Source organism: Caulobacter sp. ALps2, from assembly GCF_058681635.1.
Genome location: NZ_CM178743.1, coordinates 735853 through 792183, shown reverse-complemented (window position 1 = coordinate 792183; position 56331 = coordinate 735853). Strand labels below are relative to the sequence as shown.

The following is a 56331-nucleotide window of genomic DNA, read 5'->3' as shown; positions in this document are numbered from 1 at the left end:
GGGCCAGGTCCGCGTTCTTCAGCAAGCCGTCGGGATCGTCCGCGTCGAACGGGGCCACGGCGATGCCGACGCTGGCGCCGATCAGCACATTGTGGCCGCGCACGTCGTAAGGATCCGACAGGGTCGCGACGATGGCCCGGGCCAGCTCGGCCAGGGCCTCGTGGCCGGGCGAGGGAGCGATGACGACGGCGAACTCGTCGCCGCCCAGGCGCGAGACCAGGCCCAGGTCGCCGACACAGTCGCGCAGTCGCGAGGCGGCCTGGATCAGCAAATCATCGCCGATCGGATGGCCCAGGCTGTCATTGACGCCCTTGAAGTGATCGAGATCCAGGCACAGGACGGCGCAGCCGGTCTCGCCCCGTTTGCCGTGCTCGGTCCAGGCCTTGGAGAGAGCCTGCAGAAACGACAGGCGGTTGGGCAGCTGGGTCAGCACGTCGTAGTGGGCCAGGCGCGAGATGCGGGCCTGGTCCTCGCGGGCCTGGGTGATGTCGGCGCCCACGCCCCGGAAACCGATGAAGACGCCGTTCAGGTCATGGACCGGCTTGGCGGAGAGCGACCACCAGCGGGTCTCGGAGCCGACGCCGATCGAGACGACGACATCACGGAAGGCCTTCTGGTCGAAGAACAGCGGGGCCAGGGCGGCGACCGAACCCATCGGGCCCTCGGCCGCGCCGCACAGCTCCGACATCGGTTGGCCGATCAGCGCGGCCTTGTCGACGCCGGCCGCGGCGGCCATGCGATCGGAGACATAGGTCAGGGCGCCGGACGCGTCGACCTCCCACAGCCAGTCGCTGGCGCCTTCCTCGAAGTCGGACAGCAGCAGGGACACGACCTGCTTCTGCTGCTCGAGCTCGTCGGCGGCGACCAGGCGGTCGGCGAAGATCTTGGCGTGCGACAGGCACGAGACGCTGACCACCATGTGGCAGAAGATCAGCAGGCCCCCCAGGGCGTACAGGATCGGGTCGTTACTGGTGGCCAGCACATAAAGGGCGCCGATGACCATCGGCGTCGAATAGGCGATGGCGGCGGCCGGCAGGGTCAGCATGGCGAAGCCGCCGCAGCCGATCATGCCGGCCAGGACCGAGGCGACCAGCATCGGCATGGCGCCGGCGAAGCCCTGCTCCTTGGGCATGGTCATGATCGGCAGCACGCCCCACAGGCAACCCAGCAGGCCCGCCTGCCAGGTGATGCGGCGCACGCCACGGGCCGAGACCGAGTTCTTGGCGCTCTTGCGGCGTTGAGAGGCGACCCAGCCGCGCAGGCCCAGGAGGGCGTAGCTGACGACGATGGCGGCCCAGAGGGTGAGGGGCGTGCTGTGCGGACTATGGAGCCCCGCCAGGCCGACCAGCATGGCGATGACGATGTTGGCGCCCATCATCACGGGCGTCATGCGCAGGATGCTCTGCACCTGCTCCATGCGCACGCGGCCGGCCATGGCCTCGGGCACGTGCGGCAGAAGGCGGTCATGCAGCGCTGACGCGCCGCGATTGATCAGCGTGCTGGCGGCGATGCGCACGACGCGTGCCTCTGGTCTTCCGGAGTGAAATTCCCCCGGCCAAGACCATCGTTCGCCCGGGTAAACCTGCGGTTAAGTTCGCGTTTTCGCCGAGTAAATTGAGGGGTGAAATGAGTAGGCCGGCGGTATTCGTCTCTTCCGCTTCAGATGAACAGCCATCGCCCGTCCTCCCGGCGAAAGCCGGGGGAGCGGAGCCCGAGAGAAACGAAAAAGGCCGCCGTCCTCGCGAACGGCGGCCCAATCTCGGAAAGCCCGTAAGGCCTACTCTTCCTTGACGCGACGCTTGCGGAACGACGGGTTCAGGATCTGCTTGCGCAGGCGGATGTTCTTCGGGGTCACCTCGACCAGCTCGTCTTCCTCGATATAGGCGATGGCCTGCTCGAGGGTCATCTTGCGCGGCGGGGTCAGGCGGATCGACTCGTCCTTGCCCGAGGCGCGGACGTTGGTCAGCTGCTTGGCCTTCATCGGGTTGACGTCGAGGTCGTCCGAACGGGCGTTCTCGCCAATGATCATGCCGAGGTAGGTCTTCTCGCCGGCGCCGACGAACATCACGCCGCGCTCTTCCAGGTTCCACAGCGCGTAGGCCGCGGTCTCACCGTCCGAGTTCGAGATCAGCACGCCCTTGCGCTGTTGGTCGATGGCGCCCTTGTAGGGCTCGTAGTGGCTGAACACGCGGTTCAGCACGCCCGAACCGCGCGTGTCGGTCAGGAACTCGCCCTGATAGCCGATCAGCGAGCGCGAGGGGGCGGTCAGCTGGATGCGGGTCTTGCCGGCGCCCGACGGACCCATGTCCTTCAGCTCGGCCTTACGCAGCGACAGCTTCTCGATGACGATGCCCGAGAACTCGTCGTCGACGTCGATCATGACGTCTTCCATCGGCTCCAGGCGCTTGCCGGTTTCCGGATCGGTCTGGAACACGACGCGCGGACGGCTGATCGAGACCTCGAAGCCTTCGCGGCGCATGTTCTCGATCAGAACGCCCAGCTGCAGTTCGCCGCGGCCCGACACTTCATAAGCGTCGCCTTCGCTGGTCTCGGTCACCTTGATGGCGACGTTGCTCTCGGCTTCTTTCAGCAGGCGGTCACGGATGACGCGCGACTGCACCTTGTCGCCTTCGCGGCCGGCCAGCGGGCTGTCATTGACCGAGACCGTCATCGAGATGGTCGGCGGGTCGATCGGCTGGGCCGGCAGGGCGTCGGTGACGTCCATGGCGCACAGGGTGTCGGCCACGGTCGCCTTGGACATGCCGGCGATGGCGACGATGTCACCGGCTTCGGCGCCCTCGTCGATCGGCTGGCGCTTCAGGCCGCGGAAGGCCAGCACCTTGGTGATGCGGCCGCGCTCGATTTCCTTGCCGTCGCGGTCGAGGGCGTGGATGGCCATGCCAGGGACGGCCTTGCCGCTCTCGATGCGGCCGGTCAGCAGGCGGCCCAGGAACGGATCGCTTTCGATCAGCACGTTCAGCATCTGGAACGGCTCATCCTTCTTGGCGATCTGCTTGGGTTCCGGCACGTGGCGGACGATCAGGTCGAACAAGGGGGCGAGGTTGTCGCTGGGCACGTTCATGTCCAGCGTGGCCCAGCCGGCGCGGCCCGAGGCGTAGATGTGCGGGAAGTCCAACTGCTCGTCCGTGGCGCCGATGGCGGCGAACAGGTCGAAGGCGGCGTTGTGGACGCGGTCCGGATCGGCGTGGGCGCGGTCGACCTTGTTGATGCAGAGGATCGGGCGAAGGCCCATCTTCAGCGCCTTGGTCAGCACGAATTTCGTCTGCGGCATGACGCCTTCCTCGGCGTCGATCAGCAGGACGCAGCCGTCCACCATGCCCAGGATCCGTTCGACCTCGCCGCCGAAGTCGGCGTGGCCGGGGGTGTCGATGATGTTGATGCGGGTCTCGCCCGCTTCACCGTTCCACAGCACGCTGGTGCACTTGGCCAGGATGGTGATGCCGCGCTCACGCTCCTGGTCGTTGGAGTCCATCGCGCGCTCGGTCGTGGCTTCATTGGCGCGGAAGACGCCCGACTGGGCCAGCAGTTGGTCGACGAGGGTGGTCTTGCCATGATCGACGTGCGCGATGATGGCGATATTTCGCATGGACATGGGAACGGACGGACTTTCGGGAGGAATAGGGGATGACACGGCACGCGTCAGGCGCGCGGCTTTTACGCGACTGCGCTCGATTTATCTAGCCCTGACGCTATGAAACACTTGTCGCAGGTAACCGGTGTCATCACCAAAGCCTTGCCGCGCTTGGCTTTGCGCGATGTTTGCTCGAGAGACCGTTTCAAACGCAACAAATTGTGCACTGCAACATGCATAAATTTAAGGCAATTCCAAATAGCGCCGTTACGTAACCCTTGCGTTGCAAAGGGTTGCGTAAATCCCCTGTCAAAAAATCGACATTGAAGTCCAAATTTCTTCTTGCCTAATTTTGCGCCGCACCCTATAAACAATCCTGTGAGGCGGCGCTGCCGCTTCTGCCCTTCCTGGGCGTTTCCTCCCTAATGAACTGGCCCGGCGGTTTCGCCGGGCTTTTTTTTGGCCCCAGTGGCCGCGATGCGTCCGTATAGGTCGCGAGCCGCCTCCGCTCCCGCGCCGCGCGCGTCCGTTTGACACGAACAGCGACCCAGATCTCACTAGGAAGGTCGAAGCGAACCGGGGGGTAAGCTTTTGAATCGACCCATAACGCTGGCCGCGGCCGTTCTGATCCTCATGGGTGTCGCCAATATGACACCGGCCCAGCAGCGCCTGCCGCCTCCGCGGATCCTGAAATCACCGTCGCCGGAAGTCCTGGCCGGCCTCTTCCCCGCCACCGCCCGTCGCGCGGGCGTGGAAGGCGCGGCGACTCTGGAATGCGTGATCCGCCGCGACGGCGCGTTCGGCGACTGCGTGGTCAGAGGCGAAAACCCCGAAGGCCTGGGCTTCGGCGGCGCGGCCCTGGTCGCCATGACCTACTACCAGGTCGACGTCTCCGGGGAGAACGCGGCGCAGGTGTCGCGGCGCATGCCGGGAATCACGATTCGCTTCGCTTTGCCGCCGGCGGGGGCCGCGAGACCTTGATCACCGTCGTTCCGGTTCCGAGGCGCGAATGCGCTCAGCGTCGAGGCGCTCAGGAGCGCGCACCCCAGGATGAGGCGTTCGAAGCAACAAGGTCCTCATCCCGAGGTGTGATCCGAAGGCGAGCCACGAAGGACGCAAAGCGTGTCCGACATCCACCCCGTCGCGGACATTGCCTAGGTCGGCTCAGATCGTGACCACGAGCGGCTCTGGTGCAATCACGTTCCGAGGGGGCCCGACACCCCCTACCGCAACTCCCCCACGTCCAGCCCCGCCAGCGCCCGCGTCAGCGCCTCGGCGTCCGCCGTCAGCTTCGCCAGCCCGTCCGTCGGCTCGCGCGTGGTCTCGTTCATATAGAGCGCGCGGTTGATCTCGATCTGCAGGGCGTGGGTGCGTTTGGCTGGGCGGCCGTAGTGTTCGGTGGTGTAGCCGCCGGCATAGGGCGCGTTGCGGACGACGCGGTAGCCCAGGGCCTCCAGCTCGCGCTCGACCAGGCCGGTCAGCTTGGGCGAGCAGGCCGCGCCGAAGCGGTCGCCCAGCACGATGTCGCACGGCCCGCCGCCCTTGGCCCGCTGGCCGCGCGCGGCGGCGGCCGGCATCGAGTGCCAGTCGATCAGGATCGCCGCCCCGTGCGCGGCCCGCGCCGCCGCCAGCTGGCGGTCCAGGGCGTCATGATAAGGGCGGTGGGCCAGTTCGACCCGGTCCTTGGCCTCGGCGAAGGTCAGCTTGCGGGCGTAGATCGGCCGGCCCTCGCCGGCGATGCGCGGGATAGTCCCCAGGCCCGCCGCCACCCGGGCGGTGCGGCCTCGGGCGTATTCGGGCAGGTCGCCGTCGAACATGGCCGGGTCCAGTTCCCACGGCTCTCGATTGAGGTCGACATAGGCGCGGGCGAAGCGGGCGCGGATCAGGCTGGCGCCCAGGCCGGGCGTCCCGGCCACGATCCGGTCGACAAAGGCGTCCTCCGAGGCGCGCAAGGTCTCGACCGGCAGGCGGGCGGCGGCGGTCATGTCCTCCGGATAGACGTCGCCCGAGTGTGGCGAGGCGAACACCAGGGCCGTCGGCGGCGGGGCGCCGGCCGGGGCGGCGCGCGTGACCTCGAACGCCGGCCCGCTGAAGGTCTCCAGCGGCGCGGTCGCCGGATGGTCGGTCGAAATGGGCCGCCAAGCGCTCATGCGTCATCATCGAAGGCAGGCGGGCCGGGGTCAAACACCAATCACCCTGGCGTCGCGCGATGAGGCGATCCGTCCACAAGCGCGATCGTGGCCGCGACGATTAGGTTCATCCCCGATTTACGCTCCGCGCGGTAAGGTGGCTCCTCTAGCGACGCACATCCTTCCGGACACGTGACCTCATGGCCCGCATCCTCCTTGCCGAAGACGACGATTCCCTGCGTGGTTTCCTGGCCCGGGCGCTGGAACGCGCCGGCTTCGAAGTCCAGGCCTGCGCCGACGGCGAGGAAGCCGTCCAGCACCTGGAACATCCCTGGGACCTGCTGCTGACCGACATCGTCATGCCGGGCATGGACGGTATCGAGGTGGCCCGCCAGGCCGCCGCCCGCGATCCGTCCCTGCGCATCATGTTCATCACCGGCTTCGCCGCCGTCGCCCTCTCGGCCCAGGACCGCGCGCCGGCCGGCGCGAAGGTCCTGTCCAAGCCCGTCCACCTGCGCGACCTGGTCGCCGAGGTGGAAAAAATGATGGCCGCCTAAAAAGTTCTTTTTGGCGGCTTGCGCACCGGCCAAGCCGCCGCTATACCCCCACACCTTCCCGGCCGGGACGTCTTCTCGAAGACGGTTCGGATCGCTTCGGCGGACGCGTAGCTCAGCGGGAGAGCACTACGTTGACATCGTAGGGGTCACAGGTTCAATCCCTGTCGCGTCCACCATCCTCTCCTTTCTTCTTTAGACTCAAATCGTTGAATCGCTTTCGGGCGATGCGATTCTTGCGCGATTTCACGCGCCTCCCCAGCTTCCCCCAGCATGGGCGCGAAATAGCCTTGCGCTCTATTAGTCGCGGCGCGAGCCGTCTGCTCTTGGTCGGCCTTGCGAGGGGAATCCGTGCCTAACCCACGGCGCGCGAACATCCACGCGCCAGGTGACAGAGAGCGTGGCGCATCCGGCCAAGGTCAGGTTCCGCCCCGATCAGGAAACCTAGCCGCGCCGGCTTGGGGGGCGAGTCTATAGAGTGTGGCCTCGCTCCGCTGAAAACCGTTGCGCCAAGTTCAGCTCCTTAAACCCGGCGATCACATGGTCGATGAAGGCGCGGGTCTTGGCGGGCAGCAGTTTCTGGCCCGCGAAATAGAGCGATATGGCGCCGATGTCGGCATACCAATCCGGCGCCAGGCGCAGCAGCGCGCCGCTTTCCAGATGCCACTCGACATAGGGCACCGCGATCATCGCCACGCCCAGGCCCATAAGGGCCGCCCGGCATAGGGCCTCCGGGTCGTTGGCCGCGATGCTGGCCTTGTGCTCGAGGGTCGTCTCGACGCCTTCGCGGTTGCGCATCCGCCAGACGCGCACGCGGCCGGTGAGGGCCGAACGCATCGAAAGCCCGTCCAGCGCCGCCAACTCCTGCGGCGCCTGAGGCGGCGGGCGGCCTCGCATGTAGTCGGGCGAAGCCACGGCGATGACATGCAGCGGCGCCAGGCGCCGGGCGACGATACCCGCAGGCAATTCCATGCCGCCGCCGATGGCCGCGTCGAAGCCCTCGCCGATCAGGTCGACCTGACGGTTCTCGAAACCCAAATCCAGCTGGACGTCGGGATAGCGCGCCAGGAAGGCCGGCAGCATCGGCATCACGTGATCGTGGCCGAAGGTCGACGGCATGCTGACCTTCAACACCCCGGCCGGTCTGCCCGCCTGCGCGGTCACCTGGGCGATCGCCGACTGGATGGACTGAACGCCGTCCGAGACCGACTTCAGGAAGCGCTCGCCGTCCTCGGTCAGGGTCAGGCTGCGCGTGCTGCGCTGGAACAGCCGCACGCCCAGGCCGCGTTCCAGATTGGCGACGTTCCGGCTGATCGCCGCGGGCGTCACGCCCAGCCGGCGGGCGGCGGCGGAGAAGCTCCCGCACTCGGCGCTGCGAATGAAGGACTCCAGGTTGGCGAGGGTTTCCATGCTCGCTTTATACAAACGCTTGAAGCTGGTTCCACCTATCGATGACTACAGCGAACAGGTCCGGCGCGGTCATATCGCGGCAACACGCCGCCGCCGCCGTTGAGTTCACGCCCATGTCCAACCTGACCACCACCGGCCCCGACGGGGCGGGCCTGCTGCACGCCAATCTCGAGCGCGTCTTCGGCGAGCGCGATGGCGTCCGCCGTCTGGCCGCGATCCAGGCGCTGTACGCGGAGGACGCCTCGTTCCTCGAACCCCACGCCGTGGCGACCGGCCATTCGGCCATCAATCAGGCGGTGGAGGTGCTGCTGTCCAGCCTGCCGCCCGCCTTCGCCTTCGTCGCGGTCGGCCCCGCCGCCGCCCATCACGGAGTCGGCCGTCTTCGCTGGTCCTGTGGCCCCGCGAACGGTCCCGTCGCCGTCACCGGAACCGACGTCGCCCGCTTTGGGGACGGCCGGATCCAGACCCTCCACGTCTTTCTCGACCCCGCCGGCGCCTGAGGCGTCGAAGCGTGCTTTCTCAAGGAGTATCCATGTCCAAGACCGGTCTCGACGCCCTGTTGCGTCCCGAAGACAGCTTCCTCGTGCTGATCGACCACCAGCCCTACCAGTTCGCCAACCTGAACAGCCACGAGCCGACGATGGTCGTCAACAACGTCATCGGCTTGGCGAAGGGGGCGAAGGTCTTCGACGTGCCGACCCTCCTGACCACGGTGATCGAGGAACGGGGCGGCTACCTGATCAAGGGCTTGCAGGACGTCTTCCCCGACCAGAAGCCGATCGACCGCACGTTCATCAACACCTGGCAGGACCCGAAGGTCACCGACATCGTCAAGAAGAGCGGACGCAAGCAGTTGATCCTGGCGGCGTTGTGGACCGAGGTCTGCCTGGCCATGCCGACGATCCAGGCGCTGGGCGAGGGCTATGACGTGTTCATCGTCACCGACGCCTCGGGCGGCGTCTCGGTCGAGGCCCATGACATGGCCGTGCGCCGGATGGTCGCCGCCGGGGCCGTGCCGATCACCTGGATGGCCGTACTCGCCGAATGGCAGCGCGACTGGGCGCGCGAAGAGTCGGCCGCCGGCCTCTCGGAGGTCCTGCTCGATCACGGCGGCGGCAGCGGCGTGGCCTTCGCCTGGGAACTGCAGCTGCTGACGAGCCGCGCCGGACCGGCCGCCTAAACCCTCACGCGACCGCGTGGAGGACGGGACGGTCCATGGGCCGTCCCGTCAACGCGTCCGACCTGCCCATGGAGAGTGCAAGAATGACGATCGCCCGCTTCCCCGTCGGACTGGAGATGGACGTCTCCTATCCGAACTTCCAGGTCAGCCTGACCCTGCTGTCCGACACCCAACTGCGGTTCGAGATCAAGCAAGGCCCGTATGCCCGGACCGAGGTCGTCGACATCCAGGTCGTGTCGCTCGGCAATAGCCTCTTCGCCGTCAGCTGGCAGGAGAAGGACGGCGCCACCGTCACGAACGTCCAGGACTACGACCGTGGCGTGGTCCATTCCTTCGCCACCCTGCCGGACGGTCGGTTCCTGCGGATGAGCGGGCCGACGACGATCACGCGACCGGCGGGCCGGGCCTTCGACGACACACCCCAGAGGAACAAGGCGTTGGTGCTGGAGGCGATGACGTCGCTGTTCCAGCGTCGTGACGCGTCAGCGGTGGAGCGCCTCTACGCGCCGGACTACATCCAGCACAATCCCGGCATCCCGCAGGGGCGCGAGCCTTTGCGGGCGCTCGTCGCCGGCCTGTCACCGGCCGTGTTCTACGAGCCTGGTCTGATCGTCGCGGAAGACGATCTCGTCGCCATTCACGGCCGCATCCGGGGGTGGGCCGACGCCCCGCAGGTGGTGGTCGACCTCTTTCGGATAGAAGGCGGCAAACTGGCCGAGCACTGGGACGTGTTGCAGAACGAGGTCCAGGCGGCTGTCAGCGGCGTCTCGATGTTCGACCCCGAGGAGGCCCTGCGTCGCTATCCGGTCGGATCGACCTGGATCACCGCATGAGGCTGGCCCAGTGCCTGGTAGACTTGGAGCTTGGTGGCCTTGCCGGTTTCCAGCGCCTGGAGGCCGCCGGGTTCGTTCAGGGCCTTGGGGCCGGTGTGGTGCATCCGGACAGCGCCGCGCTGGCTAGGATCAGTCCAACAGCGATCGCGATCTTCATGGCGGGTTCCTCTCGATGGGAGCGATGGCGTTCATGCCGCTTCGGGGCAGGGCGCAGGGCGGTGGAATGTGCTGAGCAGGCCGGCCGCCAGGGTCAGCAAGGCGCCGATCGCCAGGCCGATCCGCGGCGCGGCGTTGAGGGTAAGGACGCTAAATAGCAGCGTCATGATCACCACCCCGGTCGTCTGGCCGGTCAGCCGCGCCATTGACTGCAGGCCGCCGGCCGCGCCGCCGCGCTCGATCGGCGCGGACAGGAACAGGTTGCGGTTGTTGGTCACCTGAAAGAGGCCAAAGCCGAGGCCGCAGAGCATGACGATGGGCATGATCGTGACCGGCGCCTCGGCCAGCGGCCAGGCCGACGCCGCGAAGAGCCCGGCCGAGAGCAGCGCGCAGCCGGCCGCGCACAGTAGCGCCGTCGAGGACGGCTTGGCCAAGCGCCCGGCCAGGGTCGCCGATATGGCCGCCATCAGGGGCCAGGGCGTGATGTAGAGCCCGGCCTCCAGAGGGGGGAGGCCCAGGCCGTGCTGGAGATAGAAGGGCAGAGCGACGAGACCCGCGCCCTGTCCGATGAAGCAGCAGACCGAGGCGGCCGCCGATCGCCGAAACGAGGGTTCGCGAAGGAGGTCGAGCGGTAGGAGCGGAACGTCTTGTTGCGCATCGCGCCGGATCAGCAGCGACAGGCCGATCGCTCCGCCAGCAAACGCGACGAAGGCAACCGCTGGGGCCTTCACGAGCGTCTCGGCGCCGATGATTAGCAGGCCAAAGCCGCTGATGCTCAAGGCCACGCTGACCCGGTCGATGCGACGAGACGACCCCGGCGCGCGAGGAAGGGCGGTTGCCGCGCCGAGCACGAGCAGGCCCAGCGGCAGGTTGATGGCGAATAGCCAGGGCCAGCTTGCAAGCGACAGGACAAGCGCGCCCACCGTCGGGCCGGCCGCGGAGGTGAGCGCGACGACGAGCGCGTTCCAGCCGATGGCGACACCCAGCCTTTGCGCGGGGACGACGGTGCGCAGCAGCGCCACGCCCAGCGACATCACCGCGGCTGCGCCCAGACCCTGAACGAAGCGCGCGGTGATCAGCCAGATCAAACTTGGCGCCGTCGCGCAGAACAAGGACGCCAGGGTGAACAGCGCCACGCCGACCATGAACACCGGGCGATAGCCCAGACCCTCGCCCAGCGCCCCGCACGGCAGGAGCGCCATGACGAGGCCAGCCTGGTAGGCCGTGACGATCAGGACCGCCGAGGCGGGCGAGACGCGCAGGCCGCTGGCCAGGGTAGGCAGCGCGACGTTGACGATCGAAGCGTCCAGCACCACGAGCATCAGCGCCGTCAGGACCGACGCGATCGCCAGGGCCGGCGGGCGGACCCCGCCGCTCATCGCTGGGCGACCCGAAACACCCCGTCCTCATCGACGTAGCGCGTGATCCGGCCTTCCCGCTTGTCCTCCACCTGAAGGTCACGTTCAGTGAAGCGGAACAACAGGGCGGGGCCGGACTCGCAGTGCGTGTCGTGGATGTCGCCGGGCAGGTAGGCCATGGCCATGCCCGGACGGACCAGGGTGGCGTCGCGCTTGACGAGACGGACCTGCCCGTCCGGATCGATGTGCCGCGCATAGCCGCCCATCTCGGACTCGCCGCTCTGGACGCCGTAAAGCACCCAGCTGCGACCATGGTCGTGCGGTCGCCGATAGAGGCCTTCCGCCTCGGTGTGGGCCAGGAGCACGAAGCCGTGGTCGGGGTCGCGGTAAAGCTCTCGGCTCGCCGGCTTTTCGTTCAGCAGCGAGGCTAGCCAGTCTTCCGTCGGCGCGGCTTGAAGAAGCGCGCGCAGGTGACCCCGGCAGTCGGCGATCAGGTCGCTCGAGAGCGGGCCCCAGCTGGCCCGGACGTCGGCGATGAAGGTCTGGAGCGAGTTCCTATACATCTGCTTTCCTTTCGCGCCGAAGGACGGCGTTCGATGAAAGCTAGCGACAGGCGGTATGTGGCGGAACGCGCACGGTTTTCACAAATTCATTGCGTTTGACGCCATATGTCGTGGGCGTGGTAGGCTGTGGAAATGCAGATCCCTGACCTGAACCTGTTGGTGACGCTGGATGTGCTGCTCGCCGAAGGCAGCGTCACGCGGGCCGCCAAACGCCTTCAGCTCAGCCCTTCGGCCATGAGCCGTGCGTTGGCGCGTCTTCGCGAGGTGACCGGCGACCCGCTGCTGGTCCGGGCGGGGCGCGAGCTGGTCGCGACGCCGAGGGCCATGGAGCTTCGAGAGCGGGTCGCCCAATTGGTCCAGGACGCTCAGGCCGTGCTGCGGCCGGTCGAAACCCTCGACCTTGGACAGGCGCGGCGTGTCTTCACCCTGCGCACGAGCGAGGGCTTCGTGGAGACCTTTGGTCCTGCCTTGATCGAACGGCTGGCGGTCGAGGCGCCTGGCGTCCAACTGCGCTTCGTCCAGAAGCCGGACAAGGACAGCAAGCCGCTGCGCGACGGCTTGATCGACCTGGAAACGGGCGTCGTGGAAGGCGACACCGGCCCGGAGTTGCGGACCCAGGTCCTGTTTCACGACCGCTATGTCGGCGTGGTGCGCCCGGGGCATGCGCTGGCGACAGGGGCGATGACGCCGGCGCGCTATGCGGCCGAGCGCCATGTGGCGGTGTCGCGCGATGCGCTCGCCAAGGGCCTGATCGACGATACGCTGGCCCAGGACGGGATCGTGCGCGAAGTGGCAACGGTCGTGGGGGGCTTCGCCACGGCGATTTCGCTCGCGCGGTCGTCGGGACTGGTCGCCACGGTCCCGGAACGCCATACGCAAGGGCTGCGGGAAGGGCTGGTCAGCTTCGAGCTTCCCATGCCGGCCACCACCTTTCCGGTGTCGCTGCTCTGGCACCCGCGCATGGAGGCCGATCCGGCGCATCGCTGGTTGCGCGGGCGGGTGCGCGAGGTCTGCGCCGATCCGGCGATCTAGACCTTCTCGCGATCGGGCGCGGTCCAGGGGCGCGGGAAGCGCACGAGGCAGGCCAGCAGCGCCAAGAGCGTGAGAAGGCTAGGAAGGCTGGCCTCGAGGCCGAATGCGCCTCCGGTGAGCCAGGTTGGTGCGTCGCGAAGGCGCGGGGTCAGCAGGCTAGGCTCGCTCTCGCCGCTGACGCCAAAGCCCAGGATCACGCCCTGTGTGACATTGGCCATGAAGTGAAGGCCGATCGGCATGGCCAGGCTTCGCGTGCGCACGAAGGCCAATCCGAAAAGCATCGAGGCCATGAAGATGTTGCAGCCCGCCCAGACCCTGGTGGCGCCCTCCATGCCCGGATTGTTGAGATGGGTGAGGACGAAGAGCAGGGCGGTCAGCACTTGGGCCGGCCAGACTCCGAGCCCATCGATAAGGCGTTGGAAGAGCACGCCGCGGAACAGCAGTTCCTCGGCCAGCGCCACCGCGAGCATGAGTGCGATCGCGTTGGCGAGCGTCCGAGGCGCAGCGGTCGAGAGTTCGAACCTTGCGAGACCGGCGGCGGCGAGGCCCAGCGCGGGAAGCGCCATCAGCAGGCCGCCTAACGCCGCGCCGATCGCAAAGCCGATGACCCAGCGCCCGTCCATGGCGCCGATGACCTCGGTCACGGGCTTGCGGCGCAGCATCTGGACCACTGCGGTCGCGATCGCGATCAACGCGAGCTGCTCCCAGAGCGTTACCTCGCGCCTGAAATGAGCAGCGGCGAGGATAGCTGGAAACAGAAGGATCGCGAGAACAAGAAAGAAGGCAGCCAACCACCACCCGTTCCGGAGCTTTCGATCGCGGTTCACGAACGCGAGGCTGATCCAGGTCGGCATGGTGGGGTCCACCTTCAGGCTGGCCGTTTGGCTTGATGTGCTCGCCGCACGATAGGCGATCGACCAGAATGCTGAAGCTGCGTCGTACACAATATGTCATTGCATACGGCGCTGGATCACAGGCGTTCTCTGGGAATTAGATAGCCCGAGTTCGGACCAGGGCTCAATGTCCGCTGTTGACGCCGTGGACGGCTCCCCACCCAGGTCGCGGGCTATCCGCGGCCGTAATGGGGGAGCGCCAGGAAGAGGTGGTCACGGTGGGATTGGACATCGCCAAGTCGGTGTTTCAGGTCCACGGAGTCGATGCCGCGGGCAGGTGGTCGTGCGGCAGCACATCACTGGGGGCGCCGGCTGACTGAGCTGGGCCACGCGGTGAGCCGCCCAGACATGGCGCTTCTTCACCCCGCAAAATGCACAGGCTCCAGTTTAAATGTCGTGCTCCTGGCGATGGATCTGAAACGCTCGCCCGCCGGCGGCAGGGGGCGTTTGGGATAGGCGAGCGCGATCTCGGCTCGGCCATCGGCGCCCTCCAGGTCGCGAAACACCACGCCCCGGGGACAGAGGGCGCGCGCCGATGCTGGGGCGATGCTGGCGCCAAGGCCGGCCTCCACCAGGCTGACGACCGACGACCACGAGGCGGCTTCCTGGACCACGGTCGGCGAGAACCCAGCGGCCAGGCACATGCTGGTGATGGCGTCGTGGAGACCCGGCGCCGACGGTCTCGGAAACAGAATAAAGCGCTGCTCGGCGAGGGTCGACAAGGCCACGCGCCGGGACGACGCGAGGGGATGCTCCGCCGGCAGAACCAGCATGAAGGGCTCAAGGAGGAGGGTCTCGCAATCCACTCCGGGGCGACGGAACGGTCCGCGGACAATCGCGAGATCCAAATCGCCCGTCGTCAAGGCTAGACCCATGTCGATGCCTTCACGATCCTCGATCTGAAGCGAGACGCCCGGAAATTCCTCGCGAAATCGGCGTATGATGTTGGGGAGAATGCCGAAGGCCGAGGAGGGGGCGAAGCCCAGACGCAGCACGCCGGTTTCCCCCCGGGCGGCGCGGGTCACGGCCGCCTTCAAGTCGGCGCGCCGCGACAGGAGTTCGCGGGCGCCGTCCAGAACCTGGGCGCCGGCGGCTGTCAGCGCCACCCGCCGGCTCGTGCGGGTCAGCAAGGCGACGCCCAGCTCGCCTTCCAGGCGGCGAATCTGCTGACTGAACGGCGGCTGGGCCATTCCTACCCGTAGCGCGGCCCGGCCGAAGTGAAGTTCCTCGGCCACGGCGACGAAGAGCTGCAATTGACGAAATTCCATCCAGACGATCTCCGTCTCGATTGCGCATGAAAGATATATTGGTAGCGCCTGATCCGGGTCCCTACCATCGCGGCATGCATCGCCTCGCGCCATTGTTCCTCGCCACGCTCCTGTGCGCTTCGCCCCTCCCAACGGCGGCTCAGAGCCCATCGCCCAACGCCCCGCGCGACGCAGCGCTCGAAGCGCGCCTGGATCTGGCGGCTCGGTACCTGAGCATGCCCACGCTTTTGCGGGACAGTCTGGTCACGCCACGATGGCTGGGCGACGGGGATCGACTGGTCTTCTGGGACGAAACCGGGCCGTTGGCCGGGTCATGGGTTCTGGTCGAACCCGGCGACGGGCGACGCGAGCCCATCCTTCCGCCGGACGATCTGCGCCGCCAACTGGCCGATCTCACGGGAAAGCCGATCGACCGGCTGTCGCAGGTGCGGTTCGTGGTCGCGCCCGACCAGGACGCGATCCTGTTCACCGCCGGCGACCGGCCTTTCCGGCTCGGATTGAGGGATCGCCGGGTTCAGAAGGCGAGCGCCCTTGAGGCCCTTGTCCTGGCCGGTGGGGCGGCGGCGCCTGGCGGAGACTGGGTGGCGCTCGCTCAAGGCGGAGCCATCAAGGTGCGTGACGCCTCGGGCGCGGCGCGGTTCGAACGCGCTGGCGAGCCCGACTACGGCTGGACCCTCCCGGACAAGGCGTGGTCGCCGGACGGCGCGCGACTGGCGATGTGGCGCACGGACCAGCGGGCGCTACATCGGATTCCGATCGTGGACTACGACGGCGGCCTGGAACGGGTGACGATGTTCCCCTACCCGAAGACGGGAACGTCCTTGCCCGTACAGGAACTGCATCTGCTCGACCCGGCGACCGGTCAGACCGTTCTCGTCGAACCGGCGGATGGCGAAGGGTATGACTGGTTCGCCGGCTGGCGGCCCGATGGTCGATCGGCCCTGGTCCTCCATCTCGGTCGCGACGGCAAGCGGTTGGACCTGTCCGCGGTCGACCTGTTCGGTCGGCGACGCTTGCTGCTTCGCGAAGAGAGGGCGGAGACGAACGTCGCGGATCTCGACTTCATCGCCGAGGAGTGGACGTCTCAGGTCACCCCGCTCCTAGACGGAGGCTTCCTCTGGATGTCCGAGAGGGACGGGTGGCGACACGTCTATCGGTACGACCGCGATGGGGGGCTGATCGGCCGCCTCACCGGTGGCGACTTCCCGGTCCGGCGCGTGGATGCCGTAGGCCACGACGGTGTTGTGGTGGTTTCGGCGGCGACGGACCTGAAACGACCTTACGACCAGCATCTCTATCGCACCACTCTGTCAGGCGGGCCGCTCGAGCCCCTCGGCGACCAGCGGGGCTTTCACCGGGCGAGCCCATCTCCGACGGGCCGCTTCCTGCTCGACAGCTGGTCCTCCCCGACACAGCCTCGTATCCGCGAGGTGGTCTCTGTCGAAACGGGTGAACGCGGTCGTCTGACGGCGAGCGATGACGCGGCGGTCAGGTCCATGGGCTGGCGGCCGCCGGAGATGGTCGAGGTGCTCGCCGCGGACGGTGTGACGCCCATCCACGGAGGCGTCTTCAAGCCGCATGACTTCGATCCGTCCAGGACCTACCCTGTCGTAGCCTATATCTATGGCGGACCATTCGTCACCGTCCTCGGCGGCGGCTACATCAACGCCATGTCGCTCTGGGCCAACAGCCTCGCCCAGGCGGGCTTCGTCGTCGTGGCCTTCGACGTCCGGGGGTCTGCTGGCCGCGGCAAGGCCTTTCAGGACGCCACCTACGGGAAGGTGGGCCAGACCGAGATCCCCGACTACGTGACGGGGCTGCGTCAGGTCGCGGCCGACAGGCCTTGGATGGACATCAATCGCGTCGGCATCTTTGGCCACAGTTGGGGCGGCTACTTCGCGCTCCGGGGCATGTTGACGGCGCCGGAGATGTTCAAGGCGGGCTACGCGGGCGCTCCAGGCGCTCTGGAGGAGGAAGCGGGCGTCATTGAGCCTAATATGGGTTTGTTGTCGGACAATCCGGGCGGCTACGCCGCCGCCTCGAACATGCCGCTAGCTGGCAACCTGCGAGGGCACTTGAAGATCATGCACGGGACCGGCGACGTCAGCGCGTCGCTCTCCACGACGATGCGGATGGCCAGGGCTCTGGTGGACGCCGACAAGCAGTTCGAGCTGCTTTTGATCCCCGGCATGGACCACAACTCGGGTGGTCCGGACGGCTTCTATTATCAGCGGGACGTCGCCCTCTTTTTCCTTCGCACTCTGGGCGAGCCCAGCAGCGGCGAGCCTCGCTGACGGCGAGGTCATGCTTCTGCTCGTCCGGAAGAGGTCGCCGGGCGGGGGCGCGGCTAGAGTGGCGTCGCATCCCAATAAATGTCGGCTTCTCTAATCGGGCATCGGGGTCAAGCTCGTTTGATCTAGCGGCCGGGGCCCGCCCGATTACGCATGCTTCTGGCGCGACCTCGTCGCTGAAGCACACCGGTTGAACGGCTGGCGCCAGCCTTATGCGACTAACCTAATCTCACGTCATCAGTCGCGGTCTTGGTCCGATCAGCCCACCAACCGTCACGCAGATCCCGGCGATCGCCGAGAGGAGCCACCAGGCCTTCGGAGAGCCGGGTCCGGCGACGGCGATCGAGGGTTGTGGTGGAACGATGGTCCGCATCTCAAAACCTCTCAGGGACGGTCCGATCGATGGGGTTGGTCCGCCGCTCGACGACTTCCCACGCCCTGGCGCGGCCGCGCTTGTGTTCCGCGGGGTGGGGGAGTTTCCAATACCGAGCTCCGCGCGTAACTGGTCCAGTGTCGCCGCATCGGCCTTCCAGCGTCCGCGATCAGCGGCCTCGAGCATGGTATTGAGCAGGTTGCGGCGGGCCTGCGGGTTCTCGCGGTCGAAATAGCTTTTCAGGCCCAGCTTGTAGCGATCACGGACATAGACGTCGGCGACCTCGTTCCAGTCGCGATCCTGGATCAGGTCCGGCGTGGTCACATCCCACAGCAGCATGTTGGCGGTGAATTCCGACATGTAGCGCGCGCCGTTATAGCCGCCGTCCTTCATCGCCTTGATCCAGGCCGGATTGAAATAGCGGCTGCGCAGTTCGCGATTGAGCGTCTTGTCGGCGGTCTCCAGGGTCGCTTTGCCCGGCGACTGCAGCTGGGCGACATAGGTCTCGATCCGCCGGCCCGTCTCTTGCCGGACCGCCATGTTGAGTCCGCCCAGATAGGCGGCGGGCATGGGCGTGTCGAGCAGGCCGTAAGCGTTGGAGCTGCGGCTGAAGACGGCGGCGTCGACGGTCTTGAGGTTGGCGCTGAACGCCTCGCCGTCGCTCTGGCCCTCGTCGGCCTGGCCATAGGCGTGGGCCAGGCGCGAAGCATAGAGGCCAGCCAGCTTCTCGTCGCTCCAGCGCGGATCGGCCTGGACGGCGAACTCGGTGACCGGCGAATAGGCGCCCGGGGCGGTGGAGAAGATCCGCCGTAGGGCGCGGGTTTTGGCTGTCTCGGGCGCGACGCCCTTGGCCGCGAGGTCCGCCTCGGTCGCCAGGACGGCGGCGCGCACGGCGTTGTCGGGTTCCGCACTGGCCGCGGCCAGAGCCACGGCCTTGTCCAGCAGCGCCAGCTTGTCGCCGAAGTGATCGCGATAGGTCCCCGAGGTGGTGACCAGCACATCGACGCGGCCGCGTCCCAGGGCGACACGGTCGTCTAGGACGACATCGACGACCTGGCCCTTGGCGTTCCACACCGGGCGCGCGCCCAGCAGCCGCAGGATCTGGGCCTCCAGCACGCCGCCGTTCTGCACCGTCTCGCCCGACCACAGGACGAAGGCGGCCTTGCGGGGCGGCGCGCCATGCTTGGCGCGATAGGTCGCGATCATGTCGTCGGCCAGCTTGACGCCGCTGGCCCAGGCCTGGGGCGAGGGCAGGGCGCGGGTGTCGAGCGTATAGGGATTGCGCCCGCCGGGCAGGGCGTCGGGATTTCGGATGGCGTCGGCGTTGGGACCCGGCTCGATGAAGCGGCCCGAGAGGGCGGCCATCACCGCGTCCAGCTCGCGCGGCGCGGCGCGAATGCGGGCGGCATAGTCGATCAGCCGGGCGGCGTCCCTGGCGTCCAGGGACGTGGTCTCGCCCGCGAGCACAGCCTGGACCGTTTCCAACGAGGGCGCTGTCGCGCCATCGCCGGCCATGGCTTGGGTCATCTTGGCCACGACCACCTCATCAGGCGCGACGCCCAGGACATGGCCGCCGTGAGGCATGGGCGCGCGGGCGATCTCGTCCAGATAGGATCGCAGCGCCGGCGCGAGGGCCGACCAAGGCGCGGTCGCGGGATCAAGATCGAGGGGGCGCCCCAGGCCCAGGGCCTCGGCTTGGCGACGCACGCTCTCTTGAACGGCCGGATCCGCCTCGGCTCGGTTTAGGTCGCGCTTCAAGGCTTCCAGATCGGGCGCGAGGCCGGCGCGGACCAGTTCGGGCATGAACCCGATCAGCACGGCGTTGGCGCGACGCTTGTTGGCCACCCCGCCATTGGCTTGCAGGGGCGTGGGCTGGATATGCGGCAGGTCATCGATCAGCAGACCGATCCAGTCGGTGCTGGACGGGCCTTCCTGCTTGCCGGGCATCAGGCTCAGCTGGGTGAACAGCGGCAGATAGGCGTCGGCCTTCCAGATCTGCCGAGCCCAGAGATAGAAGGCCGCATACTGGTGGTGCGGCGTCAGGGCGCCCTTGGACGCCAGGCCGCGATCGTCCTGCATGCCCCAGATCGGATGCGGCGCCAGGGCGATCTTGCCGAAGGTGATCAGCGGAATGACCAGGGATCGTGCCCCGTCCGCCGCGGTGTGAACCATCAGGTCGCCGGGCGGTGGGCCCCACTGGGCTTGCTGGCTCCGCCGCGCCGGGGCGGGCAGGCCGTCCCACCAGCGGCGATAGACGGCCTCGGGAATGAGCGCGACCGAGCCGTCGCGCACGCGCGCGTCGATCTCGGCCTGGGTTTTTGGATTGGAACCCTTGTCGCGCAGCATGGCCGACAGCCCCGCCTTGTCGGGCAGTGGCGCGGAACCGACGTCATAGCCCTCGGCCTTCATCCGGCCGAGCAGAGCGATCAGGCTGCCCTGGGCGTCGAGATAGCTGTCGGGATCGGAGCCGACGTCGGCGGTGTCGCGCGCCTCGCTATGGTAAGGAATGACGATGCGCTTTTCGGCGTTGGGCAAGGTCTTCAGCCGGGCCCAGCGCAGGGCGCGGGCCACGCGCCACTGCACCTGATGTTCCAGAGGCGTGTTGACCGCCGCGCCGGTCTCATCGAGCGCGCGAGCTCCGACCATCATCGGCTCGACTAATCCTTCCAGTTCACCCATCGCCAGCTGGCTGGAGCGGCTGGGCGCGAAGCCGCCGATCGCCGCCTCCCATTCTCGCGGGGTGCGCGAATAGTCGCTGGTGCAGTTGAGCACCGCCGAATCCAGGGCCTTGGCGGCGGCCGCGCCGGCGGCGTGGTCCTGATAGTCGATCCAGTTGGAGCACAGGATCAGCGCCCCGGGCGCGGGCGCCCCGCCTTGGGTGAGCAGGCTGAACGACTCGGCGCTATCCTTGCGCCACAGCGGGATCGGCAGGCCGCCCTGGCGCTCGATCTCGGCGATCAGAGCGTCGATGACCTTGGCGTTCCGGGCCAGCGCCAGACTGCGATAGAACAGAAGACCGATGCGGGGTCGGGCCGCCGCGTCCGGCAGGCGCGCGCTTTCCCAGGCCACGTAGTCGGCCAGGGTCGAGAACGGCTTGTCGGCCGCGGGATGATAGAAGGCCGAGACGGGATAGACGACCGGCGGCTGTGGCGTCCCGGCCTGGCCCAGGAGGCGCACGGCCAGATAGTCGAGCAGCCGCGCATAGTTTTCCCGCGTGCCGTTGGTCCAATAGGCCTGCAGGTCCGGCAAGCTCGCCGGATCGACATTGCCCTTGATCCAGCGCTCGCCGTTGACGACCACGACCTTGGTGCGGGCCTTGGCCGCCTCGATCTGGTCGTTGAAGTTCAAGAGTTGCGGCCCCACGCCCTCCAGCAGCACCAGATCATAGGCGGCCAGCTCGGCGTTCTCGACGCTGGGCAGCAGGCCGCCGCCCAGGCCATAGAGATCCACCTGCATCCGGGGAGCGACGTCCCGCGCGGCGCCTTGGGCGAGGTTCGGCACGGCCGCCAGTTCGATGGAGACGATGGCGACGCGCGGCTTGCGCGGCTGGTCGTCGGCCGGCGCGGCATGGACCGCCGTCGCCAATACGGCGAGCCAGGCGACCAAGGTCAGCAGGCGGGCGATCATGGCGCGGAGGGCGCGGCGGGCTTGGCGGACGAGGTTCCGGCGGCTTTGTCCTCGGGCACGTAGATCACCTTGCCGTCGGCCAGCTTGTAGGCCACGCCCAGCCGATCGCCGTCGCCCGACAGCTGGCGGTCGGTGACCTTCTGGACCGTGATCTGCTTGCCGTCTTTCTGGACCACCTCCATGCGGCCGTCGGCGCTGGTGTGGGTCAGGGTCCAGGAGGACTTCTCGTCGAACAGGCTCTTGGCCCCGAACATCGAAAACAGCGCCACGCTCATGGCGACGATGAAGGCCAGGCTCACGTCGAAGAGGTTGGCCACGCCCGACAATGGATCCTCGTCATGGACGGGAGCGGCGGGCCGCCGCGCGAACCGCAGACCGCGTCGCCTCACCACTTGGCCTCCGCCTCGTACAGGACGCGCTCGCTGGCCAAGCGCAGGTCGTCCAGATCGCGCCGGGTCCAGTCTTCCCGGACCAGGGTCAGCAGATAGGCGACGACGCCCACGGCGATGCCGACCACGGTGCTGGAAAAGGCGATGACCATGTTGCCGGCCAGGGACGGCAGGTCGCCTTGGGCCAGGCCGTTCAAGGCCGCCGACATCGGGATCAGCGTGCCCATCAGACCCAGGGACGGGCCGACCTTCACGGCGAAGCGCACACCGTTCAAACCGCGCTGGGCCCGGGCCTCGGCCCCCAGCACGATCGTCTCCAAGCGCAGTTCGAGATCGCGACTGGGATCCTGGGTCTCGATCGCCAACGCGTCTAGCGGGCCTCGCAGGCGCACGCGCCGTCGCCGGGCGCGCTGCACGGCTTCGCGCGCCGTGACGCCCAGCTGCACCAGCAGCCAGGCGACGATGGCCAGCAGGGCCAGGGTGACGGGGATGAACAGGACGCCGGCCAGTTGGCCGAGAAGGGTCTTGGCCCACATGATCAGAAGCTCCGGGCGTAGCGGGCATAGACCGCGCGGCCGGGCATCGGATAGTCGCCCTTCTCGTAATAGGTCTTGTCCAGCAGGTTGGAGACCTCCAGCCGCAGGGCGTCGCGCGGGGTCACCGCCCAGCGCCCGCTGAGGTCCACGACGGTGAAGGTGTCGTAGAGGAAGGTCCCGCCCTTGCCGCCGGTGTAGAGATAGCCCTGGCTGTTGTCGCTGTCCCAACGCTCGCCGTTGTAGCGCGCGGTCAGGGTGGTCGAGAGGCTGCCCCCGTCGGAGACCGTGGCCGAGACATTGGCCTTCCAGTCGGCGACGTTGCGGATCGGGGAGGCGAGGCCGGCCACCACGTCCTCGGCCTTAAGGATGCGCGTGGCGCTGGCCGAGAGACCAAAGCGGCCGCCGGGCAGACCCAGATAGGACCCCGCATCGAGACTGGCCGAGCCCTCAAAGCCCCGGAAGCGCGACTGGTTGGCGTTGACATAGGTGCTTTGGCGCAGGGTGGCGGTGTTGCTGAGGATCACCGAGGTGATGCGCCCGCTGGTCTTGCTGTCGAAATAGGTGATGTCGAAGGCCAGCCGCCGATCGGCGTAGCCCAGGCCAAAATCGTAGGTGGTGTTGCGTTCGGGCTTGAGGTCGGGATTGCCGTCGGTCAGGCGACGCTGGACGCCGGCGATCTCCTCGCTCTGGCCAGCCAACTGGTTGCCCTGCGGCGGCGCGAAGGCGCGCCCGGCGGTGCCGTGCGCGCGCCAGGCGCCGCTGAGCTTGAACACCAAGCCGCCGCGCGGATTGAACACCGAAAACTCGCTCGATCCGGGCTTGAAGCTGGTCAATAGCGGCGTGGCCAGGGTCTTGGCGGTGATCCAGTCCTCGCGGCCGCCGGCCGTGACGATCAGCCGATCGTCGAAGGCCCGAAACACCGCTTCGGCGAGCAAAGCCTTGCTGTCGCGGACCTCGTTGGGGCTGCTGGGCGCCTTGGCCGCGCCGGTGGCGGTGAAGGCCTTGCGTCCCAGCTCGATCCGTTGCCAGTCGAAACCATAGGTGAGGTCCAGCATTGGCGCGATCGACCAGGTGTCCTGGATCTGTGCGCCGGCATAGTCGGTCTGGGTGTTGGCCGAGCGGTAGCGGCTGGAGGGGACCGAGGCGGTCGCCGGAACGATGGTGAGGTAGTCGTAGGCGTCGTGGCTGGCGTAGCCGACCAGGGCGACGCGGTGATTGGCGGGGCTCACGGTCAGGCGAAGGTCGCCGCCCAGCCGCTCCAGGCGGGTGTCGTTGGGGGTCTGGGGATTGAAGGAGATAGGTCCCGGGGCGCTGTTGCGCAGGCGCGCGCCGTCGATCGAGCCATCGACGCGCACGATGGGCGACAGGTCCGCGCCCAGGCGAATCCGGCCCGACAGGCGGTCATAGTCGCTGTTGGCCCGCTTGGCGCCCGATCCGGTCTTGAAGTCGTCGCCCTGGTCGGCATAGCCCAGCGAGGCGTCGAAGTCGGCGCGCTCGGTGATCGAGCCGCCGGCCGACACGTCGGCCCGCCAGGTATTGAAGCTGCCAAAGCCGATGGAGGCCAGGCCCGTCGCCGACCCCTTCGAGCGCTTGGTGATGATGTTGACCACCCCGCCCATGGCCGAGGCCCCGTAGAGCGAGGAGGCCGGCCCCTTGAGGACCTCGATGTGGTCGATGCCTTCCGGCGCGATGGTGGTGAAGCTGGTCGAGCCCGACGGGCGGCCATCGACGAGCGTCAGGGTGCGGGGATTGATCGAGAACTCGAAATCTGGCCGCAGACCTCGCAGACCCACGCCCGCCAGGCCGTTGGGATACTGGATGAGGTCGACGCCGGCGTTCTTCTTGAGGATGTCGGTGAAGTTGGCCGCCACCGTGGCCTCGATCTGGGCCTGGGTCACCACCTCGACCGAGGAGGCGACGTCCTGGATTTTTGTTCCGGCGCGGTTGGCGGTGACGACGATCTGGTCCACCCCCGAGGCCTCGTCGGCCTGGACGGTCATGGGCGCCAGGGTGGCCGACAGGGCCGTAGCGGCCAGGGCGATGGATTTGAATGGCATGAGCGTCCCCGAGAAAGTTGATGACGCTATGCAATGTTATAACGTAACTATCAAGAGGTCTGGGCGCGGCTTTGCAACCTCGTCGCCGCGAGCGACGCCGGCGCCAATATCTCAAGCTCCGTAAGGACCCGTTATGCACCCCACTGTCGCCAAAACCCTGGACTTGTCGGCGATCGGCCTGAGCGCGATCTGCCTTGTCCATTGCCTGGCCCTGCCGGTGCTGGCTCTGGCGCTGCCGTTGTTCGCCGCATGGGCGGCGGCCGAATGGGTCCATGTCCTATTCGTGATGCTCGCCGCACCCTTGGCGCTATCGGCGATGATCGATTGGCCGACCCGCCGTCCCGCATCGTGGCGAGGCTTGGCCCTGGCCATTGGCGGGTTGGCGTTGATGACGGCGGGCGCCTTGGACGTTCCAAGCGCGGCCTGGGAGCGCCCCATCACCGTTATCGGCGGCTTACTCTTGGCCGGCGGGCATATTGTGAATTTGCGCGCTCGTCACGCGAACGGCGCCTGTCGGGGTCACTGAACTCAGGTCGGTGACGTAGGATCAAGAACGGATGGTGGCGCTCTCCGTTTGCCCAACAGCGAAGGTCCCGCACGTGGAGCGGTAAGATTTCGCTCGCGCGAAGGGCCTGTTTCCGGGGCGGTGCTAGGGTCCGCTACTGGCGCCGACGAGACCATGATCTTCGCATAACAAAGCGCCGCCTGAAGCAAGTCGAGGCCATTCTGGTAGGTAGCTCATTGCCTGAAGTCCGTGCGGGCGGTGGAGCTGGCTCCGTTCAACATCCGGATCAACGCCATCGCGCCGGGGCCTTTCCTGACCAATATCGGCGAGGGCCGGCTGAAACAGCGCCCAGAGCTGCGGACGCTGTTCTCGGACATGGTCCCCCTGGGACGCCTAGCTGTCGAAGCTATGAAGGTTGTTCACCCGGGGTCGGGCTGAGAAGCTGGGGTTGCGACGCTCCAACCTCCAAGCCGGGAGACCCCGGATGAACATGCACAAGAATGCTCGGCTGACGCCTGTTGGTCGAGCCCTGATGATTTTCCGCATCGAACACCAGGGCTGGTCGGTGGCGCGGGCCGCCGAGGCCTCGGGTGTTTCCCGGCGCACGGCCAGCAAGTGGCTGCAGCGGCATCGGCGGGGCGGCGAGCGAAGGCATCACGACCGCAGCTCGGCGCCGCGCCGATGTCCGCGCAAGACGCCGGCCGGGGTGGTCGAGCAGATCGGGGTGCTGCGCCGCCAGCGGATGACTGGTCCGGCCATCGCCCAGGCCCTGGGCCTGGCCCGCTCGACGGTAGGCTTGATCCTGCGGCGACTGGGCCTGGGCAAGCTGACGGCCCTGGATCCGAAGGTCCCGATCGTCCGCTACGAACGCGCCGCGCCCGGCGAGATGATCCACCTGGACATCAAGAAGCTGGGCAAGTTCAACACCCAGGGCCACCGCGTCACCGGCGACCCTCGCCTGGGCCGCTCGCGCAAGGCCGGCTGGGACTTCCTGCACGTCTGCGTCGATGACGCCTCGCGCCTGGCCTATACCGAGGTCCTGCCGTCCGAAGGCCAGCACGATACGACCGCCTTCCTCCAACGCGCCCTGGCCTGGCTCGCCCGCCACGGCGTCACCGTCCAGCGGGTGATGACCGACAACGGCTCGGCCTATCGCTCCAAGCTGTTCGCCAAGGCCCTCCAGGCCGCCGGCGCCAGGCACGTGCGAACCCGGCCCTACACCCCTCGCACCAACGGCAAGGCCGAGCGCTTCATCCAAACCAGCCTGCGCGAGTGGGCCTATGGCCGGCCCTACGCCTGCTCGGACGACCGCGCCAAGGCCATCAAGCCCTGGACGGACGCCTACAACCTCAAGCGTCCACACGCCGGCATCAAAGGCCTCACCCCCTGGCAGCGTGTGAACAACCTTCTTGGAAACGACACCTAGCTCAGGTCGATGAAATCAAGGGTCTGGCGCTCTTGCTGGCCTCGCCCGCGGGGAGCTTCATCACCGGGACGGTGATCCCGATCGATGGCGGCGCGACCCGCGTCTCGACACGCGGGAACTACACGGCCTGGCAGCTTGCTAGGGGCCGTGCGGCGGAAAAGGTCGTGCCGCTGCAAGCAAGTGCTGGCGAGTATCCCCGCGTAACCCTACCGCTACACATAAAAAGGGAGGGGAAGTTGCCTAGGATCACGAGTTTCGTTTCCACATCTCTGTTCGCCTTGCTGGCGGCCGGGGCTGTTTCGGCCCAGACCACGACGTCCAGTGACGCGGCCCAGGCCCCGGAAGCCGTTTCGGTCGAGGAGGTGGTCGTCACCGGGTCGCGGGTGCGCACGACCTATAATTCTCCAACCCCGGTCAACGTGGTCGGCGCCGAGCGCATGCAGCAGCTGGCGATCCCGGACGTCGCCACGGCGCTGAACCAGATTCCGTCATTCCGCGCCACGGCCTCGTCCTCGACGATCCTGTTCCGCGTTAATGGGGCGATCGGCGGCAATACGCCCGACCTGCGCGGCCTGGGGACAAGCCGCACCCTGGTGCTGGTCGACGGCCGTCGCTTCGTGCCCAGCCTCGACTCCGGCGGCGTGGACCTCAACAGCGTGCCCAACGCCCTGGTCAAGCGCTCGGAAGTGGTCACCGGCGGCGCCTCGGCCGCCTACGGGGCCGACGCCGTGGCCGGCGTGGTCAACCTGATCCTCGACACCAAGTTCAACGGCTTCAAGGCCGACGCCAGCATCGGCCGCAGCGAGCACGGCGATGGCGAGAACTACTTCTTCTCGGCGGCGGGCGGCAAAGGCTTCGCCAGCGACCGCGGCCACATCATCGGCGGCTTCGAGTACCGGAAGGACGAGGGCGTCGGCAACTGCTTCACCCGCGACTGGTGCGCCAAGCTGACCAACTTCGTGCCCAACCCGGGCTATATCGGGGGCGTCAGCACCAACGGCCTGCCCGCCACCCTGGTGCTGGACAACGTCTACTTTGTCTACGCCCCGACCGGGGTGCTGCTGAGCGCCGTCCAGACCGTGGGCGGGGTCAAGACGACCCTGGGCCAGCAGGTCAACAACACCGGCGCCACCGCCCTTCCTGCCGCCCTGCGCGGCCTGCAGTTCAACACCGCCGGCGACGCCCTCGTGCCGTTCCAGTTCGGCAACTACCTCAGCGGCACATTCATGCAGGGCGGCGACGCGGCCGCCAGCAACAACTGGGGCTGGGGCAACCCGCCGCTGGTCGCGCCGACCTCGCACGCCTCGGGGATGGTCCATGTCGACTACGACCTGACCCCCAAGGTCCAGGCGTTCGGCGAGTTCATCTACAGCCAGACCAAGGGTGGCCCGGTGCGCACCTCGGTGCTGCTGCAGGCTCCGGCCGGCGGCGCCAATGGCATCGATATCAACAACCCGTTCATCTCGCCGACGGTGCGGGCCCAGATCCTGGCGGCCAATCCGAACATCACGGCGATCAACGTCAACACCGCCGTGGCCCAGGGCGGCGACACGGTGGTGGCGTCCAGCACCAACGACATCTATCGCTTCGTCGCCGGCGTGAAGGGTGAGCTCTTCAAGGACTGGCGCTGGGACGCATCGTACGAATACGGCCAGACCGACAGTGAGACGGTCGTCAAGAACACGCGCCTGGCCTCGTTCGACACCCAGGCGACCAACGCCATCACGCCGCCGGCCGGCTATACCGGCACGATCTACCGCACGCCTTGGGGCGCGCCGGTAATCTGCGCCTCGTCCGTGGCCAACCCCGCCGACGGCTGCCTGCCGGTCGACCTGTTCGGCGCGAACCTCAGCCCCGACGCCAAGGCCAAGTACTTCAAAGACGAATGGATGACCCGCAAGATCACCCAGCATGACGTCATGCTGAACGTGCGCGGTTCGCTGTTCAGCCTGCCGGCCGGCCCCGTCCAGGTCGCGTTCGGCGGCGAGTTCCGTCGCGACGAGGTGTCGGGCGACGTCGACACGCTGACCAAGACCGGACAGTTCGCCGCGCCGCAGGTCACGGCCCTGCCGGCGGTGCTGAGCAAGGTCACCGAAGGCTATGTCGAGGCCAACATCCCGCTGCTGGCCGACCTGCCGCTGGCCAAGAGTCTGTCAGTCGACCTGACCGGCCGCGCCACCCACTACAGCCGTTTCGGCAACGCCAAGCCCTGGAAGGTCGGCGTCGAGTATCAGCCCAGCGACCAGATCCTGGTGCGCGTCACCCGCTCGGCCGACATCCGGGCGCCGTCCGCGGCGGAGTCCAATCCCAACACGGTACAGACCTTCCTGCCGCTCAACGACCCGTTCAGCGGGACCAACCACCTGATCGGCGCCCTGGCCGGCGGCAATCCCAACCTGCAGCTGGAACGGGCCAAGACCACCACGGCTGGCGTCGTGCTCAAGCCTGAGTTTCTGTCGGGCTTCCACGCCTCGGTGGACTGGTACGACATCACGGTGCGCAACGCGATCGACTCGGTCTCGGCCCCGAACATCCTGTCGGCGTGCGCCAGCAAGAACCTGCTCTGCAACTTGATCACCTTCAGCGGCGCGGCCAAGGCCAGCCCGGTGACGTCGGTGCTGTCCAACTTCCAGAACGTCGCCGAACTGCACGCCGAGGGCTACGAGTTCCAGTCCGACTACACGATCCCGGACGTCGTGGGCGGGATCATGACCTTCCAGCTCAACGCCAACTATGTGAAGGATCTGAAGTCGATCGGCGGCACGGGCCTGGTCACCCGGATGAACGGCGTCACGGGCAACGCTGGTTCGCTGGCCGGCATCGCCGGCGTGCCGAAGTACAAGGTGGACGGCGTGGTCGCCTACAGCCGTCCGGGTTGGGGCCTGGCCGCGCACCTGCGCTACATCCCCAAGAGCATCCTGGACCCGACCAAGGTCGGGCCCGAGGACGCGGGCTACAACGTCAACTTGGCCACCAGCGTCACCACCAACCGGGTCAGCTCGCGGTTCTATCTGGACCTCTCGGGTTCGGCCCAGCTGCCGTCGCTGTTCGGCAGCAGCAAGACCGAGCTCTACGGCGGGATCACCAACGTGCTCGACGAGGCCCAGCCACCCGAGCTGCGCCTGTTCGGCAACCCGCTGCAGTACGACACGGTCGGCCGCGCGTTCCGTATCGGCGTCCGGGCCGCCTGGTAGGCGCTGGCCCGCTCGAAGACGGCGCTACTCTCCTTCCTCCCCGGGGCGGCGCTGTTCTTCTCTTCCAACCCCGATGCGGCCCTACCGCATCGGGGTTTCTTTGTGCGCGGCGGACGCGGGCGACAAAAAAGCGCCCGCCGGCAAGGGCGGGCGCTGGAGTGGGGAAATAGGGTCTGGCGAGGCTACCAGGCCGCTTCGTAGATGGTCCGGACGTCCGCTTCGGTGAGGACCCGGGGGTTGCGATCCAACAGGCGGGTGACCTTCATGGCCGCGGTGGCCATGCGCGGGATGGCGTCGCGCGCGATCCCGAAGTCCGACAGCCGGCGCTTGATCCCGCAGGCGTCGGCCAGGGCGATGACGCGCTCGACGCCGGCCAGGGCGTCGGCCATCGGATCGCCGGAGGATGCGACGCCCAACGCCTCGGCGATCGCCGCGTAGCGCGCGGGAGAAGCCTCGATGTTCAGGCGCAGGACATGCGGCAGCAGCAAGGCGTTGGCCACGCCGTGGGCGATGTGGAATTCGCCGCCCAGCGGATAGGCCAGGGCGTGCACCGCCGCGGTGTTGACCGGACCCAGGCACAGGCCGCCGTAATAGCCGGCGATCATCATCGCCGATCGGGCGTCCAGGTCCTCGCCGTTCTTACAGGCGCGCTCCAGGTTCTGGGCGATCAGACGAATGCCGCCCAGGGCATAGACGTCGATCATCGGGTGGGCGAAGCGATTGGCGTAGGCCTCGATGCAGTGGGTGAGGGCGTCAAGGCCCGTCGCGGCTGTCACCGAGGGCGGCATGGTCACGGTCAGGGCCGGATCCAAATAGGCCGCATCGGGCACCAGGTGGGGGCTGACAACGCCCTTCTTCAGGTCCTCGTCCTCGTCGCCCAGGATGGCGATCGGCGTGACCTCGCTGCCGGTGCCGGCGGTCGTCGGCACGCAGGCCAGCCACAGCGGCCGACCTGCGACCAGGTCAGTTCCGAGCACGTCCATGATGCCCTGGCGGCCGTCGAACAGGGCCGCGACCAACTTGGCCACGTCCATGGCGCTGCCGCCGCCCAGGCCGACGACGGCGTCGGCCGCGCAGGCGCGGGCGGCGGCCAGGGCCGCATCGAATTCCTTGAGGGTCGGCTCGCCGGCCAGATCGCGCCAGAGCGTGGCGCAGACGCCTTCGGCCTCCAGCGCCTCGACCAACGGCCGGCACAGGAACAGGGTCGGCTGGGTGGTGACGATGAACACCGATCGCGCGCCGCGGCTCACAAGATCCGCCGCGCATTTCGCCAAGGCTCCGGGGCCGAACGTGAGCGCGCCCACATTGACCATGCTCACGAGCCTCTGTTTCCCCGACCCCATCACGCAAGCTTTCCTGTTGTCCGTTTGGAAAAGGAGTAGGACCGGCCAGGGGCCGGGACTTGCTCATAGAGGCAGCCCGACTTGCACCGGGCCGGGCCAACGCCTTGAAAAACCACCGGTGTCGCCGCGCGGAAAGATTGGCGCCGTTGAGGGCAAGGCCTGGCGCCAGAAGCGGTTTACGGGGAGCGGCTGTTCTCTCGCGAGGACGTTCCAGGCATGATACTCAACGTCGTGATCTCTCGAGGAGGCCCGCGTGGCTCGCCGATCTTCTGTCCGGCACGGTGACGACACCCTGGCGCCCGAAGGCGAGGTGCTCGATCGGGCCGAGGCTGGCCGGCGGCGCATCCGGCGCGCGCCTGGCTTCGTCGAGGAGGTCTTCGAGGTCATCCGGGCCGATATCATGTCCTTGGCCATCCCGCCGGACACACGGATTTCGATCGACAGCCTGGCGCGGCGTCTGGACGTCTCCCAGACACCCATCCGCGAAGCGCTCAGCATGCTGGAAGCCATCGGCCTGGTCACCAAGCGCCACTTCGTCGGCTATTGCAGCGCGCCGCAGCTGAACCGCCGCGAGCTGGACCAGCTCTACGAGGTGCGCCTGCTGATCGAACCCTTCGCCGCCCGTCGCGCGGCCGAGCAGATGGACGACCATGCGATGGCCGACCTGGTCGCCCTGGCCGACGCCATGACGCCGGGCGAGTCGCGCCAGTCCTACGACAAGTTCGCCGACCAGGATTCTGAGCTGCACGACCTGATCGCGACCGGCAGCGGCAATCCGATCATCCGCGACACCCTGTCGCGCCTGCACTCGCACCTGCACATCTTCCGCCTGCGCTTCCACAGCGAGGTGACGACCGAAGCGGTCAACGAGCACGCGGACCTGATCGCGGCCCTGACCGCACGCGATCCCGACGCGGCCGAAAAGGCGATGCGCGAGCACATTCAGCGCTCCTATGCCCGGGTGGTGCCGTTCGCGGACGAATAGGTCCCGAACAAAAGGAAGAATTACAATCGACTAGTGCTTTTCGTCGACGGGCCCCGCGGCTCGCGCGGCGCGTTCGCACATGCCTGTAGCGGCACAAAAAGCGCCGCAATACGAAAGCGTCGAAAATGCCGCTTCTCATATTTCCTATATGATATAGGAAAGGGGTCAGGGAGGGCACACTCCCGGCTAGGGGAGGCGCTGAATGAACGTCTTCAACACCAACGATCTGACAGGGCGCGCCGCGCCCGGCGGCTGGGCGGGCCTGTTCGCCAGCCAGATCGAGGCCATGGAATTCAAGCCGGCCAGGCCCGACGCCTTCATGGCCGAGCTGGCCGGCAGCGACCTGGGGCCGCTGCACATCGCGCGGCTCACCTGCGGTCGCACCACCGTCGAGCGCGGCGCCGCGCAGATCGCCCACAAAGGCGCTTCGACCTACCTGCTGATGCTGCAGGTGCGCGGCGAGGCCGAGGTCAGCCACTATGGCAACACCACGACCCTGGCCGAGGGCGACTTTGTCCTCTGCGACAGCGGCGCACCGCTGAAAATCCGCTTCTCGGGCGATGTCGAGACCCTGATCCTGAAGGTCGCGGCCTCGACCCTGCGGGACTATCTGCCTTCGCCCGAAGGGTTTTGCGGCCGAGCCTTGCGCGCCGACGAGGGATTGACCGCCGCCGCGGCCGCCATGGCGCTGAACCTGTTCGGTCGCCTGGAGGCGGGTCTGTCGCTGCACTACCAAGACCGGGTCGCGCGCCAATTGCTGGACATCGTCGCCACGGCCTACGCCCTGGCCTTCGACACCTCCAACGCCCGCTCATCGGTGGTCAGCGGCCGCTGCGCGGCGGTGAAACTCTATATCGAGCAGCATCTGCGCGATCCAGAGCTGACGCCATGCGGGGTGGCGGCGGGCACGAAGCTTTCGACGCGCTATCTTCGGATGATCTTCGCCAGCGAGAACGAGACGGTGTCGGCCTACATCCTGCGCCGAAGGCTGGAGCAATGCGCCCGTCAGATCGCCGACCCGGCTTGGCGCGGCCATTCGATGACCGAGATCGCCTTCGGTTGGGGCTTCAACAGCGCTCCGCACTTCACCCGCACCTTCCGCGACCGCTTCGGTCTCCCGCCGCGCGAGTACCGTCGGCTGAAGCTGGAGGAAGAGGGCGGCGCCTTCGGCGCGCGGACGCGTCGCGCGGCCTGATGCAACGTACAGACATGGGGTTGAGCTTGACTACGATGGAAGTCCACCGGGCCTCTCTTGCGCGACCGGAGCTGCTCCGCTCGCGGGCCTATTACGCGGGCGCATGGCGGAGCGCGGAGAGCGGCGAGATGGTCGCGGTGACCGATCCGTTCTCGGGCGAGACCCTGGCCGAAGTGGCCTGCGTCGGCGAGCGGGAAATCCGAGCCGCCATCGTGGCGGCGGAGACCGCGTTCGCGACCTGGTCGCGGACCCTGAACCGCGACCGCGGTCTGCTGCTGCGTCGCTGGCTGGAACTGATCGAGCGCGACAAGGAAGACCTGGCCCGCTTGATCACGTTGGAAAACGGCAAGCCCCTGAAGGAGGCCCGGGCGGAGGTCGCCTATGGCGCCAGCTTCATCGAGGTCTATGCCGATATGGCGGCCGGCGTCCTGGGCGAAATCCTTGCGCCCAACGCTCCTGGCCGCCGGCTGATGGCCGAGCGCGAACCGGTCGGGGTGTGCGCGGCGATCACGCCGTGGAACTTTCCTATGGCCATGCTGACGCGCAAGATCGCGCCAGCCCTCGCGGCGGGCTGCACGATAGTCTGCAAGCCGGCCAGCGAGACCCCGCTGACCGCCCTGGCCCTGGCGGCCCTGGCCGAGGAGGCCGGGATCCCGCCGGGCGTCCTCAGCGTGCTGGTCAGCGCCCCGGCGCTGTTCGGCGACATCGTCACCAGCTCGAGCGTGGTGCGCAAGATCACCTTCACCGGCTCCACGCCCGTTGGGGCCAGGCTGATGGCGGCCTCGGCCCCGACCATCAAGCGCCTGTCGCTGGAGTTGGGCGGCAACGCGCCGCTGCTGGTCTTCGACGACGCCGACCTCGACGCGGCCGTCGAGACGGCCATGGTCGCCAAGTTCCGCAATGGCGGCCAGAGCTGCATCGCCGCCAACCGGATCTATGTCCAGCGCGGCGTCTACGACGCCTTCCTCTCGGCCTTCCAGGCCCGGATCGAGGCGTTGAGGGTCGGTGACGGCCTCGACCCGGCCACCGACATCGGGCCGCTGATCAGCGCCCGCGCGGTCGAGAAGGTCGAGCGACATCTCGACGAGGCGGTGGCCGGCGGCGCCCGCCGCGTCACGGGCGGCAAGGCCGAGTCGGGCCTGCTCTCGCCGCCGACCCTGGTCGCCGACGTGGCCAGCGACGCCCTGCTGACCCGCGAGGAGACCTTCGGCCCTCTCGCCGGAGTGATCCCGTTCAAGACCTATGATCAGGCCATCGCCCGGGCCAACGACACACCCTTCGGTCTGGCCGCCTATGTCTGCTCGACCCGGCCAGAGACCATCGCCCGGGCTGGACGCGACCTGGAGACCGGCATGGTCGGGATCAACACCGGCCTGATCTCGACGGCCGCCGCGCCGTTCGGCGGGGTGAAGTCGTCGGGGATTGGCCGCGAGGGCTCGCACCACGGCCTCTCGGAGTATCTGAACTACAAATATCTGTGCCAGGCTGGCCTTTAAGGCCAGGGGGAGTGTCGACGATGCGTCAGAACAAGAAGATCATCATCACCTGCGCGCCGACCGGCTCGATCCATACGCCGTCGATGTCGCCGCATCTGCCGATCACCCCAGACCAGATCGCCAACGCGGCCATCGAGGCGGCGGCGGCCGGCGCTTCGATCCTGCATCTGCACGCGCGCGATCCTGTCGACGGTCGCCCCAGCCCCTCGGCCGAGCACTTCGGGGCCTTCCTGCCGCGCATCAAGCAAGCCACCGACGCGGTGATCAATATCTCGACCGGCGGCAGTTCGACCATGACCCTTGATGCGCGCCTGGAGGCGGCCTTCGCCTTCAAACCCGAGGTCTGCTCGCTGAACATGGGCCCGCTGATCTTCGACTTCAGCGGCGCCGGCGCACGCGTCGAGCATTGGCGGCATGAGTGGGAGCGCGAGTACGTCGAAACCTCGCGCGGCAGGATCATGTACAACGACAACGCCTATATCGAGCGCATCATGCGCGAGATCGGCCAGGGCCTCGGCACGCGCTTTGAGTTCGAGTGCTACGATATCGGCCATCTCTACACACTGGCGCACTTCGCCGAGCGCGGGCTGATCAAGCCGCCGTTCCTGATCCAGGGCGTGTTCGGAATCCTGGGCGGCATCGGACCGGACGTGCGCAATTTGGCCCACATGGTCACGGTCGCCGACAGCCTGTTCGGCGACGACTACGTGTTCTCCGCCTTCGCCGCCGGCCGTCACCAAATGCCGTTCTGCACCCAGAGCGCGCTCCTGGGCGGTAACGTCAGGGTGGGGCTGGAAGACAGCCTCTATATCGGCCGCGGCGAGCTGGCGACGTCCAACGCCGAGCAGGTGACCAAGATCCGCACGATCATCGAGGCCCTGGGCCTGGATGTCGCCAAACCCGACGAGGCCCGCCAGATGCTGGACCTCAAGGGCGGCGACGCGGTCGGCTTCTAGAACGACACTGGAAGGAACACGATCATGACGGACAAGGGCGTCTTCCTGGTGACCGGCGGCAGCCGCGGGATCGGCGAGGCCATCGCCCGCTCGGCGGCGGCGGAAGGTTATTTCGTGCTGCTGACCTATGTCGGCCAAGCCGACCGGGCGCGGGGCGTGGTCGAGACCATCCGCGCGGCGGGCGGCCAGGCCGACGCCGTGCGGGCCGACACCGGTGTCCCGGCCGACGTGGCCCGGATGTTCGAGGCGGCGGATCAGCATGGCCGGCTCTCGACCCTGGTCTACAACGGCGGCATCACCGGCGGCGTGGGCCTGCTGGCCGACCAGACCGACCAGACCCTGGAGCACGTCATCGCGGTCAATCTCACCGGCGCTCTGATCAGCTGCCGCGAGGCTGTGAAGCGGATGTCGACACGGCTGGGCGGGCAGGGCGGCGCGATCGTCCTGCTCTCGTCACGCGCCGCGACCCTGGGCTCGCCGAACCAGCACCTGTGGTACGCCGCCTCGAAGGGCGGGGTCGACAGCCTCAATCTGGGCCTGGCTCGCGAGGTGGCGGGCGAGGGGATCCGGGTCAACTGCGTCTCGCCAGGCCCGATCGCCACTGAGATCCACGCGCCGGGCCGCCTGGAGGCGATCCGCGACTCCCTGCCGATGAAGCGTGAAGGCACGCCCGAGGAAGTGGCCGCCGCCGTGATGTTCCTGGTGTCGGAGGCGGCGTCGTACGTCGCCGCCGCCAACATCGAAGTCGCGGGCGCGCGCTGACCGTGACCGTCGAGGCGCCCATCGTCGACTGCCACGCGCACGTCTTCACGCGGGATCTGCCGCTGATCGCCGACGCCTGGAACGCGCCGGCCTATGACTACACGCCTCAGGACTATCTGGCCGCGCTGGACCACCACGGCGTCCATTTCGGCGTCCTGTCGGGCCTGAGCATCTCGGGGACCTACAACGCGTACACGATCGCCGCGGCCAAGCTGAGTCCGCGCCTGCGCGCGACCGCGATCGTGGAGCCCGGCGCCGATCCCTACGTCTTGCGTCAGATGCGCGACGACGGTGTGGTCGGCATCCGCTTCCAATTGGTCCGCAAGGCCGCGCCGCCCGACTTCACCGACGAGGCCTACCGCCTGCTGTTGCGTCGCGTGCGCGATCTGGACTGGCACGTCCATCTCGCGATCGAGGGCGAGCGGATGCAGCCAACCCTGGCGGCGCTGGAAGCCTCCGGCGTCAAGCTCGTCCTGGACCACTTCGCCCATCCCGAGCCTGACAAGGGCGTCGCCTGTCCGGGCTTCCAGTCGGCGATCGACGCCGTGCAGCGCGGCAAGGCCTGGATCAAGCTGGCCGCCGGTTTCCGCCTAGGCGGACCGGACGCCTGGCGCGAGCCGGACCTGCCGCGCGCCGAGGCCATCGCGCAGGCCGCCGCCGCCGAGCTGATGAGCCGCGTCGGGCCCGAGCGCCTGCTGTGGGGCAGCGACGCGCCATTCGTTGGCTACGAGGGCTGCATGACCTACGACCGCGCCCTCGCCCAGCTTCAGGCCTGGGCGCCCGACCCGGCGACACGGCGGGCGCTCTCGGACACGGCGCTGCGGTTCTACTTCGCCTGAGGCGGCAAATTTCGGCGCCCGTCAAGACAAGTTCCCGGACGCTCGCGCGATACGCTGGATCGGATACGGTCCTGACCAACAAGAGACGCGGGACCTCCCGCGCGGAGCAGAGGATGGAACGCCCATGATGGCCTGGTACCGCGAGGCGGACCGCAAGACCCGTCGCGTCTTCTGGACGTGCGGCGCCGGCTGGGCGATGGACAGCGCCGACGGCCTGGTCTTCCAGTACATGATCCCAGTGCTGGTCGCCGCCTTCGGCATGACCCTGGCCGAAGCCAGCTACATCGCCTCGGCCAACTACATCGCCGCCGCCTTGGGCGGCTGGCTGGGCGGCTGGCTCAGCGACCGGTTCGGCCGGGCCCGCATCCTGCAGCTGACCATCCTGTGGTTCTCGTTCTTCTCGTTCGTCTCGGGCTTCGCCCAGAACTACGAGCAGCTGTTCGCCGCGCGGATCCTGCAGGGGATCGGCTTCGGGGCCGAGTGGGCGGTCGGCGCTGTGCTGCTGGGCGAGATGATCGCGCCCAAGCATCGGGGCAAGGCGCTGGGCGTCGTGCATAGTGGCGCGGCGATCGGCTCGGGGATCGCCGCGCTGCTGGCCGGCCCGTTCGCCGCCATGTTCCCAGCCGACATCGGCTGGCGCGCGGTGTTCTGGATCGGCCTCTTGCCGGCGCTGCTGGTGTTCTTCGTACGTCGGGGCTCGGACGATCCCGAAATCTACCGCGCCGCCCAGCGGCGCGCCGCCGAGACCGGCCGCAAGCCGATGATCGCCGACATCTTCGGCAAGCGCGTCCTGCGCACCACCGTCCTGGCTTCGCTGTTGTCGCTGGGCACGCAAGGGGCGGCCTTCGCCATCAGCGCCTACCTGACCAGCTTCCTGACCTTGGAGCGCCACATGAGCGTCTCCCTGGCCGGGACGTGCGTGATGATCAACAGCGCCGGCGGATTCTTCGGCTTCCTGGTCAACGCTTATATCTCCGACCGGATCGGACGCCGCGGTGCGTTCCGCCTGTTCGGCGTCGGCTTCATCCTGTCGGCGGCGATCTACCTGTTCGCCCCGGTGGGCGACGCCGCCGCCTTCCTGATCCCGGCCGGCTTCGTCTACGGCTTCTTCCAATTCGGCATCTACGCCTCGTTCGGCCCGTACTTCACCGAGCTCTTCCCCACCGAGGTGCGCGCGACGGGCCAGGCCTTCGCCTACAACCTGGGCCGCGGCGGCAGCGCGCTGCTGATCACCGGGGTGGCCATCCTGGCCAAGACCCTGCCGCTGAGCGTGGCCATGGCCGTGCTGGCGATCCTCGCCATGACCGGCTCGTTCCTGACCACCCTGCTGCTGCCCGAAACGGTCGGGCGCGAACTGCACAGCCTGGATGACGACCCCGCCGCCGAGGCGGCGGGCAAGCAACAGCGCCCTGTCGAGCAAGACGCCGTCCCCGCGCCCAATACGGTCGGCTGAGACCTTTCTTAAGGACCCGATAGATGTACGATCCCAAGCTTGCCGAACTGACCTTTGAGCTGCAACAGCAGCTGGCCGACTACTGGCACGAAATCGACACCAACGGCGGCCGCCAGGCCCACGGCTATTACACCGACGACGCTGTATTCCACGGCCAGAAAGCGTCGTACGAGGGCAAGGACAAGATTCAGGCCTTCTACGACTGGCGCATCGCCCAAGGGCCGCGCCTGGCCGTCCACAGCTTCACCAACTTCCGCGCCTGGTTCACCGGCGAGGATACGGCCGAGAGCAGTTGCTACCTCTTCCTGTACGCCGCCAACGGCGAGAAGACCCTGCGGAGCGAGCCGCCCATCTCGATCTCGATGGCCACGGACAAGTACCAGCGCGTCGGCGACCGCTGGCTCTGCACCTATCGCCGGTTCGAGCACTGGTTCGAGGGCGACACGCCCATCACCAACCCCAAGCTCTGATCAGCGCCCCAGAAGAGAGGTCGACCGATGTCCACCATGTACGCCGACGCGGATCCCCGCTCGAAACTGGCGACCGCTACGGCCGCCGCCCCGCCGACCAACACCGACGGCTTCGGCGCCTCGTCCTATGCCCTGTTTGGCGAAAACCCGCCGCAGATCGACGACGATACCGGCCGCACCTGGCTGACGCGCGGGGCCAACTTCATCGTCGCCTACACCCTGGCCAAGCCAGGCGCGATGCTCGAGCGCAAGGACCAGGTCGACGAGTACGTGCTGCTGATCGAGTCCCCGGAGCCCCGGGCGCTGATCAAGGCCGGCGGCGAGACGGTCGAGATGACGGGCGAGCACATCGCCTTCATCCCACCGGGCGACAGCCGCATCGAGCTGCCCGAAGGCGGCGAGATCGTGCGGTTGTTCACCACGGCCTCGGAGGACCTCGTGGCCCTCTGCTCGAACGTCGAGACCTACGCGAACGGCGCGCCGCACATCCCGCCGCTGGTCCGCTGGCCCGATCCGCCGGGCGGCTTCAAGGTTCGCGAGTATTCGCTGAACGTCCCCGCCAAGGAGGGGCGTTTCGGCCGCATCTGGCGCTGCACGACGTTCATGATCAACGTGTTCGAGCCGGCCGCGCCGCGTGATCCTAACAAGCTGTCGCCTCACTTCCATGACGACTTCGAGCAGGGGTCGCTGGCCCTGGGCGGCAGCTTCGTCCATCACCTGCGCTGGCCGTGGACCGCCAAGCTGTCGGACTGGCGCGATGACGAGCACGTGACGTGTCCGGCGCCATCGATCGCGGTGATCCCGGCCAGGGCGATCCACACCTCGGCCTCGGTCGCGCCAGGCATGGGCAATCTGCTGGTCGACATCTTCTCGCCGCCGCGCAAGGATTTCTCCGACATGGCCGGATGGGTGCTGAACGCCGAAGATTACCCCGCGCCGACGGAAGCCTGATGCACCCTCACAGTGAGATCCAGCGTCGGTTCCGCCAGCGTCTCGAGGGCCGTGAACGGTTGCTCGGCACGTTCCTGAAGACCGCCACCGGCCACGCCACCGAGATCCTGGGCGGCGCGGGCTTCGACTTCGTGGTGGTCGACGCCGAGCACGCGCCGTTTTCGACGAGCGACATCGACCTGATGATGCTGGCCGCCCGCGCGGCCGGTATCCCCAGCGTGGTTCGCGTGGCGTCCAGCGACGAGCACCACCTGCTGCAGGCGTTGGACTGTGGCGCGGCGGGGGTGCTCACGCCGCATGTGACCAGCGCCGCCAAGCTGCGCGAGATCGTCTCGGCCTGCCGCTATCACGGCGGCGCGCGAGGCTTTTCCAACTCGCCGCGGGCGGGGGAGTTCGGGGCGAGGGGCTTTTCCGACCACATGGCCAACGCCGATGCCTCAACGTCGATCATCGCCATGATCGAGGACCCCGAGGCGATCGAGCAACTGGACGAGATCTTCACGGTCGAGGGCCTGACGGCGGCCTTCATCGGACGCGGCGACCTGTCGGCGCGGCTCGGCGCGCCGACCGTCAGCGATCCGATAATCGCCGAGGTGGTGGCGCGGATCACCAAGGCCGCGCGCAGACACAACGTCCCGCTGATCGCCCACGTCGGCTCGGGCGCCGATCCCGACGTGGCCCGGCTAGGGGAGGCGGGGGTGACCGGCTTCCTGATTTCGTCCGACCAAGGCCTGCTGCGCCAGGGCGCCTTGGCCGCGCGCGAGGCTTTCGACGGTCAGGCCTGATGGACAAGCTTTTTGACACCCACGCCCATCTGATCGCCGACGACTGGACGCGCTATCCGGCCCGGCCGTTCACGCCTGACCTGCCGGTCCCCGATCGCCCGAGCTACAGCGTCACGGTCGACGCCCTGATCGGCATGATGGACGCGCACCAGGTCGAGCGCGCCTGCCTCGTCCAGCGCGGCCACGTCTACGGCTACGACAACAGCTATATCCTGGACGCCGCGCACGAGCATCCCGGGCGGCTGCACCCCGTCGTCATCTTGGACACTCAGGACCCCCAGACCCCGGCGCTCTATCGCGAGATGGTCCGTGATCACCACTGCCGTGGCTTCCGGATGGCCAACGCCCGGCCCTGGCTGCTGGACACGGCCTGGATGAGCTCGCCAGCGGCCATGGAGGTCTGGAAGGCCTGCGCCGATCTCGGCACGCCGATGACCATGATCATGTTCATGAATCAGCTGCCGTACCTGCTGCCCCTGGTGAAGATCATCGCCCGGCGGTTCCCGGACCTGCCGATCCTGCTGGACCACGGCGCCATGCCGTTCGGTATGACCCAGTACGAGGTCAAGCTGGCGGAGGAGGCGGGCGAGACGGTGGTCATGCCGCCGGCCCCGGACTTCGGCATTGACCGCACGATCAGGATCTTCGAGGAGGTCCCAAACGTCCATTTCAAGTTCACCGAGATCAATTTCGAGCGTTGCGTCGCCGCGGACGTGCGCGCCGCGCGGATCGTCCGACGCATGGTCGACAGCTTCGGACCCGACCGCCTGATGTGGGGGTCGGATATCGGCCAAAGCATGCGCTGGACCTATGCCGAGAAGACGCGGATGGCCTTTGAGGCGACCGATTTCTTGAGCCCGGAAGAGCGTCGCAATGTCCTGCACGGCAATGCGCTCCGCCTTTACAGCCTTTAGAATTCTATCGTCGAAGCTCCCGAATTGGAATGGTAGCTAACAGCCGCGGATGTCTAGTTGCCGGAAGACAGGCAATGTCGGCTAGTGGCGCTGCCCGGCCGCGAAATACTTCCCGACTTGTGCCGCATGGCGAGCTGCGCACTTGACGGCTACCGGGCCGAGCCGAGCTCGTGCCGACGTTTGACCCTTTGCGGTGGCGGCGCGTTGGTGAAGATTGGAGGTGACGGCGGGGCGGGATTACGGTTTGGCATGACACGCGAGACGATGGTCAACGGCCTGGGCCTAGTCTCGACCTGCGTCTGCCTGCTGCTGGTCGTGTTCCTCCTGTCGGCGCGGTCGAAGATCGCGACCGCCAACCGCTTCCTGGCGGGATTCCTGATCCTGACCGCCCGGCTTTCGGCGGACGTCTCTTGATGGTGCTGGACGGGGTTGGCTGGCGGAGAGGGTGGGATTCGAACCCACGGTGCCCTTCCAGGCACGCCGCATTTCGAGTGCGGTACATTCGACCACTCTGCCACCTCTCCAGGCCGCCGGTCCAGGAGGCTTTTGGGCCTCCCGAGGTCGAGGGCGCGATGTCTAACGGCGTCGCCGCCGGGACGCAAGCCCTTCCGTCGCGCTTTTTTCGGATCAGCCTTTTGGTCGCAGAATCATCTGGGTGCAGCGGAAAAGGGCGATGGTCTTGCCGGTGGTTTCGTTGGTCACCACGGCGTCCCAGACCTGGGTGTTGCGGCCGCCATGGACCAGCTTGGCCTCGACCGCCACGCCGCCTTCGCGGGCGGTGCCCAGGAAGTTCGACTTCAGCTCGATGGTGGTGAAGCTGGACCCGCCCTCGGGCAGGGAGATCATGCAGCCATAGCCGCTGGCCGAGTCGGCCAGGGCGATGACGCTGGCGGCGTGCAGGAAGCCATTGGGGGCCATGTGCCGCTTGTCGACGTCGAAGCGGCCCTTCACCAGGCCCGGCCTGGCCTCCAGCCATCGCAGACCCAGCAGGTCGGGCAGGGAGCCGGCCTGGCCGGCGGTCAGGGCTTCGCTGAAATCCTCGGCCACGCGTCATCTCCACTAAGTTTCGCACGCGAAGCTTATGGGGCGGGCGCGGCGGCGCCAAGTGCGTTCCCAAAGAAAACGGATATTAAAGCTTGTTGAGGTCCACCAGCGGGAAGCGCGGGCCGCTCTCGGGCTCGGACGGCAGCTTGCCCGAGCGGATGGCCACGCGCAGGGCGGCGGGCGCCAGCACCGGGTCGGGCAGGAAGGCGTCGGCGGCGGTGCGCAGGGCGATGAAGTCCAGCCGGTCGATCTTGTCGTTCAGCTGGATGTTGGCGGTCCTTTCCTCGGCGATGGTCGACTCGCAGGTCTCGCCCACGCAGACGCCCGGCAGCACGCGGGTCCGCGGCGGCAGGCTGAGGAACTTGCGGGCGTCGTCCCAGGCCTTGCCGGGGTCGGCGCCGGGAATGTCGCAGCGGCCCGCGCCTTCGCCGGGCGACAGCATCAGGTCGCCGGTGAACAGCACGTCGCCCATACGATAGGCCACGGCGCCGGGCAGGCGGCCGGTCAGGGCGATCGGGGTGAACTCGACCCCGCCCATCGGGAAGGACTCGCCGTCCTGGGCCAGCTTGTCGAAGTCCCAGCCGTCGAGGTCGACCATGGTCTCGCCGAACTTGGGGGCCAGGCGCTTGAGGCTGTCGACGACGCCGGCGCCGATGCAGACCGAGGCGCCGGTCTCGTATTTCAGGTGGCCGGCGGCGGAGACGTGGTTGGCGTGCAGCCCGGTCTCGAGGATCCAGGTAGGACCCAGGTCCTTGGCGCGGATGTCGGCGATGATCTGGTCGACGAAGCTGGTGTCGACGGCTTCCGTCACCGGATCGAAGTCCAGCACGGGGTCGACGATGGCGCAGAGGAAGGTGGCCGGATCGACGATCAGATAGGTCACCGTCCCCGTCGCGGGATGGCGATATGTGGTGATTTCCGGCTGCATCAAAAAGCCTCGGGCGCCCAAGGCCGGCAACATGACGGCCAAGCCGTTAAACATCCGCGAACAGCGGCGCCGCTTTCGACGAATTCGCGACCGACTAGCGGATACCGGCGGCCGAACACGGATGGGCCCCGTCGCGCAGGCCTTCGACCCATAGCGGCTCGACATAACGGCCGCCGTCGCGGAAGCCGGGAGCGCAGCCGTCCGGAGTGGAGTCGCCACGGCCTGGGCCGCCCGACATGACCGACAGGGCGACCGACTGCCGCGAGCCGCCGCGCGCGCGGCCATAGCCGGGGCCGTAGCCGTATCCGGATCCATAGCCGCCACCGTAGTAGCCGCCGCCATAGTACGGGTCGGCGTAGTAGCCGCCGTGCTTGCCAAAGTCGGTCTTGGAGACGGCGATGCCGACGGTGGTGTTCTCGCCGACCGGGAACAGGCCCGTGGCGTAGACGCTGCGATAGCCGCCGGTGCCGACCGACACGCCCATCGAGCCGTGGACCTTGCGCTTGCCGTCCTCGTCGCGGTCATCCGAGAGGGCGGCGGGCAGCAGGCCGCGGCGGCCGTCGTCCATCGGGGGCGAAGCGTAGATGAAATTGTCGATCTGCTGCTGGGTGGTCAGCGGCGGCGTGGTGGTGGTCGCGACCGGCGCCGGCGGCGCCTGGGCGGCCAGGGCTTCGGCGCTGGGCTTGGCCTGGGCCGTGGCGATCACTTCGTCGTCGGGCGTCGCCGCCAGCGCGGGACCAGCGAGCGTAGCGGCGAAAGCGATGATCGCGAGATAGGGCCGCATGGTACGCTCCACGATAACGAGGCTGGCACCCTAGAGCGCCATGCCAGCGCAATTAGGGCGCTTTTGTTGCCACGTGGCAAGCTTGGCCCATCCCGAGGATATGGGCCGTGATCAGAGGGTTTCCAAGTCGGCCTGCAGCGCCGCCATGTCGGCGGGCGGGGGTGTCTCGAAACGCAAGGTCTGGCCCGTGACCGGGTGGACGAAACCCAGCACCGCCGCGTGCAGCGCCTGGCGCCCGAGGCCCGCCGCCGCGATCATCTCACGCACCGCTTGGGCCGGCTGGCTGGCGCCATAGACGGGGTCGGCCAGGCACGGAGAACCCTTGCTGGCCATGTGGACGCGGATTTGGTGGGTGCGGCCGGTCTCCAGCCGGCAAGCCACGCGAGCGGCCAGCGGCCGCTCCAGCGGTCCAAAGAAAGCCTCGACCTGGTAGTGGGTGATCGCCCGCCGGCCGCCAGCGCGCAGCACGGCCATCTTCTTGCGGTCGCCGGGCGAGCGGCCGATCTGGGTGTCGATCGTGCCCGAGGCGGGCGAGGGCGCGCCGCGCGTCAGGGCGACGTACAGCCGGTCGATATCGTGGGTCGAGAACAGCTTCGACAGGCCCTGGTGCGCGACGTCGCTCTTGGCCGCGACCATGACGCCCGAGGTGTCCTTGTCCAGGCGGTGGACAATGCCCGGCCGCGCCACGCCGCCGATCCCCGACAGGCTGTCGCCACAGTGATGCAAAAGCGCGTTGACCAGGGTGCCGTCCGGCGTGCCCGGGGCCGGGTGAACGGCCATGCCGGCCGCCTTGTCGACCACGATCAGGTGTTCGTCCTCGTAGAGGATCGTCAACGGGATGGCCTGGGCCTCCGGCTCGGCCGGGGCGGGCGGCGGAACCTCCAGTACGTAGGTCCCGGCCTTGGCCTTGCGCGAGGCGTCGTTCACCGGCTGGCCGTCGAGGCTCAGGCGGCCCTCGCCGATCAGGGCCTGCAGGCGGGCGCGGGAGATGTCGGGGAACAGCGGGGCCAGCACCTTGTCCAGCCGCTGGCCGGCCAGGCTGTCGGGCAGGTCGGCGGTCAGGCTGTGTCCGTCGCCCACGGGCGAGGCATCCCCGTCCAGGACGTCGTCATCCAGTGTGTCGTCCGCGCCATTCACCGGGGGTTTCATCGCTCCGTCATACGCTCGTCGCGTCGTCGACACGGGCCATGCCTACGGCCGAGGTCGATTTTGTATCTCGGGGGATAGTCCATGCGCACGTTCCGCACCACCACGCTGTTGACCGCCAGCCTTCTGGCCCTGGTCGCCGCTGCTCCGGCCTTCGCCGCTGAAGAGACGCCGGCGGCCAACCCGACCGCCAACAACGAGCAGAACACCCAACTGGGCGAGCTGGTCGTCACCGCTCAGAAGCGCGCCCAGGATCCGGTCGAGGTGCCGATCGCGGTCACCGCCTATTCGGGCAAGTTCCTGGAGGCCATCGGCGTCAAGGCGTTCGACGAGCTGTCGGCTTTCACCCCGGGCTTCCTGGTCCAGAACCAGTCGAACAACAACTCGGGCTTCGTGATGCGCGGCATCACCTCGGACTCCGGCTCGGCCACCGACGAGACCCGCGTGTCGATCTACCAGGACGGCGTGCCGATCTCGCGCTCGCGCGGCTCGTATGTCGAGCTGTTCGACATGGAGCGCGTCGAAATCGCCAAGGGCCCGCAGTCGACCCTGTTCGGCCGCGGCGCCCTGATCGGCGCGGTGAACCTGGTGCAGAACAAGGCCAACCCGGCCAGCTTCGACTGGGCCGCCAAGGCCGAGGGCGGCACGGGCGGCTACGCGGTCGGCGAGGCCATGGTCAATTTCGCGTTCGGTGAGGGCAGCGCCCTGCGCATCGCCGCTCGCACGCGCCAGGTCGATGGCTACGTCAAGGACGCGGCCGGCGGCGACGCCTACAACTCGACCGACACCCAGGCCGTGCGCCTGGCCTATCACCTGGAGCCGGGTCCGCTGACGATCGACCTGATCGGCAACTACCAGGAAGACGACACCAGCGGCACTTCGTTCAAGAGCCACACCTTCAACCCGACCAACCCGGTCACCGGCGCGGTGCTGGGCAATACCGATGTCGGCTCGGCCGCGACCCTGTCGCCGGGCGCGGGTTTCGAAGGCGGCGCGCCGCTGGGCCTGGACCGCAAGGTCTATGGCGTGACGGCCCTGGTCGACTGGCGCCTGAACGACAGCCTGACCCTGTCGTCGATCACCGCCACGCGCGCCTTCCACTCGGTGGAGGTGTTCGATCCGGACGGCACGAGCCTGCCGATCCTGACCTTCGCCGAGGACGCCCAGGGGCGCCAGCAGAGCCAGGAGCTGCGTCTGCGCTACGACAACGGCGGCCGCTTCTCGGGCTTCGTCGGCGCGAACTATTTCCACGAGACCGGCTCGTGGCGGATCCCGGGCCAGTTCGACGAGCGCCTGGTGCTGGCCCTGCTGGCCGGCAATACGCCGCTGGGCATCAGCCGCCCGAACCCGCAGCCGCTGGCCGTGCTGACCAACCCGGCCTATCTGGCCACCGTGCTGCAGCTGGGCTTCGGCATACCCGCGACCCTGGCGCCGGGCTTGGTCTCGAACCTGAAGCCGGTGCACCGCGAGGAATTCGCCAACTACGGCGAGAACACCGCCTATGACGTCTATGCCGACGGTACGTTCAAGCTGACCGACAAGTTCGAGATCACCGCCGGCCTGCGCTACACCAGCGAGGATCGCGAGGCGGCCTATCGCTCGACGGTGCAGAACGGCCGCTCGATCCTGGGCATCCTGCTGGCGGCGCCGACGCCGACCAACCTGTTCCTGGCCGCGCAGCCGAACGCGGTGAACAACCCGCTGCTGCCGACCGTGGGTCTGATCGCCCAGCCGACGACGAACAACGGCGACACTTTCCGCCGGGCGATCGACGACAGCGGCGTCACCTGGCGCCTGGTCGGTCGCTACGCCGCCTCGGAAGACCTGAGCTTCTACGCCTCGTTCGCCCGCGGCCGTCGTCCGGACGTGATCTCGGCCAGCGCTCCGGCCACCCCGCTGGGCGCGGCCCGCTTCAACGTCGTCGATTCCGAGACGGTCGACAGCTACGAGGCCGGCGCCAAGGGCAAGCTGATGGACGGCCGCCTGTTCCTGTCGGGTTCGGTGTTCCGCTACGACTACGACAACTTCGCCACCAGCTTCCGCCAGGGCGCGCAGGTCGTGACCCTGAACGCCGGCAAGGCCAAGGCCTACGGCTTCGAGGGCGAGGCCCGCGTCCAGGCCGGCGAGTTCTGGACCCTGTTCGGCACCTATGCCTACAACCACGCCCGCCTCGAAAGCGGCTTGCGCGAGGGCAACCACTTCCGCCTGTCGCCCGACCAGACCTTCTCGGTCGGCGCCGCGTTCAGCCGCGAGGCCCTGGGCGGCAAGCTGACCTTCACCCCGACCTACACCTGGCGTTCGAAGATGTTCTTCGACGACGACAACGACCGCTCGGACCTGCAATCGGCGGGCCTGTTCCCCGACACCAAGGTCGACGAATTCCAGAACGCCTACGGCCTGCTGAACGTCCGCCTGGGCTTCGGCGCCGTCGACGACCGCTGGAAGGTCGAGGCCTTCGTCGAGAACCTCGGCGACGAACGTTACTTGAAGGACGCCGGCAACACCGGCGACAGCTTCGGCATCCCGACCTTCATCGCCGGCAAGCCCCGCTTCATGGGCGTGGGCGTGACGTTCCGCCGCTAACCCAAACCGTCATCCCGCGCTTTATGCGCGGGACCCATGGTTCAGCCGCCGCGTGGGTGTTTCACTCTGCTCCGCACGTGCGGTGGACAAATGGGTCCCGCGAACAAGTCGCGGGATGACGGTAAGTTTTCCATTCTCTCGTACGCTTACCGGAGAGGCCGTCATGAAAATCGACCGTCGTAAGGTTCTGGGCCTGCTGGGCCTGTCGGGCGCCGCCGCCGGCGAGGCCGTGGCCCAGCCCTTAAGCTACTACAAGGGTCCGGTGGCCTTCGAGCATGGGGTCGCCAGCGGCGATCCCGGCCTGACCTATGTGATCCTCTGGACCCGGGTGACGCCCAAGCAGCAGCCGGCCGGCGACATCGATGTCGATCTTGAGATCGCCGCCGATCCGGACTTCAAGACCCTGGTCACCTCCAGCCGGGGCCTGCGCGCCCGGGCCAGCCGCGACTGGACGGTCAAGCACGACCTGGACGGTCAGGGGCTGAAGCCGGGGACGGAGTACTGGTACCGCTTCAAGGCCAACGGGGTCACGTCGCCGATCGGCCGCACGCGGACTCTGCCGGCCGGCAAGACCAAGGACGTCGTCCTGGCGGTGGCTTCGTGCAGCCTCTATCCGAACGGCTACTTCAACGCCTACGACGCCATCGCCAAGCTGGATCGTGTCGACGCGGTGGTGCACCTGGGCGACTACATCTACGAGTACGGCGGTGGTCCCAAGGACTACGGCATGAACGCGCCGACGGCCAAGACTCGCGCGCCCGAACCGGCGCACGAGATCGTCACCCTGGCCGACTATCGCGCCCGCCACGCCCAGTACAAGACCGACCCCGCCCTGCAGGCCGCTCACGCCCGCGCGCCGTGGATCGTGGTCTGGGACGACCACGAGACCGCCAATGACAGCTGGATCGGCGGGGCGGAGAACCACGATCCTAAAACCGAAGGAGACTGGGCGACCCGCAAGGCCGCGGCGCTGAAGGCCTATTACGAATGGATGCCGATCCGCGACGCGCACGCTACGCTTCCCGAAGCCGCTTGGCGTGACTTCCAGTTTGGCGACGTCGCCAGTCTGCTGATGGTCGAGACCCGCCTGACCGCGCGGACCCAGGAGCTGGACTATGACGTCGACATGCCGATCGTCGACGGCAAGCCCGACCTCGCCGCCTTCACCGCCAAGTGGAAGGATCCCGCCCACCGGATGATGGGCGAGAAGCAGGAGCAGTGGCTGGCCGGTCAGGTCGGCGCCTCGACAAAGGCCGGGACGGCTTGGCAGGTGCTGGGCAACCAGGTGGTCATGGCGCGCGTCGCCCCGCCGAACCTGAAGGCGACCATGGGCGATGCGCGGTTCGCCGGGCTGCTGGCCAAGCTGCCGGAATACGCCGCCAAACGCGTGGCCCAGTCGGTGGCGATGTCGGCCTATGACATTCCCTCGAACCTGGACGCCTGGGACGGCTATCCGGCCGATCGTCAGCGGGTCTACGACATCCTGACCGCCGCCAAGGCCCGGCCGATCGTGCTGGCAGGCGACAGCCACATGTTCTGGGTCAACGAGCTGTGGAACGACGCTGGCGACAAGCGCGTGGCGGCCGAGTTCGGCGCCACGTCCGTGACCTCGCCGGGCTATGGCGACATCCTGCCCGGCGTGCCGCTGGGCGAGGCGTTCGCCCAGCGCAACAAGGAAGTGAAATACGCCCATCCCAGCGCCAAGGGTTACCTGCTGCTGACCCTGGAACATGGCAAGGCGACCGGCGAGCTGATCGCGGTGTCGACGATCGTGGACACCAAGTACGAGACCAGCGTGCTGAAGCGCTTCGTCGTGACGCCGTCGAGCGGCGGCGGGGTCGAGGCGCTGAAGGAGGGCTGACTGTTTCTCCTCCCCCTCTGGGGGAGGTGGCCCAGAGGGTCGGAGGGGGCAGCTCGGCCTAGGCCGGCGATGCCCCCTCAGTCGCTTCGCGACAGCTCCCCCAGAAGGGGAGCGGATTTCTGGCGCCTAGCGCCGCTCCAAAACCAGCCGCAGCCCGAACGCCATAAACACCCCGCCAGTGATCCGGTCGAGCCAACGCACGACGGCGGCCTCGCGCAGCAGGCCGGCGATCGGCACCGTCGCCGCGATCAAGGCGGCGAACCACAGCAGGCCCTCCACGACGTGGATGCCGGTCAGCAGCAAGCCGAACCGCGCCGGATCGACGCCGGCCGGCATGAACTGGGGCAGGAACGAGACGTAGAAGATCCCGACCTTGGGATTGAGCAGGTTGGTCAGCAGGCCCCGGCGCAGGGCCGCGATCGGGCCGGCGTCGACGGCCTTCATTTCGCCGGGCTCGAACTGGTCGCGGGGCTTGAGGATCATGCGGATCCCGGTCCAGGCCAGGTACAGCGCCCCGGCCCACTTCAGCGCTGTGTAAGCGACTTCCGAGGCGGTCAGTAGCGCGCCGACCCCGAACGAGGCCGCCGCGCCCCAGATCATGCAGCCCAGGCCGATGCCGATCGCGGCGCCGACCGCCCGTCGTGGACCCTCGGCGGCGGCGGTGCGGATGACAAGCGCCGTGTCGAGGCCCGGCGTCAGGGTCAGCAGGCCCGCGGCCAGGGTGAAGGCGACCAGGGCTTCAGGGATGGTCATGGAGAGGGTGTTCCCGTTCGATCAGCTTCCCGTCTTCCCAGACACGATAGAAGCACGAGCGGAAGCCGACGTGACAGGCGCCGCCGTCGCCGCGCGGGCGCACCTTGATCAACACCGCGTCCTGGTCGCAGTCGACCCGCAGCTCGACGACGTCCTGCAACTGGCCGCTGGTCTCGCCCTTCTTCCAGAGCTCGTTCCGCGAGCGGCTGAAGTAGTGGGCGATGTTCGTCTCGACCGTCAGCTTCAGGGCTTCATCGTTCATCCAGGCCAGCATCAGGATTTCGCCGGTGTCGGCGTGCTGCGCCACCGCCACGACCAGGCCGTCGGCGTTGAAGCGCGGGGCGAGGGCCGAGCCCCGCTCCAGATCGTGCTTGGTGTGGGCTTGGGGGAACAGGTCGGTGCTCATGGCGCCACATATGGCGCAGGCTTTAAGCCTGCGCTAGTTTCCGCGCCGCGCCAAAGCCCGCATTAGCGGGCTTTGTCATGGGGAAGCTGGAGCGCGGCGTCGCGCTCCGGGGGACGAGATGAACCTGAAAGACCGCATCAAGGCCGGCGTGGCGGCGCTGGACGAGAGGGCACGGCCTTGGGCGCGCCAATCGCGCTGGAACGGCTATGCCTACGAGTTCTTGCTGTTCGGGCTGAAGCAGGCCTGGGCCTGCCTGTTCGGCGGCCTGATGCTGGCCCTGATGATCGGCACGCACCTGCTATGGCCGGCTGGCGCGCCGCTGGCGCGCTACGATTTCCTCGTGATCGCCGCCATCGCCATCCAGGCCGCGCTGCTGGCCCTGAAGCTGGAGCGCTGGGAAGAGGCGCTGGTCATCTTCATCTTCCACGTGGTCGGCACGGTCATGGAGCTGTTCAAGACCGCCCATGGCTCGTGGATCTATCCCGAGCCGAGCGTCTTGCGGATCGCCGGCGTGCCGCTGTTCACGGGCTTCATGTACGCCTGCGTCGGCAGCTATATCGCCCGTATCTGGCGGCTCTTCGACATCACCTTCGTGCGTTATCCGCCATTCTGGAGCACCCACATCCTGGCGGTGCTGACCTACGCCAACTTCTTCAGTCACCACTACATCGTCGACTTCCGGGTCGGTCTGTTCGCCCTGTCGGCGCTGCTATTCGGGCGCGGCTGGTTCGTGTTCACGCCCGACCAGACGGCGCGCCGCATGCCCATGCTGATGGGCTTCGTGCTGGTGTCGCTGTTCATCTGGTTCGCCGAGAACCTGGGCACCTTCGCCGGGGCCTGGATCTATCCCAGCCAGGCGCGGGGCTGGCATCTGGTGCCGATCGAGAAGATGGGCGCCTGGTATCTTCTGATGCTGATCAGCTTCGTGCTGGTGACGCTGGTCCACCGCCCGGTGGACGCCTGCGTCGCGCGGATCCGCGAAGGGATCCGCGCGGCAGCCTGATTACTTCCGCACCAGGTCCATGAACCGCTGCTGCAGGACCTTGTCGGTCTTGAACACGCCGCGGAACTGGGTGGTGATCGTCGAGACGTCGTGATGGTGGACGCCGCGGGTGCTCATGCACTGGTGCTCGGCGTCGATCAGCACGGCCACGCCGGCGGCCGAGAGGTGGTCCTCGATGGCGTCGGCGATCTGCATGGTCATGGTCTCCTGGGTCTGGAGACGCTTGGCGAAGATCTCGGTCAGGCGGGCCAACTTGGACAGGCCGACGACCTTGCCGGTCGGCATGTACGCGATCCAGGCCTTGCCCAGGAACGGCGCCATGTGGTGCTCGCAGTGGCTCTGCACGTCGATGCCGCGCAGCATGACCATGTCGTCATAGCCCTGGACGTCCTCGAAGGTGCGCGACAGCTCCTTGGCCGGATCGCCGTTGTAGCCGGCGAACCACTCGCCATAGGCGTCGACCACGCGCTGTGGCGTGTCGAGCAGGCCTTCGCGGTCGGGATTGTCGCCGGCCCAGGCCAGCAGGGTCCGCACCGCGGCCATGGCCTCGTCTCGGGTGGGGCGCTGGGCGGGTTCAAGATCAAGAGCGGCATTGTCTTCCTCGTAGGAGGAATATGGGCCGATCAGGGTTCGCTCGCGGGTCAGTGCGTCCATGTTTTGAAGGGGTTCTTCCCGGGCTGAGTTGCGCCGAAGCGCCTGTCGCTCCGGAATTACGCGTGCCACCCGTCACGCCCTCCGCACCAAACAGACGTGGTGATCGGAGCGCGTCCTAGCTATATGGGGCCGGCCCCTTCGCGGGGCAACACCTCCGTTACGTTAGGTTGCCGCGACCCAATGACCCTGAAGATCCACGACACCATGGCGCGCGAGAAGCGCGACTTCGTTCCCGCCGATCCCCAGCGGGTGACGATGTATGTCTGCGGTCCGACGGTCTACAACCACGCCCACATCGGCAATTTCCGGCCCGTGGTGGTGTTCGACGTGCTGTTCCGCATGTTGCGCCACCTCTATGGCGAGGACGCGGTGGTCTATGCCCGCAACGTCACGGACGTCGACGACAAGATCAACAAGAAGGCCGCCGACGAGGGCGTCGAGATCAAGGTCATCACCGACCGCTATCTCGCCGCCTATCACGAGGACGCCGATGCGCTGGGCGCTTTGCGCCCGACCCTGGAGCCCAAGGCCACCGACCACATCGACGCCATCGTCGAGATGATCGGCAAGCTGGTCGACAATGGCTCGGCCTACGCCGCCGAGGGCCACGTGCTGTTCGACACGCAGAGCTTCGCCGACTACGGCCAGCTGTCGGGCCGGCCGCTGGACGAGATGATCGCCGGCGCCCGCGTCGAGGTCGCGCCCTACAAGCGCCACGCGGCCGACTTCGTGCTGTGGAAGCCGTCGAAAGAGAACGAGCCCGAGTGGGACAGCCCCTGGGGCGCGGGCCGTCCGGGCTGGCATATCGAGTGCTCGGCCATGATCGACAAGGCGCTGGGCAAGACCATCGACATCCATGCCGGCGGCATCGACCTGACCTTCCCGCACCACGAGAACGAGGTGGCCCAGAGCCGTTGCGCTCATGGTCAGTCAGTGCTGGCCAACTACTGGATGCACAACGGCTTCCTCGACATGAGCGGGGAGAAGATGTCCAAGAGCCTGGGCAACGTCATCATCCCGCACGAACTGCTGAAGACCACGCCGGGCGAGGTGATCCGCTGGGCGCTGCTCTCGGCTCACTACCGCCAGCCGCTGGACTGGACGCCGGAGCTGCTTGAGCAGAGCCGCAAGTCGCTGGACCGTCTGTACGGCGCCCTGCGCCGCGCCAAGGACGTGCCGATGGACCAGGCGATGGAGGCCCCGGCCGACACGCTCGCGGCCCTGCTGGACGACCTCAACACGCCGCTGGCCGCCTCGACCCTGTTCGAAGTGTCGAGCCTGATCGAAAAGGCCGTTACGGCTGGCGACGAGGTCGCCATCGCCGCCAACAAGGCCCGTTTGATCGAGGCCGGCGCCCTGCTGGGCTTCCTGCAGGCCGATCCCGATAGCTGGTTCGAAGGCGACGCCTCCGACGAGCTGAAGGCCCAGGTCGAGGACCTGCTGGCCAAGCGCCTGGCCGCTCGCGGCGCCAAGGACTGGGCCGCCGCCGACGCCATCCGCGCCGAGCTGGACGCCCTGGGCGTGGTGGTCATGGACGGCCCGGCCGGCGCGACGTGGCGGATGAAGGACTGAGAGTAGCGAGCAGATGAAGCGCGCCGTCGAGCACCGCATCGGGGTCCAGGCCCCCGCCGAGATCGTCTGGGAGGTCGTGTCCGAGTTCGAGACCTGGCATCAGTGGAACCCGCTTTACCGCAAGGCCGAGGGACAGCTGAAGATCGGCACGGTCCTGACGCTGGAGCAGCACCTGACCGGCGAGCCGGCCAAGGTCATTGCGCCGGTCGTCCAGGACTGGGTGCCGTACGAGCAACTGCACTGGCGCTCCACGCGCCTGGGCGGGTTCGTCACGGCGATCCGTTATCTGGAGATCGAGAACATGGGCGCGGCCAGCTCGACCTTCTCGAACGGCGAGCTGTTCATGGGCCTCCTGCTGCGGTTCATCAGCCGTGACGAGCGCCGCGGCCTGAAGGCCGCCTTCACCGAAATGGGCGAGGCGGTGCGCGACCGGGCCGAGGCCATCTGGTCGGAACGTCAGAAGACCCCATCTTAAGTCTACCGTTTTTGGGCCAGCGATGATCGACGACCTCTACAGCGCCAAGATCCTGACGCTCGTGGCCAACATGCCGCGCGCGGGGCGCCTGTCCGCGCCGCAGGCCAGCGCCGAGAAGACGGCCAAGCTGTGCGGCAGCCGGATCGTCGTCGACGTCGTGGTCGAGGACGGAAAGATCGTCGACTACGCCCAGGAGGTTTCGGCGTGCGCTCTGGGCCAGGCGGCGGCCGCCATCCTGGGCGCCAACGTGGTCGGGGCGGAACTTTCCGACATCGAGTTGGCGCGCGACTCTCTGCGCGCTATGCTGAAGGCGAACGGCTCGCCTCCCGCGGGCCGGTTTGCGGAGCTCGCCGTGCTGGAGCCGGTCAAGGACTATCCCGCCCGTCACGCTTCGACGCTATTGGCGTTCGAGGCGACGGTGGAGGCTGTCCGGAAGGCCACAGGCGTCGGTGAAACGCGAACTAGCACCGCCGGCGCGGCTTGATCGCCCCTCCAAGGGGGTTAGTACTTTACTGGACTAACAGGCGTCGCGCGCAGGCATGACCTTCTACGAACGCACCGTCGATTTGGGCCTCAGGGCCTACAAGTTGACGCTCTCGCCTCTCATCGGGCGGCAGTGCCGTTTCGCGCCGAGCTGTTCGGAGTACGCGGCGGCCGCCCTCAAGGATCATGGCCCGCTCAAGGGTTCCTGGTTGGCGTTGCGACGGATTTGCCGCTGCAATCCGTTGGGTGGTTCGGGCTTTGACCCGCCGCCGCCGCGACACCAGCCACGCAAGTGGAAATGTGAAGAATGATCGATCTGGTTTTCCCCGACGGCTCGGTTCGTCAGTACCCCGATGGCGCGACGGGACGTGACGTCGCCGCCGCCATCTCCAAGTCGCTGGAAAAGAAGGCGCTGCTGATCAAGCTGGACGGCCAGGTTCTGGACCTGGACCGCGCCCTGACGCCCGACCTGCTGGCCGGCGAGCGCAAGTTCGAGATCCTGACGCGCGAAGCCCCCGAGGCCCTCGAGACCATCCGCCACGACACGGCTCACGTGTTGGCCGAGGCCGTGCAGGAGCTGTTCCCCGGCACCCAGGTCACGATCGGCCCGAACGTCGAGGACGGCTTCTATTACGACTTCGCCCGCGACGAGCCGTTCAGCCTGGACGATCTGGAGAAGATCGAAAAGCGCATGAAGGAGATCGTCGACCGCGACGAGAAGATCACGCGCGAGGTCTGGGATCGCGAAGAGGCCATCGCCCACTTCGACGGCATCGGCGAGCAGTACAAGGCCCAGATCATCCGGGACCTGCCGGGCGCGGACACGATCACGGTCTATCGCCAGGGCAATTGGAAAGACCTGTGCCGCGGCCCGCACCTGCCGTCGACGAAGCATGTCGGCAAGGCCTTCAAGCTGACGAAGCTGGCCGGCGCCTACTGGCGCGGCGACCAGAACAACGCCCAGCTGCAGCGCATCTACGGCACGAGCTGGGCGTCGGAAGCCGACCTTGAGGCGCACCTCAAGCGCATCGAGGAAGCCGAGCGTCGCGATCACCGCAAGCTGGGCAAGACGATGGACCTCTTCCACATCCAGGAAGAGGGCAAGGGCATGGTGTTCTGGCACG

At 67.7% G+C, this 56331-nt stretch carries 52 protein-coding genes and 2 tRNA genes (2 of these 54 cut by a window edge); 32 read left to right on the top strand and 22 right to left on the bottom strand.

The window, feature by feature from the left end:
• A protein-coding gene (locus ACW173_RS03575; RefSeq protein WP_492083511.1) for a putative bifunctional diguanylate cyclase/phosphodiesterase crosses the window boundary here: on the bottom strand, window positions 1-1516 show its 5' portion. The gene continues 890 nt to the left of window position 1, outside the view; the window shows 1516 of its 2406 coding nt (coding positions 1-1516); its start codon is at window positions 1514-1516; its stop codon lies beyond the left edge, outside the window.
• A gap of 261 nt (window positions 1517-1777) precedes the next feature.
• Window positions 1778-3613: a translational GTPase TypA gene (gene typA, locus ACW173_RS03570; protein ID WP_492083510.1), complete on the bottom strand. Its 1836-nt coding sequence runs from the start codon at window positions 3611-3613 to the stop codon at window positions 1778-1780.
• A 570-nt stretch (window positions 3614-4183) separates the two neighbouring features.
• On the opposite strand from typA, the gene ACW173_RS03565 reads away from it, so the two are divergent.
• Entirely contained in the window at window positions 4184-4573 is a 390-nt protein-coding gene (locus ACW173_RS03565; protein ID WP_492083509.1) for a hypothetical protein, read from the top strand.
• A 242-nt stretch (window positions 4574-4815) separates the two neighbouring features.
• Here the strand turns inward: ACW173_RS03565 and ACW173_RS03560 are convergent, their stop codons facing one another.
• Window positions 4816-5742, bottom strand: a complete 927-nt coding sequence (locus ACW173_RS03560; protein WP_492083508.1) for an N-formylglutamate amidohydrolase — start codon at window positions 5740-5742, stop codon at window positions 4816-4818.
• Window positions 5743-5921: 179 nt separating this feature from the next.
• Between ACW173_RS03560 and cpdR the strand changes: the two genes are divergently transcribed.
• Both cpdR and ACW173_RS03550 read left to right on the top strand, forming a co-directional pair.
• Entirely contained in the window at window positions 5922-6278 is a 357-nt protein-coding gene (gene cpdR / locus ACW173_RS03555) for a cell cycle two-component system response regulator CpdR (RefSeq protein WP_004616083.1), read from the top strand.
• A 101-nt stretch (window positions 6279-6379) separates the two neighbouring features.
• A tRNA-Val gene (locus ACW173_RS03550) sits at window positions 6380-6454 on the top strand.
• 292 nt (window positions 6455-6746) lie between these two features.
• Here the strand turns inward: ACW173_RS03550 and ACW173_RS03545 are convergent.
• Complete coding sequence (locus tag ACW173_RS03545) at window positions 6747-7685, bottom strand: LysR family transcriptional regulator (RefSeq protein WP_492083507.1); 939 nt, start codon at window positions 7683-7685, stop codon at window positions 6747-6749.
• Between the two features lie 113 nt (window positions 7686-7798).
• Between ACW173_RS03545 and ACW173_RS03540 the strand changes: the two genes are divergently transcribed.
• From ACW173_RS03540 to ACW173_RS03530, 3 genes are all read left to right on the top strand, one after another.
• On the top strand, window positions 7799-8185 hold the full coding sequence (locus tag ACW173_RS03540) for a nuclear transport factor 2 family protein (RefSeq protein WP_492083506.1): 387 nt from the start codon (window positions 7799-7801) through the stop codon (window positions 8183-8185).
• Between the two features lie 32 nt (window positions 8186-8217).
• Window positions 8218-8865, top strand: a complete 648-nt coding sequence (locus ACW173_RS03535; RefSeq protein ID WP_492083505.1) for a hydrolase — start codon at window positions 8218-8220, stop codon at window positions 8863-8865.
• Between the two features lie 83 nt (window positions 8866-8948).
• On the top strand, window positions 8949-9698 hold the full coding sequence (locus ACW173_RS03530; RefSeq protein WP_492083504.1) for a nuclear transport factor 2 family protein: 750 nt from the start codon (window positions 8949-8951) through the stop codon (window positions 9696-9698).
• On the opposite strand, the gene ACW173_RS03525 is transcribed toward ACW173_RS03530, so the two are convergent.
• The 3 genes from ACW173_RS03525 to ACW173_RS03515 all read right to left on the bottom strand — a co-directional run bounded on the left by ACW173_RS03525 (window position 9665) and on the right by ACW173_RS03515 (window position 11775).
• Complete coding sequence (locus tag ACW173_RS03525) at window positions 9665-9802, bottom strand: hypothetical protein (RefSeq protein WP_492083503.1); 138 nt, start codon at window positions 9800-9802, stop codon at window positions 9665-9667. The two genes, ACW173_RS03530 and ACW173_RS03525, sit on opposite strands and share 34 nt — an antisense overlap.
• Before the next feature lie 84 nt (window positions 9803-9886).
• A complete protein-coding gene (locus ACW173_RS03520; RefSeq protein WP_492083502.1) occupies window positions 9887-11233 on the bottom strand; it encodes an MFS transporter in 1347 nt (448 codons plus the stop codon).
• Entirely contained in the window at window positions 11230-11775 is a 546-nt protein-coding gene (locus ACW173_RS03515) for a hypothetical protein (RefSeq protein WP_492083501.1), read from the bottom strand. The genes ACW173_RS03520 and ACW173_RS03515 overlap by 4 nt, the downstream gene beginning before the upstream one ends.
• 132 nt (window positions 11776-11907) lie before the next feature.
• On the opposite strand from ACW173_RS03515, the gene ACW173_RS03510 reads away from it, so the two are divergent.
• Window positions 11908-12807 carry a LysR family transcriptional regulator gene (locus ACW173_RS03510; protein ID WP_492083500.1) on the top strand — a complete coding sequence of 300 codons (900 nt, stop codon included), beginning with the start codon at window positions 11908-11910 and terminating at the stop codon, window positions 12805-12807.
• Here ACW173_RS03510 and ACW173_RS03505 read toward each other — a convergent pair.
• Both ACW173_RS03505 and ACW173_RS03500 read right to left on the bottom strand, forming a co-directional pair.
• Window positions 12804-13661 (bottom strand): CPBP family intramembrane glutamic endopeptidase, encoded by an 858-nt coding sequence (locus ACW173_RS03505; protein ID WP_492083499.1) that lies wholly within the window; start codon window positions 13659-13661, stop codon window positions 12804-12806. The two genes, ACW173_RS03510 and ACW173_RS03505, sit on opposite strands and share 4 nt — an antisense overlap.
• 398 nt (window positions 13662-14059) lie before the next feature.
• Window positions 14060-14968, bottom strand: coding sequence for a LysR family transcriptional regulator (locus ACW173_RS03500; RefSeq protein WP_492083498.1), 909 nt, complete (start codon window positions 14966-14968; stop codon window positions 14060-14062).
• Between the two features lie 74 nt (window positions 14969-15042).
• Here ACW173_RS03500 and ACW173_RS03495 point away from each other — a divergent pair, with 74 nt between their 5' ends.
• Window positions 15043-17262, top strand: coding sequence for a S9 family peptidase (locus tag ACW173_RS03495; protein ID WP_492083497.1), 2220 nt, complete (start codon window positions 15043-15045; stop codon window positions 17260-17262).
• A 226-nt stretch (window positions 17263-17488) separates the two neighbouring features.
• On the opposite strand, the gene ACW173_RS03490 is transcribed toward ACW173_RS03495, so the two are convergent.
• The 4 genes from ACW173_RS03490 to ACW173_RS03475 are packed head-to-tail and all read right to left on the bottom strand — an operon-like array spanning window position 17489 to window position 24241.
• Window positions 17489-21259, bottom strand: a complete 3771-nt coding sequence (locus ACW173_RS03490) for a cobaltochelatase subunit CobN (protein WP_492083496.1) — start codon at window positions 21257-21259, stop codon at window positions 17489-17491.
• Entirely contained in the window at window positions 21256-21648 is a 393-nt protein-coding gene (locus ACW173_RS03485) for a DUF2149 domain-containing protein (RefSeq protein ID WP_492083495.1), read from the bottom strand. The genes ACW173_RS03490 and ACW173_RS03485 overlap by 4 nt, the downstream gene beginning before the upstream one ends.
• Complete coding sequence (locus ACW173_RS03480) at window positions 21645-22184, bottom strand: MotA/TolQ/ExbB proton channel family protein (protein WP_492083494.1); 540 nt, start codon at window positions 22182-22184, stop codon at window positions 21645-21647. Before ACW173_RS03480 ends, ACW173_RS03485 begins: the two co-directional genes overlap by 4 nt.
• Before the next feature lie 2 nt (window positions 22185-22186).
• Window positions 22187-24241: a TonB-dependent receptor gene (locus ACW173_RS03475; protein ID WP_492083493.1), complete on the bottom strand. Its 2055-nt coding sequence runs from the start codon at window positions 24239-24241 to the stop codon at window positions 22187-22189.
• Between the two features lie 133 nt (window positions 24242-24374).
• Between ACW173_RS03475 and ACW173_RS03470 the strand changes: the two genes are divergently transcribed.
• The 4 genes from ACW173_RS03470 to ACW173_RS03455 all read left to right on the top strand — a co-directional run bounded on the left by ACW173_RS03470 (window position 24375) and on the right by ACW173_RS03455 (window position 29366).
• Entirely contained in the window at window positions 24375-24767 is a 393-nt protein-coding gene (locus tag ACW173_RS03470) for a MerC domain-containing protein (RefSeq protein WP_492083492.1), read from the top strand.
• Between the two features lie 228 nt (window positions 24768-24995).
• On the top strand, window positions 24996-25184 hold the full coding sequence (locus ACW173_RS03465; RefSeq protein WP_492083491.1) for an SDR family oxidoreductase: 189 nt from the start codon (window positions 24996-24998) through the stop codon (window positions 25182-25184).
• Window positions 25185-25230: 46 nt separating this feature from the next.
• On the top strand, window positions 25231-26172 hold the full coding sequence (locus tag ACW173_RS03460; protein WP_492081504.1) for an IS481 family transposase: 942 nt from the start codon (window positions 25231-25233) through the stop codon (window positions 26170-26172).
• A 236-nt stretch (window positions 26173-26408) separates the two neighbouring features.
• The gene (locus ACW173_RS03455) at window positions 26409-29366 is read left to right on the top strand and encodes a TonB-dependent receptor domain-containing protein (protein WP_492083490.1); all 2958 of its coding nucleotides are present in this window, start codon (window positions 26409-26411) and stop codon (window positions 29364-29366) included.
• 182 nt (window positions 29367-29548) lie between these two features.
• Here the strand turns inward: ACW173_RS03455 and ACW173_RS03450 are convergent, their stop codons facing one another.
• Window positions 29549-30679, bottom strand: a complete 1131-nt coding sequence (locus ACW173_RS03450; protein WP_492085887.1) for an iron-containing alcohol dehydrogenase — start codon at window positions 30677-30679, stop codon at window positions 29549-29551.
• A 283-nt stretch (window positions 30680-30962) separates the two neighbouring features.
• On the opposite strand from ACW173_RS03450, the gene ACW173_RS03445 reads away from it, so the two are divergent.
• From ACW173_RS03445 to ACW173_RS03390, 12 genes are all read left to right on the top strand, one after another.
• Window positions 30963-31694 (top strand): GntR family transcriptional regulator, encoded by a 732-nt coding sequence (locus ACW173_RS03445; protein ID WP_492083489.1) that lies wholly within the window; start codon window positions 30963-30965, stop codon window positions 31692-31694.
• A gap of 202 nt (window positions 31695-31896) precedes the next feature.
• Complete coding sequence (locus ACW173_RS03440; RefSeq protein ID WP_492083488.1) at window positions 31897-32889, top strand: AraC-like ligand-binding domain-containing protein; 993 nt, start codon at window positions 31897-31899, stop codon at window positions 32887-32889.
• A complete protein-coding gene (locus tag ACW173_RS03435) occupies window positions 32889-34385 on the top strand; it encodes an NAD-dependent succinate-semialdehyde dehydrogenase (RefSeq protein ID WP_492083487.1) in 1497 nt (498 codons plus the stop codon). The genes ACW173_RS03440 and ACW173_RS03435 overlap by 1 nt, the downstream gene beginning before the upstream one ends.
• Window positions 34386-34405: 20 nt before the next feature.
• Window positions 34406-35341 carry a 3,5-dioxohexanoate:acetyl-CoA acetone transferase gene (gene kce, locus ACW173_RS03430; protein WP_492083486.1) on the top strand — a complete coding sequence of 312 codons (936 nt, stop codon included), beginning with the start codon at window positions 34406-34408 and terminating at the stop codon, window positions 35339-35341.
• Window positions 35342-35365: 24 nt separating this feature from the next.
• Window positions 35366-36103, top strand: coding sequence for an SDR family oxidoreductase (locus ACW173_RS03425; RefSeq protein WP_492083485.1), 738 nt, complete (start codon window positions 35366-35368; stop codon window positions 36101-36103).
• 2 nt (window positions 36104-36105) lie between these two features.
• Window positions 36106-36942 carry an amidohydrolase family protein gene (locus tag ACW173_RS03420; RefSeq protein ID WP_492083484.1) on the top strand — a complete coding sequence of 279 codons (837 nt, stop codon included), beginning with the start codon at window positions 36106-36108 and terminating at the stop codon, window positions 36940-36942.
• A 124-nt stretch (window positions 36943-37066) separates the two neighbouring features.
• Entirely contained in the window at window positions 37067-38395 is a 1329-nt protein-coding gene (locus ACW173_RS03415) for an MFS transporter (RefSeq protein WP_492083483.1), read from the top strand.
• Between the two features lie 23 nt (window positions 38396-38418).
• Window positions 38419-38865 (top strand): nuclear transport factor 2 family protein, encoded by a 447-nt coding sequence (locus ACW173_RS03410; protein WP_492083482.1) that lies wholly within the window; start codon window positions 38419-38421, stop codon window positions 38863-38865.
• A 27-nt stretch (window positions 38866-38892) separates the two neighbouring features.
• On the top strand, window positions 38893-39816 hold the full coding sequence (locus ACW173_RS03405) for a cupin domain-containing protein (RefSeq protein WP_492083481.1): 924 nt from the start codon (window positions 38893-38895) through the stop codon (window positions 39814-39816).
• Window positions 39816-40601 (top strand): HpcH/HpaI aldolase family protein, encoded by a 786-nt coding sequence (locus tag ACW173_RS03400; RefSeq protein ID WP_492083480.1) that lies wholly within the window; start codon window positions 39816-39818, stop codon window positions 40599-40601. The genes ACW173_RS03405 and ACW173_RS03400 overlap by 1 nt, the downstream gene beginning before the upstream one ends.
• Window positions 40601-41515, top strand: a complete 915-nt coding sequence (locus tag ACW173_RS03395; protein ID WP_492083479.1) for an amidohydrolase family protein — start codon at window positions 40601-40603, stop codon at window positions 41513-41515. Before ACW173_RS03400 ends, ACW173_RS03395 begins: the two co-directional genes overlap by 1 nt.
• 249 nt (window positions 41516-41764) lie before the next feature.
• On the top strand, window positions 41765-41929 hold the full coding sequence (locus tag ACW173_RS03390; protein ID WP_492083478.1) for a hypothetical protein: 165 nt from the start codon (window positions 41765-41767) through the stop codon (window positions 41927-41929).
• A gap of 20 nt (window positions 41930-41949) precedes the next feature.
• Here the strand turns inward: ACW173_RS03390 and ACW173_RS03385 are convergent.
• From ACW173_RS03385 to ACW173_RS03365, 5 genes are all read right to left on the bottom strand, one after another.
• Window positions 41950-42039 (bottom strand) — tRNA-Ser (locus ACW173_RS03385).
• Between the two features lie 103 nt (window positions 42040-42142).
• Window positions 42143-42562, bottom strand: a complete 420-nt coding sequence (locus tag ACW173_RS03380; protein ID WP_492083477.1) for a PaaI family thioesterase — start codon at window positions 42560-42562, stop codon at window positions 42143-42145.
• An 82-nt stretch (window positions 42563-42644) separates the two neighbouring features.
• A complete protein-coding gene (locus ACW173_RS03375) occupies window positions 42645-43490 on the bottom strand; it encodes an MBL fold metallo-hydrolase (protein WP_492085885.1) in 846 nt (281 codons plus the stop codon).
• A 91-nt stretch (window positions 43491-43581) separates the two neighbouring features.
• Window positions 43582-44271: a hypothetical protein gene (locus ACW173_RS03370; protein ID WP_492083476.1), complete on the bottom strand. Its 690-nt coding sequence runs from the start codon at window positions 44269-44271 to the stop codon at window positions 43582-43584.
• A gap of 111 nt (window positions 44272-44382) precedes the next feature.
• Window positions 44383-45408 (bottom strand): RluA family pseudouridine synthase, encoded by a 1026-nt coding sequence (locus tag ACW173_RS03365; RefSeq protein WP_492085883.1) that lies wholly within the window; start codon window positions 45406-45408, stop codon window positions 44383-44385.
• A 93-nt stretch (window positions 45409-45501) separates the two neighbouring features.
• Here ACW173_RS03365 and ACW173_RS03360 point away from each other — a divergent pair, with 93 nt between their 5' ends.
• Together ACW173_RS03360 and ACW173_RS03355 are read left to right on the top strand one after the other, a co-directional pair.
• Window positions 45502-48000, top strand: coding sequence for a TonB-dependent receptor (locus tag ACW173_RS03360; RefSeq protein ID WP_492083475.1), 2499 nt, complete (start codon window positions 45502-45504; stop codon window positions 47998-48000).
• Window positions 48001-48163: 163 nt separating this feature from the next.
• Window positions 48164-49861 (top strand): alkaline phosphatase D family protein, encoded by a 1698-nt coding sequence (locus ACW173_RS03355; protein ID WP_492083474.1) that lies wholly within the window; start codon window positions 48164-48166, stop codon window positions 49859-49861.
• A 126-nt stretch (window positions 49862-49987) separates the two neighbouring features.
• On the opposite strand, the gene ACW173_RS03350 is transcribed toward ACW173_RS03355, so the two are convergent.
• Window positions 49988-50614 (bottom strand): LysE family translocator, encoded by a 627-nt coding sequence (locus ACW173_RS03350; RefSeq protein ID WP_492083473.1) that lies wholly within the window; start codon window positions 50612-50614, stop codon window positions 49988-49990.
• The gene (gene hisI, locus ACW173_RS03345) at window positions 50601-51020 is read right to left on the bottom strand and encodes a phosphoribosyl-AMP cyclohydrolase (RefSeq protein ID WP_492083472.1); all 420 of its coding nucleotides are present in this window, start codon (window positions 51018-51020) and stop codon (window positions 50601-50603) included. The genes ACW173_RS03350 and hisI overlap by 14 nt, the downstream gene beginning before the upstream one ends.
• 118 nt (window positions 51021-51138) lie before the next feature.
• Here hisI and ACW173_RS03340 point away from each other — a divergent pair, with 118 nt between their 5' ends.
• Window positions 51139-52023: a DUF817 domain-containing protein gene (locus ACW173_RS03340; RefSeq protein WP_492083471.1), complete on the top strand. Its 885-nt coding sequence runs from the start codon at window positions 51139-51141 to the stop codon at window positions 52021-52023.
• On the opposite strand, the gene folE is transcribed toward ACW173_RS03340, so the two are convergent.
• The gene (gene folE, locus ACW173_RS03335) at window positions 52024-52677 is read right to left on the bottom strand and encodes a GTP cyclohydrolase I FolE (protein ID WP_492083470.1); all 654 of its coding nucleotides are present in this window, start codon (window positions 52675-52677) and stop codon (window positions 52024-52026) included.
• Window positions 52678-52857: 180 nt separating this feature from the next.
• Between folE and cysS the strand changes: the two genes are divergently transcribed.
• The 5 genes in view from cysS to thrS are tightly spaced (at most 55 nt apart) and all read left to right on the top strand, a layout consistent with a single transcriptional unit that may run on beyond the window.
• On the top strand, window positions 52858-54249 hold the full coding sequence (gene cysS, locus ACW173_RS03330) for a cysteine--tRNA ligase (protein ID WP_492083469.1): 1392 nt from the start codon (window positions 52858-52860) through the stop codon (window positions 54247-54249).
• Between the two features lie 13 nt (window positions 54250-54262).
• Complete coding sequence (locus ACW173_RS03325; RefSeq protein ID WP_492083468.1) at window positions 54263-54724, top strand: SRPBCC family protein; 462 nt, start codon at window positions 54263-54265, stop codon at window positions 54722-54724.
• 22 nt (window positions 54725-54746) lie between these two features.
• A complete protein-coding gene (locus tag ACW173_RS03320; RefSeq protein ID WP_492083467.1) occupies window positions 54747-55208 on the top strand; it encodes an iron-sulfur cluster assembly scaffold protein in 462 nt (153 codons plus the stop codon).
• 55 nt (window positions 55209-55263) lie between these two features.
• The gene (gene yidD / locus ACW173_RS03315) at window positions 55264-55518 is read left to right on the top strand and encodes a membrane protein insertion efficiency factor YidD (protein ID WP_492083466.1); all 255 of its coding nucleotides are present in this window, start codon (window positions 55264-55266) and stop codon (window positions 55516-55518) included.
• Window positions 55515-56331, top strand: partial view of a threonine--tRNA ligase gene (thrS, locus tag ACW173_RS03310; protein WP_492083465.1) — the start only. Its footprint extends 1166 nt past the window's final position; the window shows 817 of its 1983 coding nt (coding positions 1-817); its start codon is at window positions 55515-55517; its stop codon lies beyond the right edge, outside the window. The genes yidD and thrS overlap by 4 nt, the downstream gene beginning before the upstream one ends.

What these genes read in the sequence shown, in the direction of transcription:
- ACW173_RS03500 (WP_492083498.1), bottom strand. Translation starts at nt 14,968, where the DNA reads ATGGAATTTCGTCAATTGCAGCTCTTCGTCGCCGTGGCCGAGGAACTT.
- ACW173_RS03370 (WP_492083476.1), bottom strand. Translation starts at nt 44,271, where the DNA reads ATGCGGCCCTATCTCGCGATCATCGCTTTCGCCGCTACGCTCGCTGGT.
- ACW173_RS03515 (WP_492083501.1), bottom strand. Translation starts at nt 11,775, where the DNA reads ATGTATAGGAACTCGCTCCAGACCTTCATCGCCGACGTCCGGGCCAGC.
- ACW173_RS03450 (WP_492085887.1), bottom strand. Translation starts at nt 30,679, where the DNA reads ATGGTCAATGTGGGCGCGCTCACGTTCGGCCCCGGAGCCTTGGCGAAA.
- ACW173_RS03390 (WP_492083478.1), top strand. Translation starts at nt 41,765, where the DNA reads ATGACACGCGAGACGATGGTCAACGGCCTGGGCCTAGTCTCGACCTGC.
- ACW173_RS03545 (WP_492083507.1), bottom strand. Translation starts at nt 7,685, where the DNA reads ATGGAAACCCTCGCCAACCTGGAGTCCTTCATTCGCAGCGCCGAGTGC.
- ACW173_RS03495 (WP_492083497.1), top strand. Translation starts at nt 15,043, where the DNA reads ATGCATCGCCTCGCGCCATTGTTCCTCGCCACGCTCCTGTGCGCTTCG.
- ACW173_RS03540 (WP_492083506.1), top strand. Translation starts at nt 7,799, where the DNA reads ATGTCCAACCTGACCACCACCGGCCCCGACGGGGCGGGCCTGCTGCAC.
- ACW173_RS03520 (WP_492083502.1), bottom strand. Translation starts at nt 11,233, where the DNA reads ATGAGCGGCGGGGTCCGCCCGCCGGCCCTGGCGATCGCGTCGGTCCTG.
- ACW173_RS03355 (WP_492083474.1), top strand. Translation starts at nt 48,164, where the DNA reads ATGAAAATCGACCGTCGTAAGGTTCTGGGCCTGCTGGGCCTGTCGGGC.
- ACW173_RS03320 (WP_492083467.1), top strand. Translation starts at nt 54,747, where the DNA reads ATGATCGACGACCTCTACAGCGCCAAGATCCTGACGCTCGTGGCCAAC.
- ACW173_RS03505 (WP_492083499.1), bottom strand. Translation starts at nt 13,661, where the DNA reads ATGCCGACCTGGATCAGCCTCGCGTTCGTGAACCGCGATCGAAAGCTC.
- hisI (WP_492083472.1), bottom strand. Translation starts at nt 51,020, where the DNA reads ATGAGCACCGACCTGTTCCCCCAAGCCCACACCAAGCACGATCTGGAG.
- ACW173_RS03460 (WP_492081504.1), top strand. Translation starts at nt 25,231, where the DNA reads ATGAACATGCACAAGAATGCTCGGCTGACGCCTGTTGGTCGAGCCCTG.
- ACW173_RS03340 (WP_492083471.1), top strand. Translation starts at nt 51,139, where the DNA reads ATGAACCTGAAAGACCGCATCAAGGCCGGCGTGGCGGCGCTGGACGAG.
- ACW173_RS03470 (WP_492083492.1), top strand. Translation starts at nt 24,375, where the DNA reads ATGCACCCCACTGTCGCCAAAACCCTGGACTTGTCGGCGATCGGCCTG.
- ACW173_RS03490 (WP_492083496.1), bottom strand. Translation starts at nt 21,259, where the DNA reads ATGATCGCCCGCCTGCTGACCTTGGTCGCCTGGCTCGCCGTATTGGCG.
- ACW173_RS03475 (WP_492083493.1), bottom strand. Translation starts at nt 24,241, where the DNA reads ATGCCATTCAAATCCATCGCCCTGGCCGCTACGGCCCTGTCGGCCACC.
- folE (WP_492083470.1), bottom strand. Translation starts at nt 52,677, where the DNA reads ATGGACGCACTGACCCGCGAGCGAACCCTGATCGGCCCATATTCCTCC.
- ACW173_RS03325 (WP_492083468.1), top strand. Translation starts at nt 54,263, where the DNA reads ATGAAGCGCGCCGTCGAGCACCGCATCGGGGTCCAGGCCCCCGCCGAG.
- cpdR (WP_004616083.1), top strand. Translation starts at nt 5,922, where the DNA reads ATGGCCCGCATCCTCCTTGCCGAAGACGACGATTCCCTGCGTGGTTTC.
- ACW173_RS03350 (WP_492083473.1), bottom strand. Translation starts at nt 50,614, where the DNA reads ATGACCATCCCTGAAGCCCTGGTCGCCTTCACCCTGGCCGCGGGCCTG.
- ACW173_RS03560 (WP_492083508.1), bottom strand. Translation starts at nt 5,742, where the DNA reads ATGAGCGCTTGGCGGCCCATTTCGACCGACCATCCGGCGACCGCGCCG.
- ACW173_RS03415 (WP_492083483.1), top strand. Translation starts at nt 37,067, where the DNA reads ATGATGGCCTGGTACCGCGAGGCGGACCGCAAGACCCGTCGCGTCTTC.
- typA (WP_492083510.1), bottom strand. Translation starts at nt 3,613, where the DNA reads ATGTCCATGCGAAATATCGCCATCATCGCGCACGTCGATCATGGCAAG.
- ACW173_RS03395 (WP_492083479.1), top strand. Translation starts at nt 40,601, where the DNA reads ATGGACAAGCTTTTTGACACCCACGCCCATCTGATCGCCGACGACTGG.
- ACW173_RS03410 (WP_492083482.1), top strand. Translation starts at nt 38,419, where the DNA reads ATGTACGATCCCAAGCTTGCCGAACTGACCTTTGAGCTGCAACAGCAG.
- ACW173_RS03510 (WP_492083500.1), top strand. Translation starts at nt 11,908, where the DNA reads ATGCAGATCCCTGACCTGAACCTGTTGGTGACGCTGGATGTGCTGCTC.
- ACW173_RS03405 (WP_492083481.1), top strand. Translation starts at nt 38,893, where the DNA reads ATGTCCACCATGTACGCCGACGCGGATCCCCGCTCGAAACTGGCGACC.
- ACW173_RS03525 (WP_492083503.1), bottom strand. Translation starts at nt 9,802, where the DNA reads ATGCACCACACCGGCCCCAAGGCCCTGAACGAACCCGGCGGCCTCCAG.
- ACW173_RS03425 (WP_492083485.1), top strand. Translation starts at nt 35,366, where the DNA reads ATGACGGACAAGGGCGTCTTCCTGGTGACCGGCGGCAGCCGCGGGATC.
- ACW173_RS03400 (WP_492083480.1), top strand. Translation starts at nt 39,816, where the DNA reads ATGCACCCTCACAGTGAGATCCAGCGTCGGTTCCGCCAGCGTCTCGAG.
- ACW173_RS03360 (WP_492083475.1), top strand. Translation starts at nt 45,502, where the DNA reads ATGCGCACGTTCCGCACCACCACGCTGTTGACCGCCAGCCTTCTGGCC.
- ACW173_RS03435 (WP_492083487.1), top strand. Translation starts at nt 32,889, where the DNA reads ATGCAACGTACAGACATGGGGTTGAGCTTGACTACGATGGAAGTCCAC.
- cysS (WP_492083469.1), top strand. Translation starts at nt 52,858, where the DNA reads ATGACCCTGAAGATCCACGACACCATGGCGCGCGAGAAGCGCGACTTC.
- ACW173_RS03530 (WP_492083504.1), top strand. Translation starts at nt 8,949, where the DNA reads ATGACGATCGCCCGCTTCCCCGTCGGACTGGAGATGGACGTCTCCTAT.
- ACW173_RS03480 (WP_492083494.1), bottom strand. Translation starts at nt 22,184, where the DNA reads ATGTGGGCCAAGACCCTTCTCGGCCAACTGGCCGGCGTCCTGTTCATC.
- kce (WP_492083486.1), top strand. Translation starts at nt 34,406, where the DNA reads ATGCGTCAGAACAAGAAGATCATCATCACCTGCGCGCCGACCGGCTCG.
- yidD (WP_492083466.1), top strand. Translation starts at nt 55,264, where the DNA reads ATGACCTTCTACGAACGCACCGTCGATTTGGGCCTCAGGGCCTACAAG.
- ACW173_RS03440 (WP_492083488.1), top strand. Translation starts at nt 31,897, where the DNA reads ATGAACGTCTTCAACACCAACGATCTGACAGGGCGCGCCGCGCCCGGC.
- ACW173_RS03535 (WP_492083505.1), top strand. Translation starts at nt 8,218, where the DNA reads ATGTCCAAGACCGGTCTCGACGCCCTGTTGCGTCCCGAAGACAGCTTC.